Here is a 53,956-nt window from a genome sequence, read left to right as displayed (position 1 = left end):
CCGCGATGCTGATCGACAGCGCAGTCAAGGCCGTGAAGGGCAATCTCTCCAACAAGGAGGCCGTTGGCGCCGCGTTGAAGAAGGCCGACTTCACCTCGCTGCGCGGGGCCTTCAAGTTCAACAACAACAATTATCCGATCCAGGATTTCTACCTGACCAAGGTCGCCAAGCGTCCGGACGGCAAGTTCCAGACTGAGATCGTGCAGAAGGTGTTCGAGAATTATGGCGACCGCTATGCCAAGGACTGCAAGGCGGCGAACTAAGGCCGTGTATTGCGTTACGGGAGGACTGCAATGAAGAGCGAAATCACCGGCATCACGCGGGCCAATGAGGGAATTCAGGGTATTTCCTGGAACATCCTTGGCCAGACCTACGTGCCGAAGAGCTACGCCGAGAACAGCTTCTCCTGGCACGCGACGCTGCCGCCGGGCACCTTCGTGCCGCCGCACATTCACCCCGACCAGGATGAGTATCTCTATATGCTGGAGGGCAAGCTCGATTTCATGCTGGGCAATTCGGAGGCGCAGGCCAATGCGGGCGACCTGATCCGCCTCGGCATGGGCGTGCCGCACGGCATCTTCAACAAGTCGGAGCAGACCGCCAAGGTGCTGTTCTGGGTCTCGCCGAGCCGCAAGCTGTTCGACCTGTTCTGGGGTCTCCACAACATGAAGGAGCAGAAGCCCGAGGACGTCGTGGCGATGGCCGCCGAGTTCAACATCCACTTCCTACCGCCGCCGCCCGGCGGCTAGAGCATTGTCCGGAAAAGTGCGTAGCGGTTTTCCGAAAAGATCATGCTTAAACAAGAACCCTAAAGCGCGATGACGATTCGTCCCAATCGCATCACGCTTTAGGCGCGCTTCAGGCGCGCACCGCCGCGAGTCCGGGCACCGCGGCGAAACCTGCCTTGGTGGCATAGCCGCGCACGATGGCCTCGCGCTGGGAATAGCTCAGGACGTTGTCGACATTGTCGAAGCCGTCGGGCGCGAGCTGCTCGACGGCGTCGATAACGCCCTCCGGCCCGCCGCGCCGGTTGGAGCGGACGATTTCAGCCGTCATCGGCAGACGCTTCTTCTCGTATTCGAGCAAAGCCTGACGCGGGTGTTCGGCGCGCACCAGCACATCCGCAAGACAGCGCGCGTCGAGAATGGCCTGCGAGGCGCCGTTCGATCCAACCGGATACATCGGATGCGCGGCATCGCCGAGCAGCGTGACCCGGCCCAATGACCAATAGGGCAAGGGATCGCGATCGCAGGTCGGATATTCGTAGAATTCGGGCGTTGCCGAGATCAGGCTTTTCACGTCGATATAGGGCACCGAGAAGCGAGCCACATGCGGCATCAGCTCTTCGCGGCGGCCTGGCCGCGACCAGTCTTCCTTCCGCGGCGGCGGCGCGTTGCCCTCGCCCACCTTCACCAGCACCGCCCAATTGGTCAGGCGGCTCGCCGGGCTCGATCCTTCCGCGATCGGATAGATCACCACCTTGGCATTGAGACCGCCGGCCACGATCATCGATTTGCCGGTGAGAAACAGCGGCCAGTCGCGCGCACCGCGCCACAGCATGAGGCCGTTCCAGCACGGCGGCCCTTCGTTCGGAAACAGCGTCTCGCGGACGCGCGAGTGAATGCCGTCGGCGCCGATCAGGATATCGCCGCGCGCGGTGTGGACATGGGCGCCGGCGCGATCGAAGAAGTAAGCGGTGACGCCGCCCTCGTCCTGCGTGAAGGCGCCGAGCCGGCAGCCGGTGTGAATCGCCTCACGGCCCAACCGCTGCTCGACGGCACGATGGATGACGCCCTGAAGCCGGCCGCGATGGATCGAGAATTGCGGCACATCGTGGCCGGCGTCGATGCCGCGAGCTTCGCGCCAGACCTCCTGGCCATGGCGGTTGAGATAATAGAGCTGATCGGTGCGGATCGCGACCTCGTCGAGCTTCTGCAGCAGGCCGAGGCCGGCCAACTCCCGCATCGCGTGCGGCAGCGTGTTGATGCCGACGCCGAGCTCGCGAATGGTGTCGGCCTGCTCGAAGATCTCGCAATCCAGGCCGCGCGAGCGGAACATCAAAGCCGTCGTGAGACCACCGATACCGCCACCGACGATAATCGCCTTCATCGCCCTAACTCCACTCGAACCGCAGGCAATGGGTTAACGTCGCACGGGCGGTCACTCCGCCGCAAGCGGCTTTGTCGCCTCCGTCTTGAGCTCGGCCCGGGTCTTGGGCTTAGCCTTAATTATCAGCTCCTCGAGATCCTGCCGGTCGCGGAACCCGAATACATGCGCATCGGCGACATCACCGCGCGATTGGCGAACTTCATCTCACGCAGGCGGCAATCAAATTATTTTTAAGCCTAAAATAATCTCCCGCAAGTCCCCCTATTCGCTGGATTGGCTGCAGATAATTGCGACCGGCTCAGTCGCCCCTGAAGACCGGTTTGACCTTGTTGGCGAAAGCCTCGAAGGCGCGCTCGAAATCCGCCGTTGTCATGCACAGGGCTTGAGCCACGGCCTCCGCCTCGATCGCCTCCTCCACCGACATCGCCCATTCCATGGCCAGCATCCGCTTGGTCATGGTGTTGGCGAAGGTCGGGCCTTCCGCGACCTGCTTGGCCAGAACCTGCGCCTGGGGCAGCACCTGCTCTGGCGTGACGATGCGGCTGAAGAAGCCCCAGCGCTCGCCCTCTTCCGCCGTCATGAACCGGCCGGTGTAGAGCAGCTCGGAGGCGCGGGACTGCCCGATGATCCGCGGCAGGATGGCGCAAGCGCCCATGTCGCAGCCGGCCAACCCCACCTTGTTGAACAGGAACGCCACCTTGGCCCCGCTCGCCGCAAGGCGCATATCAGACGCCATCGCGATGATCGCTCCGGCCCCGGCACAGATACCTTCGACCGCGGCTACGATCGGCTGCGGACAGGCCCGCATCGCCTTGACGAGGTCGCCGGTCATGCGCGTGAAGGCGGTCAGACCCTTGGTGTCCATCTTCACCAGCGGGCCGATGATCTCGAACACGTCGCCGCCGGACGAGAAATTGCCGCCGGCACCCGTCACGACGATGGACTTGACCGCGTCGTCGAAGGCGCAGGCGCGGAAGAAGTCGGTCAGTTCCCGATAGCTCTCGAACGTCAGCGGATTCTTTCGTTCGGGACGGTTGAGCGTGACCGTCGCAACGCCGTCGACCGCGGCGAGCAGGAAATGCTGCGGTGAGTAATCCGCAAGCGGCACGGTAACGGGATTGGCTGGTCTGCTCATGGGATCTCCTTGGCTTTCTTTTTCCGCGCCTGCCAGGCAGGCTAGACTTCGCCACCGGCCACTGCGATCGCCTGTCCGGTGATCGAGCTCGCGCCCTCCCCGCACAGCCAGAGAACCGCGTCTGCGACCTCCTGAGGCGTAACCAGGCGCCCTTGCGGATTGTGCTTCGCGAGCTCGGCAATTGCCTGCTCGCGGGTCCGGCCCGTCTTCTTCACGATGTTGTCGATGCTCCCGGCGACGAGGTCGGTGTCGGTGAAGCCGGGACACACCGCGTTCACGGTGACGTTGCTTCCGGCCATCTCGAGAGCAAGGGAACGCACGAGGCCGATGACGGCGTGCTTGGCCGCTGCATATGCGCTGACATAGGCGTAGCCCTTGAGGCCTGCGGTGGACGCTACCGCGACGATGCGGCCGTAGGGACGATCCTTCATGCCCGGCAGCACGGCCTGGACGGCATGCACCACGCCCATGAAATTGACATCCATCATCCGGCTGAAGAGCGCGCTGTCCGATTTCGCGAACGGCGCCGATTCAGCGCTGCCCGCGTTGGCAATCAGGATGTCGATCGGCTTGCGCGCACTTGCCCCGGCGATCGCGGCTTTCAGAGACGCTTCGTTCGAGACATCAGCGACAGCCGCAAAGTGCGCGGCGCCTGCATTGACCGCCTCCTCGAGAACCGCCGCGTTCCGGCCAAGCACGGTCACGGTCGCACCGGCGCCGACGAGAGCGGACGCGATCGCGCGGCCGATGCCGCGCCCGCCTCCGGTGACCAGCGCGTGCGGCGAATGCGGCAATCCGGACATGCGCTGGCTCCCTCGGATATCGTGACCAGTGTTCGATATATTTTAACCTTCAAGTTTTTGCAACGAAAGCGGCGCTTGGTCGGGGAATGATGCAGCATGAGCGACGGCCCGAAAATTGCTTTAAGTATAAAATTATCGCTTTCCATCCTCGAAAGGCCTGTTAGCATCGAGGGGCCCAGCAGAAGGATGTCGCGTGTCGCAGCCTGTGCCAATGATAACAAAGGACGGACGCTTCGCCTACGAAGCCGCGGGCGATCCGGGCGCGATACCGCTGATCTTCCTGCACGGCATCGGCGGCGCGGCGCGGGCCTGGCGGGGGCAGCTTGCGACATTTGGCGACCGCTTCCGCGCGATCGCATGGGACATGCCCGGTTATGGAGGATCGGCGCCGCTTGCGAGCGTCAGTATCGCTGCCCTGGCGGAGGCGCTGCAGCAATTCATCGCGCAACTCGGCGTCAGCAGGCCCGTTCTGGTCGGCCATTCCATCGGCGGCATGATCGTTCAGAAGTGGCTGGTTCAGTCCCCCAAGTTGGCACGCGCAGTCGTGCTGGCGCAGACCAGCCCTGCGTTCGGAAAGGCGGACGGCGACTGGCAGAAATCATTCATCGCAGCGCGACTGGGACCGCTTGATCGCGGGGAGACGATGAAGTCGCTGGCCCCCTCCCTGGTGAAGGAGCTCGTCGGCGACGATCCCGATCCGAACGGGATGGAGGTTGCCCGCGAATGCATGGGGAGCGTGCCCGAAGCGAGCTATCGCGCCATGATGCTGGCTCTCATCGGCTTCGATCAACGCAGCACGCTCGGAAATATCTCCGTTCCCACGCTGTTGCTGTCCGGCTCAAAGGACAACAACGCGCCCGCGCCGATGATGGCAAAGACGGCGACCTATATCCCGGGGGCCGAATATGTCGAGCTGCCTGGCGTCGGCCATCTCGCCAATCTCGAACGCCCCGACGCCTTCGACGAAGCTCTCGGCCGGTTCCTGAACTCGCTCGCGACCAAAGCTTAAGGTAACTGCGCGATGACCATGCAAGTCAGCAAGACGATTGGCACGACCGACAAGGTCGCGCTGGATGCGCCGATCTTCGATCCGGTCGCATTCCGCTTGAACGACGAGCAGGCCGGCATCATCACCCGCGCGAGAGAGATTGGCCAGACCGTGTTTGCCGGTCGCGCCGCCACTTACGATCGCGAGGCGACTTTCCCGACTGAAAATTACCGCGATTTGCATCGCATCGGCCTGCTCGGCATCGCCGTGCCCAAGAGGCACGGCGGCCTCGGCGCCGATTACCAGACCTATGCCCTGGCGGCAGCCGAGATCGGCCGCTATTGCGGCGCGACTGCACTGACCTGGAACATGCATGTCTGCTCGACCCTGTGGTCGGGTCCCCTCGCCGACGATCTCGACATGGATGCTGAGACTCGTGCCGAGCATGAGCGGCGGCGCGCGGTGCACTACAAGCGCATCGTCGAGGACGGTGCGATCTATTCGCAACCCTTCTCCGAGGGTGGAGCTGCCGCTGCGGGCGGCGTTGCTTTCGGTACCGAAGCAAGGCCAGTCGCGGGTGGCTGGATCGTCAATGGCAAGAAGATCTTTGCCTCGCTTTCGGGCCACGCCGACTATTACGGCGTGCTTTGCACCGAGATGGAGCAAGGCGAGAAGGCGTCGCGCCGCAACACGCTTTACCTGGCGATATCAGCCAAATCAGAAGGCGTCTCGGTCGTCGGCGACTGGGACCCGCTGGGCATGCGCGGCACGGTTTCGCGGACGCTGCTGTTCAAGGATGTGTTCGTTCCGGAAGATTCGGCGCTGATGCCGCGCGGCGTGTATTTCCAGGCAGCTCAGCGCTGGCCGCACATGTTCCTGACGCTGTCGCCGACCTATATGGGCCTGGCGCAAGCCGCCTACGACTTCACCGTGCGTTACTTGCGCGGCGAGGTCCCGGGCATGCCGTCGGTCAAGCGGCGGATGTACCCGACCAAGCAGATCGCGGTGGCGCAGATGCAGATCAAGCTGGAGCAGATTAAGGCAATCTGGTTCCAGGCCGTGACCGAGGCGCGCGCCAATCCGAGCAAGGAGCAAGTGCTGCGCGCCTATGCCGCGCAATATTCCGTGATGGAGGGCGCCAATGAGCTCGCCGCGCTCGCGATCCGCACCTGCGGCGGTCAGGCCATGCTTCGCTCGCTGCCGCTGGAGCGAATCTATCGTGACAGCCGCTGCGGCTCGCTGATGCTGCCCTGGACCGCCGAGCTCTGCCTCGACCGGATCGGGCGCGAAGCGCTGTACGAGGCCGGTGAAACGGACGACTGACCGTGGACCTCTGTAGCCTGATCGACCGCAACGCGGCGTTCGCGCCAGACAAGACGGCCATTGCCTTCGAAGGGACGCGGCTGAGTTATGCGGCATTCGCCGCACGGATCGAACGGACCGCGACTGCCTTGAAGGGGGAGCTCGGCGTCGGCCGCGGCGATCGCGTCGCGATTCTAAGCCTGAACAGGCCGGATTATCTGGTTCTGCTTTACGCCTGTGCGCGGCTCGGCGCGATGCTGGTGCCGCTGAACTGGCGACTGGCCGTCGCCGAGCAGCTGTTCATTCTCGGCGATGCCGGCACCAAGGTCCTGGTGCTCGAGCAGGCGTTTTCCGGAGTGCTTGCCGAGCTGGGGCAGACCGCGGCAGGGACATCCGTCGTCGGCCTCGACTTCACGCCGCCTCGCGGCACGACATTCGAAGATTTGCTGGCCCGCGGTGACGGCACGAGCCGAAATCCACATACCGACCTCTCCTGCCCGCTGCTCATCGTCTACACGTCGGGCACGACGGGACGGCCAAAGGGCGCGGTGCTGCGCCAGGAGGCGCTGTTCTGGAACGGTGTCATGAGCCAGCACATGCACAACATGACGTCCGACGACCACGTGCTGACCGTGCTGCCGTTCTTCCACGTAGGTGGCCTCAACATCCAGACTACGCCGGCGTTGCAGCTGGGCGCGACCGTCACGGTCCATGCGCGCTTCACGCCGGATGCCGCGCTTGCGGCCATTGAAGGGGAACGGCCGACACTCACGGTGATGGTTCCTGCGATCCTTCAGGCGGTGAGTGAGCATCCCGCCTGGGCGACCGCTGATCTTTCCTCACTCAAGGCCGTCGCCACCGGCTCGACCATCGTACCGCCGCACCTGATCGAGCGCTTCGTCGCGCGCGACGTCCCGGTGCTTCAGGTCTATGGCTCGACCGAAACCTGCCCGATCGCCGTCTACACGCGGCTTGGCGGCGATCTTTCGCGCGCGGGATCGACCGGCCTTGCCGGCCTGTGCTGCGAGGCAAAGGTGATCGACCAGGCCGGCGAAGAACTGCCCGCGGGCACGCCGGGCGAAATCGCGGTGCGCGGTCCCAACGTGTTCTTCGAATATTGGGGAAACGACGCCGCAACGCGCGAGGCGCTGCAGGATGGCTGGTATCGCACCGGTGATATCGGCCTGTGCGATGCCGACGGCTATTTCTGGGTCCGCGACCGAAAGAAGAACATGATCATTTCAGGCGGAGAAAACATCTACCCGGCCGAGGTCGAGCGCGTCCTGCTCGAACACCCCGACGTCAGCGAATGCGCCGTGATCGGCCGGCCGGACCCGCGCTGGGACGAGGTGCCGGTCGCCTATGTCATTGCGAGATCCGGCTGCCGGCTCGAGGCGGACGAATTGAGGGCGCATCTTCAGGCGCAACTCGCGCGCTACAAAATTCCGCGCGAGATCGTCTTCGTCAACGACCTGCCGCGGACGGCGCTGGGCAAGGTCCAGCATTTCCTGCTGAAGCAGCTTGATGCGCAGTCACGGGCGCAAGGAGAAGCATCTTGAAGATCGCAGTTCTGGGTGGGGGAAACGGCTCTTTCGCGGCCGCGGGCGATTTTGCGCTGTCGGGGCACGAGGTGCGGCTCTGGCGCCGCGATGCCGATCAGGTCGCAGCGCATCGCGCCGCCGGCTCGCGCATTCTGGTCAAGGATCACAACGGCCGTCATGACGTGAAGCTGGCGCTGGTCACGACCGACATGGCGGACGCCGTCGATGGCACGGAGTTGATCCTGTGCCCGGCTCCGGCCTTCGCTCAAGCAGATATCGCTCGCCTGCTCGCGCCGCATTTGCGGGACGGTCAGGTCGTGTTTCTGCCGCCAGCGACGTTCGGCTCGATGATCTTCGCCCAGGCGGCCCGAGATGCCGGCAACAATGCCAAGGCCAGCTTTGCCGAAACGGGCACGCTTCCGTGGCTGACCCGCAAGCACGGACCGTTCGAGGTCGCGATCACCATCCGCGCCAAGCGGCTCCCGGTCGGCGTGTTCCCGCTCGAGCAGGCGCCCCACGCCCTCGCAGTGATCGGGCGCGCTTTCCCAGACGCGATCGAGACATGCGGAGACGCGCTGTCGGGCGCCCTGATGAACGCAGGTCCGATCATTCACCCGCCGTTGATCGTGATGAACGCAGGGCCGATCGAACATTTCGAGCGCTGGGACATTCACAAGGAAGGTACGCAAGCCGCGATCCGCCGGGTCACTGACGCGCTCGACGCAGAACGCATCGCAGTGCGCGAGGCACTTGGCTACGGCGCGCCACATTTCCCGCTGGCTCATCACTACGCGAGGGAAGGCGAGATCTGGATGTATGGCCGCGGCTCGCACGACCGGCTGACCGATTCCGGTGATTGGCGCGAGCGGATCGTGCTGACAGAGCACCGTTACATGCGCGAGGATCTGCGGCTTGGGCTGTCGCTGCTGGTGTCCGTCGCGGGCCTCGCTGGCGTGGACACCCCGCTGGCCAAAGCGTTTCTGTCAATCGGCGGCGCGGTCTGCGGCGAAGATTTTGCGCGAAGTGGCCGAACGCTCCAGACGCTGGGACTCGGCGAGCTCAGCAAGGCTGAATTGCAGACGCTGCTCCGCAATGGATTCTGATCAATGACCAGTCGCATCAATATCGCCTGTCTCGGCGCTGGCCGCATGGGCCGGGGCATTGCCGTTGCCTTCGCGTATGCAGGGCACAGGGTCACGATGATCGATATCAAGGCGCGTTCCGCGGAGGACTTCACCAAGCTGGAAACGGACGCGCTTGGCGAAGTCAGGAAGACCTTCGCCAGCCTGTCAAAACTGGGGCTGCTGACCGACGCGGATGTCGATCCGCTGATCGCGCGGGTCTCGGTGGTGCCGGCGAGCCGGAGCGGCGCAGCGTTGGCCGAAGCCGGAATGATCTTCGAAGGCGTTCCTGAGGTGGTCGAGCTCAAGCGCGAGGTGCTGGGGGCGGCGTCAAAGCAGGTCGGCCCTGAAACGATCATCGCGTCGACGACCTCGACCATCCTCGTCGACGATCTCTCGGGCGTGATCGTGAACGCGCGCCGCTTTCTCAATGTGCACTGGCTCAACCCGGCCTATCTCATCCCGCTGGTCGAGGTTTCGCCCGGCAAGGCGACAGACCCGGCCGTCATCGACGAGGTCAAGACGCTGCTCGAAGGCATCGGGAAGGTGCCGGTGGTCTGCGCCGCCACACCGGGTTTCATCGTCCCGCGCATCCAGGCGCTGGCAATGAACGAGGCCGCGCGCATGGTCGAGGAAGGCGTCGCCAGCGCCGAAGAGATCGACAAGGCGATCCGTTACGGCTTCGGCTTCCGCTATGCCGTGCTCGGGCTGCTCGAATTCATCGATTGGGGCGGCGGCGATATCCTATACTACGCCAGCCGTTACCTCGAAGGCGCGCTTGGTAGCGACCGCTATCGCGCGCCGGAGGTCATTTCCCGCAACATGCATGAAGGCCGGATCGGCCTGCGCACGGGCGCCGGCTTCCTGGATTACTCCGGGATGGACGTCGATGCTTATCGCGTGAAGCGGTTGCAGGCCATGGTCGACCTGCTCCGGCACTTCGACCTCGCCCGGCCGCCCGTGCTCGATCGCGGCTACCCGAAGACGTCCTGAAGCACGCCTTCGCGGACGACCGCAACGCCGTCGAGCTCGATCGTCGTTCCCATCATCGGCAGGTCGAAATGTCCGGCCGTGTAGCGCCCTGCAAATTCATTCGCACCGGTCGAGAACAGGAAATTGCCGGAAACGGCCCGAATCTCTGTGCCGTTGGTGTCGCGCTGGTCATACATGGATAGTGCCTCATAGCGCGCACCGGGATTCATGCCGAAGCCGACATGCGACACGGCATAGGCTTCGCGATCGCCCCAGGCGGCCAGATAAGCGCGCATCATCGCGGCATCCGTGCCCTCGCCTTCGAGTTCCACGACATAGTCGTCCTTCAGAGTCATCTTCACCGGCGAGGTCAGGTAGCGCTTGAAGGTCAGGTTGATGTCGCCGGGCGCCATCACCAGGGTGCCGTTGATGGTCCCGCTTTTGGGAAAGCTGACGACGATGCCGCCGGGCCAATGCGCGAGCGTGCCGGGCTTGTCGGTCCAGCCCCACACACCGACCGTCGACGCGCCGACCATATCGACATCGAGCGCCGTGCCGGCCTTCGAGGAGACACGCATGCGCTTCGTTCCGCGCAGCATTTTGGCCGCCGCACGAACACGCTTTTCGAGCGCGGAATCCGGCACCATGCGCTCCAGCGCTTCGGGATGCTCGTTAGAGATCACCAGGATCCGCGCGCCGGCTTTGAGAATCTCCGGCGTCTCCACCGCATGCATCAGTCCTTCGATGGTGCAATCCACGACAAAGCCGGCCTGCTGAAGCGCCGTGATCACTGGACCAAGCTTTTGGATCGCCTCGCTCGCCCCGGTGGAGCGGACCGGAACGATATGCCGGTTACGCAGCGTCGGAATCACCACATGAAACGGCCGCGCGCCCATCCGCAGCAGGGCCAGCTCCGCGAGATGGACGTTCAACGCGCGTGACTGGGTCTCCGACAGGATCGCCGCGGTATCGCCGGCCTTGACGGCGCATCGCTCAAAGATCTCGCAAAACGCATCGATCCATTTTGCCTCGATACGATCAGCCAGCATGGTTCTCTCCCGGTCTTCAGGATTCTTGTTAGTTACGCTTCGGGGAAGCCCCGGAGCAAGTACGAGCGCACGGCTCCCAGCAGGCCGTTCAAGATCAAGCCCAGCAGCGAGATCGTGATCAGCGGCACGAACATGTCCACGGCCTGGAAGGTTCTGGCCGCAGTCACGAGCGCGTGCCCCAGTCCGTCGGTCGACGTGATCATCTCGGCCAGAAACACCACGATGCAGGAAATGACAAGGCCAATCCGGCACCCGGTCAGGATCGACGGCATCGCTGCCGGCAGCACTACCTTGAAGAGGATTTCGTAGCGTGACGATCCCGCAGCCATAGCCGACCAGATCAGCTTCTGCTCGACGGTCGAGGCACCGTAATAGGTCGACAGCAGGATCGGGAAAAGAGCGTCGGCAGCCACTAATGTGATCTTCGATCCGTGGCCAAATCCGAGCAGCAGCAGCAAGGCCGGATAGAGCGCGACCTTGGGCAAAGGCGCCAATACGCGCACGATGGGCCGAACCACGGCGTTGATCGCCGGATTGGCGGCGGCGGCAATGCCGATGCTGACACCGAGCACGACAGCAATCGCGAAGCCGGCAAACAGCCTGATCAGGGTCGCCGCGATCTCGTGCTGGAACGTCGAGGTTACGAGTTGCTGGAGCAGCCTGCCGAAGACGAAGCCTGGCGGCGGCAGCAGAACTGCCGGCGCGAAGCCGAAAGACACCAAGCCTTGCCACAGCGCGATCACCAGTGCGATCGGAGCAATCCCAAGAACGAAATTAGGGGAGAGAAGCCGCGACATCATGAGAAGCTCAGCGGCATGTCGAACTGTGGCTCGGACCAGCGCACGAGCCTGGCACGAACCCTTTCAAAAATCGCGTCGAGGCAGATTCCCATCGCTCCCACGATGATGATCATCGCAAAGACGGTTTCGTATTGGCCCATGTCGAGCGCATTGAACAGGATGTTCCCGGCGCCGGACTGACGGGCAATCATCTCGCTGGTGATCATCGTGATCAGCGCCAGCACTAACCCCGTACGACACCCCGTCAGAATTTCAGGCAGCGCCGCCGGCAGCACGATACGCACCAGACGCTGCACCGGCGAGAGCCCCATCGCAGCGCCCGACCACAGCATCTTCTCTTCGACCGCCTTGGCGCCTTCGAAGCTGTGATAAATCACGGGCAGGCTGACGCCGAGGAAGATCACGAGCGTCTTCGTGATGTCGCCGACGCCGAGCCAGAGCATGATGATCGGCATCAAGGCCGCCTTCGGCACCGGATAGATCACCATCAGCAGCGGATTGAAGAAGGCCGCAATCGCGGCGCTACGTCCCATCAAGAGGCCAAGCGGAATCGACACGAGCACGGCCGCGCCAAATCCCATCGCCATTCGCCGGAGCGAAGCAAGAATGTTGATCAGGGATTCCCTGTCGCCAAGGATGTCCGGAATCGCTCTCATCGCTCCAATCGCGGTCGGAAAGCTGTCATTCTTCAGCGCCAGTGACGCGACCTGCCACACCACCAGCAATCCGATGCAGGCGAGCACCGGGGCAGCGCGCTTGGTCATGCCGGCCGCCGACATCACGCGGGCGCTCCGGCTTCGTCGCTCTCGTCGAACATGCGCTCGATGTCGACGACGTACTTCTGGTAACGCGGATCGAGCAACAGCTCGTTGCGGCGGCGCGGCCGCGGCAGGTCGATGTCGATGACCTGCCGGATTCGCCCGGGCGATTTCGACATCATGACGACCTTGTCCGAGAGGAAGACGGCTTCGTCGACCGAATGGGTGACGAAAAGCACCGTCTTGCGGTCACGCTCCCAGATGTTCAGAAGATCGTTCTGCAGGCGCGTCCTCGTGTGCGCGTCGAGTGCCCCGAACGGCTCGTCCATCAGCAGCACTTCGGGATGGTAGGCAAGCGTCCGCGCCAGCGCCACGCGCTGCTTCATGCCGCCCGACAGCTCCTTGGGATAGAAGTTCTCGTAGCCCTTGAGGCCGACCATCTCGATCAGGGCCCGGCTCTGCGCTTCGGCCTCGGTGCCGCGAATTCCTTGCTGACGCGGCCCATACATCACGTTGCCGAGCACAGTCTTCCAGGGAAAGAGCGCAAATTCCTGGAATACCGGTCCGCGATCCGGACCGGGCCCCGTGATCGCCTGTCCCTTCATCTTCGCCGCGCCGCTGGTTGGACTGACGAAGCCGCCGACAATGTAGAGCAGTGTCGACTTGCCGCAGCCGGACGGACCAAGGATGGAGACGAAAGCTCCTTCCTGGATCGTCAGCGAAATGTCCGAAAGCGCAACGTGATTCTTGCGTGCCGAGGTTTTAAAGACCTGCGACACGCGGTCGATCTCGATGATTGCGGAAGCCGGGTCTTGTTGCGTCACCGGTCTCACCCATTCGCTCGATCTCGCAGATACTACCGTCATCCCGCCTTCCGTCCCACTCGCACGAGGATTCAGCGGCATCAGCTTAGCAAGAAGCCTGCCAGACAGGGCGTCACTTTCGCGCCCGTGCGGTGCGTCATTCGAACCACGGCCATTCTGCCGGGCCTTCATGCGTCACGGCTCCGCCCGGCGCCTGCCCAACCAGCCGCGCATATTTTGCCAGCGCACCTGCGCGGTGGCGAGGCGGGCGCGGCTTCCAATCGCGTCGCCGTGCGGCAAGCTCCTGTTCCTCGAGCAGGACATCCATCCGTCGATTTGCGGCATCAATCCGGATTCTGTCACCATTCCGGACGAGCGCCAGCGGACCGCCAACAAATGCCTCGGGGGACACGTAGCCGATGCACATCCCGCGGGTCGCGCCGGAGAACCGGCCATCGGTGATCAGCGCCACTTTTTCACCCATGCCCTGCCCGTAGATCAGTGCGGTGACGCCAAGCATCTCACGCATGCCAGGTCCGCCGACTGGCCCTTCATTGCGGATCACGAGAACCTCGCCCGCCTTGTAACTGCGGTCACGAACGGCTGCGACGCAGGCTTCTTCATCCTCGAAAACACGCGCGACGCCTTCGAAGAATTGGCTCTTCAAGCCCGCCACCTTGATCACCGCCCCATCGGGACAGAGGTTACCCTTCAGCACCGCGACGCCACCGTCAGGCATGATCGGCGCGCGAGCCGTGTACACAACCTCACCGTCGGGTGCGTTGGCCACACCGTACTCTTCGGCAAGTGTGCGGCCGGTGATTGACAAGCAGCCGCCATCGATATGACCGCTCTGGATCAGCTCGCGAATGATGACCGCAGCGCCGCCGATATCGTAGACATCCTTCGCCGTATACTTGCCTCCGGGGCGCAGATTGCCGATCAACGGCGTCCTGGCAAAGACCTCCCCCACGTCATCGATGCTGAATGCAATTCCGGCCTCATTCGCGATCGCCGGCAGGTGCAGCGCGGCGTTGGTCGAGCCGCCCGTCGCTGCCACGATCGCCGCTCCGTTCTCCAGGGATTTCCGCGTCACGATGTCGCGCGGCAGCGGCCCGCCGTGGTTCAGCATCTCCATGATCAGTCGGCCGGCGCGTCGCGAAATCTGCGCACGCTCGGAATAGACACCGGGCACCATCGACACGTTGGGAATGGTCAGCCCCATCGCCTCCGATACCATGCCCATGGTATTCGCGGTGAACTGGCCGGCGCACGCACCGATCGTCGGCAGGCAGGCGCGCTCGATGCGCTCGAGCGTGGCGCCGTCGATCTCGCCAGTCATGAAGCTGCCGACAGCCTCATAGGAATCGAGCACCGTCAGCGTACGTCCATCCACGCGCCCGGGCAGCGAGCTGCCGCCATAGATGAAGATGGATGGCACGTTGCAGCGGACCATTCCCATCATCACGCCAGGAAGGGTCTTGTCGCACCCGCCGTATCCGATCAGCGCATCGTAGGCCAACCCATGGACCACGGCTTCGATCGAGTCGGCGATCAGCTCACGCGAGAACAGGGAGAACTTCATCCCCTCATGATTCATGCTGATGCCGTCGGACACCGAAACAGTCGAGAACTCACGCGGTGTACCGCCGGCCTCCTCGATCCCGGTCTTGGCTGCAGCTACCTGGAAGTCGTGGGTCATGTTGCAGGGCGTCTGCTCACCCTTCATGCTGACGATGCCCACCATCGGCTTCGCAATCGCAGCGTCGTCGAGCCCCATGGCGCGCATGAATGCACGATGCGGCGCTCGGTCGAGGCCGTCTGTGGTGACTCGGGATCGCAACTTCTTCATATATGCATCTTCTTCGTGCAGCGTCCCGGATGATCCGGAACGCTACGATGTTAGTTCGGTAATTCGTCCCGCTTCTATTGCAGCGGCGCGACGATCGACGGATGCTTGAACTGTGCGACATCCAGCTTCGGCAGCATTCCTGTTTCTGCATAGATATCCAGCATCTTCTGGATCGCCGGGAAGTTCGGCGCAGCACCCGGATCGCGGCCGAAATCATTGTCCTTGAGCAAGTAGGTCTCAAGCACCGGGATGGGGGCTTTCAGCACTTCATTGACGACCTTGAGAGTCTCCTCGCGGTTCGCGAGTGCCTTCTTCATGCCCGAGGTAATATCGCGGACATAGGCCTTGACCAACTCAGGGTTCTTGTCGACGAAATCGGCACGGCAGGCTTCCAGGATGTGCACGATGTTCGGCATGGCCTGGGAGAGCGAGAACAGCTTCCTTGTGCCGCCCTTTGCCTCCGCGCGCGCAGCAAACGGCTGGTTCATATTGACCGCGTCAACGCGGCCTTGGCGCAGCGCGTCCTCGGAGACGGCAAAGCCAACCTCGACCAGCTTGATGTCCTTGGCCGGATCGACGCCATTCTGCTTCAAGAGCAGATTGAACGGCCCTTGCGTACCGCCACCGATCACGGAAATGCCGACGGTCTTGCCCTTGAGATCCGCGATTGTCTTGATGGGCGAGTCATCCTTGACGGCCCAGTAGACCGAGAAGCCGCCGGGCATCTCGAAAACATGCTGCGCGACGATATAGGCCTTGAGATTGCCGCCGACGACCCCATTGGAGAGGGAGAGCGGCGCCTGCGTCGCGCAGTCCAGCGCACCTGCCGCCAGGGCCTGCGTCATCGGCGCGGTGCCCTGGAATTGGGTCCATTCGATGTTGTAGGTCTTGCCGAGATTGGGAAACTCTGCCGGCCTGCGCATCATCCAGTACTTGGACTCCTCCGCAGGGATGGTCCAGCCGACGCGGATCGTCTGCTGCCCCCATGACGGGCTTGCGCCCGCGCTCACGGCGGCTGCCGCCCCCAAAGCCAGGATCCACTTCGAAACGGTTCGCATCGTTCCACTCCGCTGCTTCGGCGCCGACTGGCGCCCCAACCCGACCGCCTCAAATGTTTCATGGTTCAAACAATCAGGCAAGCCATGCGAGGTGGGCGATCTTGCCGGCAGGTACGCAATGTATGGTAAAGCGGCGTCTGCGACAGAAGGAGGCAACCTATGGCTGACGACAGCAAGAACGGCACCGAGAAGCTCGGCTATCTCGGCCTCGGACTCATGGGAACGCCGATGACCCGACGCCTGCTGAAGGCCGGCTATCAGGTCGCTGTCTGGAATCGCTCGGAGGGCAAGATGGCGCCGCTGGTCGAGGCTGGCGCCAAGCGCGCGGTCACGCCGCGTGATCTCCTGGGGAGCTCGGATATTGTCTTCTTGTGCGTTACGGATGCGGCGGCGGTGGAGGAGGTGATCTTCGGGCCCGAAGGTCTGGCAGTGGCCCCTGGCGCGGGCAAGCTTGTGGTCGACTTCTCATCGATCCATCCAGACGCAGCGCGCGACCTCGCAACGCGATTGAAGAACGCGAACGGTGCGGGCTGGATCGATGCGCCGGTGTCCGGGGGCACGAAGGGCGCCGAGGAAGGCACGCTCGCCATCATGGCGGGCGGAGAAGCTGGTGACATCGAGAGGGTGCGGCCCTATGTGCTGGCCATGGCGCGCAGGTTCACGCATATGGGCCCGGTCGGCGCCGGCCAGACCACAAAGCTGTGCAACCAGGTGATCGTCGGATGCGCGATGGCCGTGCTCGCGGAAGCAACCCGCCTTGCCGTGAACGCCGGAATTGACGCCAACCGGTTGCCCGAAGCGCTCGCAGGCGGCTTTGCGGATTCCATCCCGCTCCAGCTGTTCGTGCCGCGAATGGTCAACGGCATTCACAGCCCGCCGCTCGGCCACATCGCCACGATGCTCAAGGATCTCGATACGGTCGCCGATGTTGCACAGGCGACTTCGACGCCAGTGCCGATGGCCGCGCTTGCCGGACAGCTTTTCAGGCTGGCGAAGGCCGCGCGAGGTGCGGACGCGGACGCGCTGGAGATCTACAAGCTTTCGGCGGCAGAGCGCAAAGCGCTCTAGGGGCGCATTACCGCCTGTTCTTGCGCTCATCGTCGGCCATGAAGCGACCGAACGCTCCTCGCGCAAAGAGCAGCGGCTCTTTCGCATTGTAGGTATATGCCTCGACCGCGCCGAGAAAGATCACATGGTCACCGCCATAATAGCGATTCACGGAGCGGCATTGAAAGTTGGCGACGCTCTCGGCGAGCACTGGAGCGTTGCCAAGGCCGGGGGTCCAGTCGACGCCGGTGAACTTGTCATCCGACGATTTTGCGAATTTGTTCGCAAGCGCTTGTTGTGAAGCGCCGAGAACGTTGACGCTGAAATGGCTGGCGTTCTGGAAGATGGTCAGGCTCGAGGAATAGACGACGAGGCTCCACAGAACCAGCGGCGGATTCAGCGAGACCGAGGCGAAGGAATTGCACGTCAGTCCGTACGGCTTGCCGTCGGGCGCTGCCGCTGTGATGATCGTGACGCCCGTTGCATAAGTTCCGAGCGCGTTGCGAAAGTCGCGAGGATCAATCTGCGAGCTGTCGCTCGCGAACTCATTGGCGGGATCCGGCGCGCGAGGCTGCTTCGGCAGGTCATTCATCGGCCGACCTCACAGCGTGAGATTCTCGGAGGGCAGGCCGAGGGCCACCCGTCCGTAGTTGGTCCCGGCCGCATCGAAGTTGAACGCGAGATGTGAGTTGATCGCGTGCGCATCGCGGAACTGCCGCTGTAACACGCCGCTCGTGAACAGCCCGCGAGCGCCGCTCGCGGCAAACAGCATCGAGACCGCGTCCGTGCACAAGTTCACGGAAAAGGATCCGTCGCGGCGATATCTGGTCTTGGTTGCCATGTCAGGAATATGGCCGCGCCGTGCGGCCTCCATGGCATCGAGACAGGCCGACCGCATGATCAGGCGCGCAGCGTCGATCTTGGCCGAGGCCTCCGCGATCTTGATCTGCGTGCTTTGAAAATCGCTCAGCTTGGCGCGGTTGTACGTCGAAATACGATGACGCGCGACCTCCGTATAATCGTCGAGGCACGCCTGTGCATTCCCCAGCGCGACACCGGAGAGGACGTAAGGAAATAGCGAGAAGACAGGCAGCGTGTACAGAGGATTCGGATTGACCGCGCTTCCCGGCGTGGGGCCACCTGAGAGGTTCCCTACGGCGACCGTCATATGGTCAGCCACAAAGGCATCCCTGACCTCGACGTCGCAAGATCCTGTCCCACGCAGTCCGGCGACGTTCCAGGTGTCCAGCACCTTGTAATCGCCGCTCGGTAGCATAAAGATTCGATACTCGATGCCGTCGGCATCGTCGTCGGAATAGACCACGCTCGCAAGCATATTCCATTCGCAGGAGGCAACGCCCGAGGAGAATGGCCAACTGCCATGCAACTGGTATCCGCCCTTGACCCGCGTGGCGCGTCCGGCGGGGAAAATGAACGAGGACGCGATCAAAGTATCCGGATTGCGGCCCCAGACCAGATCCTGCGCGCGTCGCTCGAACATGCCGAGCATCCAGTGATGGCTCGCCAGATTGGCGAGATTCCAGGCAACCGACGCATCCGCCTGCCCGAGCAGCTCAGCGCAATCGACGAGGGCGACATAGTCGAGCTCAGCGCCACCAATCCGGGCCGGTTGCAGCATCCGGAACAGGCCGGCCTCATGAAGGTCCTTTTCGGTTTCCGCCGGAAGATGCCGCAGCTCCTCCGTCCGTGCCGCCCGCTCACGGAGTCGCGGCAGAAGCGCCCGGGCCCTCGCGATCATTGACGCATAGATCTCACCGCCGGCTTGCAAGCCTGCGGGCTGGGTCTTGCTCGGCTCCTGGCCAGGCGCCATTCGTGTCCCTCGCTTTCATACATTTATGCGGCGGGACCTTCGCCAAATCAAGCCGAGCCAGTGCCTCAAGTCGACCTTGGAGGCTTGACCGGGCCAAAGGCGCCCTTCTCGACAAAATCAGCGATCCGACGTTCGTTGTAGCCGAGCGTATCGTGCAGGATCTGCATGGTATGCTCGCCCAACAGAGGTGCCGCGACCGGGTCGACCGCGGCTGTCAGGCTCATCGTAATCGGCGGCTCGATATTGGGCACCCACTCGGCTGTCGGATGCGGAATCCGGTTCAAGCGATGGCGCTCGCGAGCCTCGGGGGCATTGAAGCCCTCCTCGACCGTCCGGAGATAGCCGACCGGGATATTGGCCAGCTTCATCTTCGCCATCCAGTTCTCGAGCGTATCGCTGGCGAAGACTTCGGCAATGGCTGCCCGCAGGAGCTCCTTGTTCTCCGAACGGGCTTTGCGCGTCGCAAACTGCGGATCGTTGATGAGATCGGGCCGATTCAGCACCTCGACCACAAGCCGGCGGTAGAGCCGGTCGTTGGCGCAGGCCATGTAGAGCGGCCCATCTGAGGCCTCGTAGACGCCAACGGTGGGAGATCCGCTCGGCGAATTGCCGAACCGGCCGGGATTTTCTCCGTTGATGAGATAGGCCATGCCGTAGAAACCGGTCATTCCCATCGCGACGTCGAACAGGGCAACTTCGACATGCTGCCCACGGCCGAGCCGCTCCCGCGCCAGCAGTGCCAGCAGGATGGCATTGCAGGCGGACATCCCTGTCGCCATGTCGACGATGGGCGGGCCGGTGCGGACCGCCGGGCCGTCGGCAAATCCGTTGAGCGACATGAAGCCGCTTTCCGCTTGCGTGATCGGATCGAAGCCTGGCCGGGAGGCAAACGGTCCGCTGCGTCCGTAGGCGGAGATCGAGCAATAGACCAGCCGCGGGTTGAGCGGCGCGACCGATTCATAGTCGAGCCCGAACTTCTTCATGACCCCGCTCGAAAAATTCTCCACGACCACATCTGCCTTGCGGATCAGATCCAGCGCGATCTCGCGCGCCTCCGGCACGGCAAGATCGAGCGCGATGCCGCGCTTGTTGCGGTTCAGGCTGAGAAAGGCGGCGCTCTCGCCTCCAATCTCCGCGTGCTCATAGGCGCGCGTGTCGTCGCCGCCATCGGGATTCTCGATCTTGATAACGTGCGCACCGTAATCGGCGAGCGTCTGGGTGCAAGCAGGGCCGGCCACCACGCGCGTAAAATCGACGACCAATAGACCATCGAGCGCGGTCGGGCCTCCCGTCCCATGCGAGGCACGTACCGGCAATTGAGGCTTGGTGGGCATCGATCGCGCTCTCCCTTACATCGGCTTATGGCCGCCGAATTTCCTGCAAGAGCAGACTTAAAGCCCGACGCCACCGACTTCGCAAGTCCCACGCCGACATCGCTTCAATACGCAAAAAGGACCCGGCAGCCCCAGGCTGCCGGGTCCTCGGACGTTCCAGGCACGTACTGGTCATTAGATAGACGGCGCGTTCCATGCGGCGGCAAACCTGCTCAGTGCAGCCACTTCCGCCAATAGAGCGTATGCGCCCAGCCCCAAGGGGTCTCGGGCTCGAACAGCCGATAGCCCGACTGAATGAAGTTGTTCGCCGATACCGGATTATCCGTCGTATCAGAGACGATGCTGTCCCATCCGATACGCCGTCCCCTCGCCTCGACCACACGCATCAATCTGCGTTGAAGGCCGCGTCCCCAATGCCGTTGCAACACGCCGACTCTGGAGAAATAGCCGCCATTTCGAACGTGCGTCGAGGGCACAATTCCGGCGAAGGCGACTGCTTCCTCGTCGTGATAAGCTAGCCACCACGCGCCAAGGTCGAAACATCGCCGCGGCATCGAAGAACGTGAGTCGATGCAGATCAGATAGGGTTTCAGCAACGTCATCATCGGACGCATCGACGATACGAATTCTGTACATGAGCCACTCATTGCGCAGCAGATCTTGATCGGACGCGCGGCGACGTCACCGGCGCCATGAAGGCTCATTTGCCCAGGACCACCTTGACACCAAGCCAGACGGCACCCATCAGGCCAGTGGCAAGCGCCGATCGGCGCTCTCTCAACGCGTTATCAAGCGAGTGCGTGGCCGCAATGCGCCGCCGCCGTCCGATTCCAAAATCGAGAACGAAAAAACCCGCGGCGGATCGCGTTCCGCGCGGGTGAACCAAACTCGTCTCGATGATGGCATTATGCCGGTGTTTTGCCCGACGTGTCAAAACCTTCCGCTGAATTGAAAAAGCCCCGCGGATTGCGTCCCGCGCGGGCCATCTCAAACTCGTTTCGATGATGCCATTCTGCCAGTGTTTTGCCCGACGTGTCAAACGAACGAATTCGCACGAGCCGCGTTGGACAATCAGGAGCGACCGGCCATGACAATCAAGACGACCTCACCCGGCACAGCGCAAGACGAGACGTTGCGAGATCGTCCGGGCTCGAAGCCGCGCATCGACAAGGAACGCGCCACGCAGCAGGCGATCGTCGAAGATGCCGACGTGACGGCGGACGACGGCCGCGATCTCGCGCATGGCGAGGGCGGCACCATCGATCTGCCTACACAACCCGGCGATTTGGCGAAGGACGATTAGCCCGCGGCACAAGCGGCGCGCATCTCGATGATGCCATTGTGCCGGCGTTTTGCCCGACGTGTCAACGCGCCGAACAGGCGAGAGCCTCATCTCCCACCTCGATATGTGGTGCGCAAGGGGCTTGCTTCAAGCCCCCGGTGATCGCGTAAGACCCCTCGGCCTGAACAACCAGTCGAGGGGTCACGACATGCCTTTCCCGCTTCCGACGTCACGCTCGCGCGGCCGAACCAGCGCGGAACGCGCAACTGCCGCCGGCCATGCAGTCGTCATCGCCGGCGCCGGCCCGACCGGCTTGATGCTGGCCGCCGAGCTCGCGCTGGCTCAAATCGACGTCGCAATCGTCGAGCGGCGCGCGAGCCAGGACATCGTCGAGACGCGCGCCGGCGGACTTCACGCGCGCAGCATCGAGATCCTCGATCAGCGCGGCATTGCCGAGCGCTTCCTGCGCGAAGGACAGATCACCCAGCTCGCCGGCTTCGCCTGGACCAGGCTCGACATCGGCGATCTCCCCACCCGCCATCCTTATGGGCTCGCGCTGCGGCAGAACCAGATCGAGCGCCTGCTGGCCGAATGGACCTCCGAGCTCGCGGTGCCGATCTATCGCAGCCGCGAGGTGACGGGCTTTGCGGAAGACGCGAGCGGCCTCGACATCACACTGTCCGGCGGGATGCGCTTGCGCGCGCTTTACCTCGTCGGCTGCGACGGCGGCCGCAGCCTGGTGCGCAAGAACGCCGGCATCGACTTCGCCGGCTCAGAACCTTCGCTCAGCAACCTCATGGCCGAGGTCGAGATGCGCGAGGCGCCCCCATTCGGCCTGCGTCACGACGCGCTCGGCTTCCACGGCCTCAGCAAGACGGGAAGCGGGCGCGTGCTGGCCGTCGTGACGGAAGCCGAGCTCGCGCGCAGCGGCGAGCCGAGCTTGCGCGATCTCAGCGCGGCGCTCGAAGCCGTCTACGGCACGGACTTCGGCGTCAACAATCCCGCCTGGATCTCCCGCTTCACCGACGCGGCGCGGCAGGCCGCATCCTATCGCAGAGGCCGCGTGCTGCTCGCCGGCGATGCCGCCCACATTCATCACTCCGTCGGCGGCCAGGGCCTCAACCTCGGTGTGCAGGATGCGGTCAATCTCGGCTGGAAGCTGGCGCAGGTGGTCAAGGGCATCTCGCCCGAGAGCCTGCTCGACACCTATCACAGCGAGCGTCATCCCGTGGCCGCGCGCGTGCTGAAAAACACCATGGCGCAGATCGCCCTGCTCCGCCGCGGCGACGACGGCCGCAAGGCCGCGCGCGAGGTGATCGCCGAGCTGCTCGCCATGGACGAGCCGCGACAGCGCCTCGGCGCGATGATGAGCGGGCTCGACATCGCTTACGATCTCGGCGAAGGCCACGCGCTGCTCGGCCGCCGCATGCCCGATCTCGATCTCGTGGCGGGCGGACAGAAGCTACGATTGTTCACGCTGCTGCACGGCGCGCGCGGCGTGCTGCTCAATTTCGGCCAGCCGGGCGGCCTCGACATCTCTCTCTCGACGGAGCGCATAGGGATCGTCGATGCCGATTACGACGGCCCGTGGCTGCTTCCGGCCATCGGCGAGGTCGCCGCGCCGAGCGCCGTGCTGGTGCGGCCCGATGGCCATGTGGCCTGGGTGGGCGACGGGAGCGGCCGCGGACTTGCGGAGGCGCTGACGCGGTGGTTCGGGCCGGGCGGCGCGTAGGGGGTGTACGCCTCGTTTGGTTGCTCCAGATGTCCGCTTCTCCCTCTATAAGAGCCCAAATGGGGGAACATCTTTGATGTCGCCGATGGGCCAAGTGCGGACATCACGCGGAATGTGCACGGCAGCAGCGGCCGACCACTTTCATCAGCGGCGTTGGCCGCTTGCGAACTGATATTGAACCTCGATTTCTACGGGCCCGCCTCTATCTCCGAGGCTGCGTTGCGTTTCCTCGCGAACAATATCGCGCACCGATTGAGGGAGTGTCAGATAGGCTTGTCCAGTCGGACCGTCGCCGCGTTCATACGGACCAAAGTAGGCGTCGAAAGATGGCATACTGAACCGGTGCGCCTGCCTCGTCAATTCGATGTTTTGGAATCCGGCCTTCTCGAACAACTGTCGCAGACGCGCCGGGTCACCCAATGAAAACATCCTCGCCGTTGCCTCGCGGATCGCTGGCGAGTGCTTGGCGATAGCTGTGTTGACGCTGCCGTTGTAGGTTCGTTCCGGCACGGTCGCAACGGAAACTGCTGCGCGTCCGCCCGGCCGAAGGACACGCAAGAACTCCGACAATCCGCGCGAGGGATGAGGGAAGAACATTAGCCCGAGACTGCAAATCAAAGCATCGAAGCTGCTATCGGCGAACGAGAGAGATTGGCCGTCCTCCACCGCGAAGGTGATATTTGCCGCCGCGCTCAGGCGCTGCCGCGCCTGTCCAACCATGGCTTCCGATACGTCGGCCGCAACGACGTGCCCTGTTGGTCCAACTACGAGCAAGGATTCTGCCGCTGCCAGTCCAGTGCCCGTTGCGATGTCGAGTACCTTCATGCCAGACGCAACACGTGCGGCACTCAGAAGGAACGGCAAAAAGTGGCGTGACACATGTGCAAACGCGCGATCATACCCAACCGCGGCCGCGTCGCCGTACGCGAACTCCTTTGCCATTGGCTCCCTCAAATTTACATTCAGTTTAGGTTCGGATCAGGGTTCACTTGATTGGCGGCAAGAATGAGCGGGCCTTCGTGACAATAACAGGGTAAGTCTGCCGCGTCGGCCTTGTGTCAAAATCGGTCCTGGCGGTCTCGCAGCGTCACTTCGGGTCCGCCCCGAACTGCTTGCCGCAAGATGCGCCTGCGCGCTCAACTGATGACTTACATTTTCCTTACCGGCAGCTTATTCTTCGTGCTCAAGGGCTTCAGAGCCCCCCCAGAAGGAATGGCAGCTTGCGTTATCTCTTTCAGGATTACGCACTGGACACCGACCGGCGCGAACTGCACCGCGCAACGAACACTGAGCGGCGCGAGCTGTGTCGAGGCGCCGACTTGATCCCCGTCTCGCCGCAGGTGTTCGACCTGCTCCATTACCTGATCCGCAACAGGGAACGCGTGGTCAGCAAGGACGAGATCATCAGCGCAATCTGGAACGGCCGCATTGTCTCGGATGCCGCGTTGACGACCCGCCTCAATGCCGCCCGGACCGCCATCGGCGACAGCGGGGAAAAGCAGCACTTGATCAAGACACTGCCGCGCAAGGGTTTTCGCTTCGTCGGCACGGTCCATGAAGATCATTGGCGTGCGGTTGCCGCTACACATGGCAGTACCGACACGTCCCGCCTCGCCCCTGCACCTCGTCTTTCCATTGTGGTGCTGCCCTTCGCAAACATTGGGGGTGACAGCGAGCAGGACTATTTCGCCGACGGCGTGACGGAGAGCCTGAACACGGACCTGTCGCGCATCAGCGGTTCGTTCGTGATAGGCCGACACACCGCATTTGCCTACAAAGGCAAGCCGATCGATCTCAAACAGATCGGACGCGAATTGAACGTCCGCTATATCTTGCTGGGGTCGGTTCAGCGGGCCGGTCGCCGGCTTCGCGTCAACGTACAGCTGGTCAGCGCCGAAACGGGTAACCAACTTTGGGCAGAGCGGTTCGACAAGCTTTTCGTCGACCTTTTGGACCTGCAGGACGAAATCGTATCTCGGCTGGCCAACGCGCTGAATGCCGAACTGATTGCAGCCGAGGCGCGGCGAGCCGAGAGCACCGCAAACCCGGACGCGATAGATCTGTATTTCCGAGGCAGAGCCATCTTCAACCGGGGGCATACCCCTGAGCACCTCACGCAAGCACAGCGCTTCTTCGAACGTGCCCTGGCGCTCGATCCGGCCTGCTTGGAAGCCTTGGTCGGCAGAGCGGAGGTCGACGTGATTTTATCAGCGAATTTCATGACGGACGACGCGGCCCCTCGTCTCGCAGCGGCAGAAACGCTGTTGGGCAGGGCCTTGTCGTTGGCACCACAACACGCCATGGCGCACCTGCAGCTCGGTCTCGTTGAGATCAACACAAATCGCGCCTCGCATGGCATTGCTGCATGCGAGCGAGCGTTGGCACTGGACCGCAATCTGGCCGAGGCTCACGCGTGGATCGGTCTGGCGAAAATATACGTCGGCCGGGCGGAGGAAGCCGAGGCGCACATCCTTGAAGCGCTCCGGCTATCTCCTCGTGACATAAGAGCCTTCCGTTGGCTGATCGTCATTGGCGGAGCCAAATTGCACTTGGGTGCCGGCGAGGAAGCCGTGGTTTGGTTAAGGCGAAGCATCGAGGCCAATCGAAATAATCCGCTTTCGCACTTCTGGCTCGCCGACGCGTTGACGCGGATTGGCGAACTGGATGAAGCGAAGGCAACCGCGCAGGCAGCCCTAGCACTTGATCCGACCTTCACCATCCGCCGCTTGCGCGACACCGCGCCCAGTAACAATCCGACCTTCCTTGCCGGCCGCGAGCGATTTTACGGGGGTCTGCGCCTAGCCGGGGTGCCGGAAGGTTGATTGTCCGCTTCGGGTCAAAATCGTCGGTCCCGACCGCTGCAATCGGCTTCCGCTCTACACCCGACAGCCGACGCCCCACCGAGCATTCCGCTGGGGCAGGGATGGGTCGATCGCGACGGTCGGCCGAGTTTAAGTTAAGCCCGGTCTACCCCTGACCGCTGACATTTCGTTGGCCATCGGCTGCGACGCGATGGGCCAAAACCAGACATCGACAGGACGATGCCCACATCATGGTAGCTCGTCAGCGGCGACAATCCGGCGCACCTCTTCTCTTTGCGCTTATCGCGCGCTTCAATCCCAATCCATCCCGCCAATGACGCCAAGAAACCAGCCGCCCAAGAAAGCGGCGGTAAACGCCGCGAGGTTGAGTGCCACAGACGGGCCAAAGTCCTGCTTGTCTTGAACATGATGAAATGCGAGCAGCGCGAGCGCAAAGATCGCCGCGCACATCGCCGGCCAAAGCGCCTGTTGCCGCGCTTTAAGCCGCTGGGCCGAGGCAGCCCCCTGAGAATTCTGTGATAAAGTCCTGGATCGACGAAACGATGCCACGGCGCTCAAGACGACTACGATCAGAAAGGCTGTGAAGTACACCAGACTTTCTCCTCCATGCCAGCGGTTAGTGCGCGGCGCGGCCGTCGCCCTTCGGTCAAAAGCTGCCATCAGGACGTGGAAACCCTCGCCCTTTCGGAGGTGCCTGTTCGATACAGGTCTTCGCCCGGGCGACGATTTCCTTTGGCGATAGCTCCTTGAGAATGCGATCGCGTTCATTCCCAAAAATGAAAGCAAGCTCCAAAAGGCGTTCACGTTCTCCTTCAGGCTGACGTGTGTCCAACCTTCTGAAAGTCGTCGACGCGTTCTGGTGGTTGATCTCAGCGTCGTTCGCTTTCTGTCGCAGCGCAGCGTCAGTCGGGACTTTGCCGGTTTCCATAAGGTTGTCCGCGACAAAGATGGTCGTCGCGCAGGTGAGATGGACGTCCTCCTGGGGAGAACAAGCCGCTACCGATAAGCTCGTAGCAGCAAACAGAGCTAAACCGACGGTTTTGCAGAGAGGGATCACACTTAATCTCGGTTCTGACCGGTGGACCAAAATGCCGACAACGCCACCCCACTTGTGGGTTGCACAGCAGCACTCCGTCGACCGAGAACACGGTGAATGCTCAATTTTCCATGAATAGAGGAAGTCTGCTACGGGTCATAGGCTGACTTAGGCAGCTTGCTAGAGCTGTTCGGGTCACGCTTAGGAAGCAGACATCGCTGCGCTCAGGCGCTCAGTCCGCCCGGGCCAATTGCACTTGCGTCTCGCGCTCAATCACCTCGGCTGCACAGGCGATCATGAGCTTACTCTGGCAACCCGGCCTTGCGAAGTCCTTCGACCAACAGCTTCGCGTTTGACTGCCCGCCCCGCGCGATGAATGCTGAGATTGTAAAGGCAGGATCAACCGCAAGCACATTCGCCGCCGCCTGACGGGCCTCGGCCTCACGTCCGAGATGAGCAAAAGCGGATGCTAGATAGCGGTAAGCCACCAGATCGGAGGGGTTCTGACGAAGGGCCTTCTTCCCTGCGGCGATGGCTGCATCAAATCGACGAAGCTCAACAAGGGCACTCCCCATCCCAGCAAACAGCAGGTGTAGCCGCGGATCTACCGGGCTCACGCGAATGGCCCGTTCAAAGCTGCGGATCGCTTCCTCGTACAGTCCTGCTATTCTGTAGATTTGGCCTCTGCAACTCCATACCACAAAGGAATTTGGGTTGAGCGCAACCGCCCGGTCAATTAATTCAATCTCAGTTTCGCAATCGCCGACCATGAAGGCTGATGTCGCTGCAGCCAGCGCCAGCGTATCTGGATCATCATCGTCAATATCCAAAGCCCAACGAAGAAGCCGAATTGCTTCCTTCCTGTCGAACTGAGGATCGACTGCATAGCCCCACAGGATGTTCCGCAGGTGACAGGTAGCTGCGAGTGCCGCGACAAAGCTGAACCGAGGGTCTAGCTTTAAAGCTCCATGCGCCAGCCTGATCGCCTCGGCCAAACCTTCGCGGGTTGTCAGGTAATACTGCTGCATAGCACGGAGATAGAAGTCATAGGCGGTGAGGTTCTCCGGTCGCAGCCGCGTCGCCAATCCTATTTCCGTTTGGAGCAACTTTGGCTGAATGGCTGAGACAACCGCGACCGTGACTTCGTCCTGCAGAGCGAAAACATCCGTCAGGTCGCGCTCGAACCTGTCCGCCCAGATGTGCGCGGCTGTAACCGCGTCAATCAACTGCCCTGCGATTCGAACTTTCCCCGCCGCCTTGCGCACAGATCCTTGAAGGACATAGCGCACGCCAAGCCTGCGTCCGACCTCCGTGATGTCTACAGCTTTGCCTTTGAATGTGAAGCTCGAATTGCGCGCGATCACGAACAACCATTTGAACCGCGAAAGAGCAGTAGTGATTTCTTCCACCATTCCGTCTGCAAAGTAGTCCTGTTCGGGATCGCCGCTCATGTTCTCAAACGGCAGTACGGCAATAGAGGGTTTATCGGGGAGCGCGAGTGTAAGTTTCTCTGGTTTTACCCTGTTGTCAGTGACTGCCCGGCTATCACCCGCTTCTTCTCGCACTGGCCCGATAAAACGGAAGCCCTTCCGCGGCAACGTCTTGATGAGGCGCTGTTCCTCCCCTGTGTCACCAACCGCGCTGCGGGCGACATTGAGGCGGGTCGTCAACGCTGCATCCGACACGCTGCGCCCATTCCAAATGGCACTAATGAGGTCGTCTTTGCTGACGACGCGCTCCCGGTTGCGGATAAGGTACTCTAGCAGGTCAAAGACCTGCGGTGCCACGAGGACAACATTGACGCCGCGAGTTAGCTCGCGACGGTCGGGATCCAATGCGTAGTCCTCGAAGAAATAACGCAAGCTATAAAATTCCCTAGATCAGAGGCCGCGGTCACAAGTCAGCGCTTTGGCCACGGTGGAAACGGCAAGAATAAGCTGCCGGTGAGGAAAATGTAAGCTGCGCGTCAAGCACGCCTGTCGATCTCCTGGCACCCTGCGCGGGTGGAAAACACCGTCCGAGGGAGACATCGCAATGAGCACGACCTACAGCACGACCTGGCTGGAAAGGACATCCGCATCGACACGTTACACCTCTCGTCTCATTCGGAAATACCGGGATGCCTTTCAGGAGCGGCGCGATTGTCTGAAATTGCGCTCCGCCTTGTCCGGCCTAAGCGATAGGGAGTTGATAGACATCGGCACTACGCGCGGCGAGATCGATTACGTTCTTTCGAACCGAGATATCGACCCGCGAGGTATCTGGAGCGGGATGATCCTGGATGCTTCCGATTCGTTGAAAGTGCGGTGAGCGTCAGCTAAAACTTGGCGTTGTAGCGCGAGCGTGTCCGCTCGCCTGGAGGAGAATGCGCGTGAAGGAACTGGCGGGAAAGACAGCATTCGTGACCGGTGCGGCGTCGGGCATTGGACTGGGGATCGCGACCGCTTTCGCCCAGGCTGGGGCGAAAGTGATGCTTTGCGATATTGAAGAGGCGGCGCTGTCCGAAGCGCTCGAGCAACTGCGGCTCACTAATGTCGATGTCGACGGCGTGAAGGCGGACGTCTCACTCAAAGCCGAACTCGCGGCTGCGGCCGAGGCCACGACAGCCCGCTACGGCAAGGTCCATATTCTCGTCAATAACGCAGGCGTCGGCGGCGGTGGGCCCTACGGCACCTGGACCGATGCGTCGTGGAATTGGACCTTGGGCGTCAACCTGATGGCTACCATTTGGGGGATCGAGATCTTCGGGCCGTTGGTCGAGCAGCATGGCGAGGGCGGACATATCGTCTCCACAGCGTCGCTCGCAGGCCTCATTTCAGGAGCGAGCACTGCATACAACGTTTCAAAGTATGGCGTTGTCGCGCTGTCCGAGGGGCTGCGGCAAGAGCTCGCGCCCCGCGGAATTGGCGTATCGGTGCTGTGTCCTGGGTACGTCCGCACTCAAATCATGAACTCAGGCCGCAACCTCCCCAAGCGCTTCGTCGGGGCAGTCCGTGCCCCGCCGACTTCGGGCCCGATTGCCGAACGGATCGACCAGATCCGGGAACGCGTCGCTCAAGGTATCGACCCCCTCTATGTCGGCGAACTCGTCCGCGAAGGCGTCGAAAACGACTGGCCCTATATCTTCACCGACCTCGAATTTGAGCCGATGGTCGAAGCGCGCTTCGCCGGAATCAAGCTAGGCTTTGACCATATTCGCGGGCGCACCCCAAAGCGTTGAATGCGCAGAATTTCTCCTACCTTATCGGTCTTTTTTATGTGGTCATGGCGCTGAAACGATTCTGTCGGTCATCACGCCATGTCCGCTCCGGGTCACAAGCTGAAATGCTCTGGCTCTTAGAAGATGTCCACTCGGCCCCCAGCAGCCGACATCGGCTGTCAAAAGCCCGCGGTCTCCTGCGGGCTCAAGCTTCAAGTGTTCCTTATTCGGGTCAACGCCCGATAATCATCTCGCCTGTTCGGGCCCGCTGGGACCGTTTTGGGCGGTGCTTTCACTTGCACTGCGCTCTCGGGCTTGTATGCAAGCGCCTCGGCGATCCATCGCGGCCATTCGGGTTTCGGCGCTGGCTGAACCCGCGTTTGAAGCAACTTCCGAAGTATGTCGCTCATGCCTGCTCCTGCGATTGCAACCAAAGCTCTTCGTAAGAAGCATCGCCGTCGCGCACCGCGCCGACGCTACCGAGGACACTGATCGGCGCTTGCTGCACGCTCTCCTCGATATGCGCCTCCATCGTCACGTCGTCGCCAGGATGCACGATGACGCGCTCGATGCGGTGAACGAAGCGAATGGGGTTGTCATCTTCGCTCGTGATCGGCTGCAACGGCTTGCCCCATCCCCGGTCGAGGATGGCGTTGGCCGCCATCACGCGGGCATGGGCGGGAGCTTCCTTGTCGCGCATGATCTGCACGAGGGTCTTGATGGCGAGGTTCGTATGCGTCCGCGCCAAGGATTTGATTTCAGTTAGCGTCCGCTGCTTCAGGGCGCGGCGAGCCGCCGCCCTGGCGAGAGCATTTTGGGAAAGAAGGTTGTAGTTCACCGCTTCGGTCATGGGGGAAATCCATCTGAAAATTACTCCGGTCAATCTTGGATCGAGACACAAAAAACCCGCGTCGGAAAACCGGCGCGGGCCAAAAACAAACTCGTCTCGATGATGCTATTCTGACAGTGTTTTGCCTGACGTGTCAAACCGGGGTGTAGCCGTTCCAATGCATATTGCGCCTCTCAGCAACCCAGCGTAGAGACATTGGCATGGGGGACAGAAAGCGACGCAAACAAGCATTCCTTGCCGCACATCCGATCTGCTGCTTTTGCGGCGGTAAAAGGCCTGCTGAAACTGAAGATCATGTACCCGCTCGGGGTATCTTCGACGAGCGAAGATGGCCGGACGGCTATAACTTCCCCGCTTGCAACGCCTGCAACAACCTCACGCGTCACGACGAAAAGATCGTCGCGATGCTCGCCCGCATCATGAACGCTAACGATCTCACCACGGAGACGCAAAATCGCGAGATGCGTCGCGCCATGGCCGCTGTACACTACGCCTTCCCGGAAGCGTACAAAGGCATGCGGCTCTCCGCAAATGAGGTCCGACGCTTTCTTAAAGAGACCGGGCGATCCATAGACGGCTATCAGACACTCGGGGACTTTCCGCTTATCTCAATTGGTCAGCCAGAATTTTGGCAGGCGTTGCGGGCTTTTGGCACCAAACTGTTCTGCGCGCTGCACTACAAACACGCTGGGCGGATCGTTCCGGTTGAGGGTGTAATCGTCATACGATTTTTCAGCAACGTTCAAGTGATAGACGGCAAGATTCCGAATGAGATACTTTCGGTGCTGGGCCGGACGCCTATTCTTCAGCGCGCAAATACCAGCCTTCACGAGCAATTCGACTACGAATACCAAGTGACAGTGGACAAGTCGATGAGCCTATTTTTATGCGGCTTTAGGCGATCATTCGCACTACTCGGGCTGGTCTGCGATACTGACGACCTTCCAGAGGCGTTCAATGAAGACATCCAGGCGGGCAAGTTTCGCAGCAAACCGTTTATGCATCCCGGCTGATGCTGGTTCCCCGACCGGTTCATCGCCTGATGATGTCCACCTTATCACTTCCTGATCCCAGCGCACGGCCGCGGAAGTTGTTGGTTTACCGGCCCAACTTCCGCTCCACCTTCTTCCGGCTGCTGCCCACCTTCTTGACCGCCTTCTTCACCGCCGAGGCCGAGCGGCGGGTCTTCTTCGCCTCGTAACGAACCTCGTAATCCTGCCCGCCCGCTACGCGCGCGCGGTCCTGCTTGCGACCACGAGCGGTCGCCTTCTTCGCCTTAGCCATATCGCACCTCCATGCCTTGCGAAAACGAATGGAGATTCAGTTTGTTCCTTGTGTCTCGTTTGGTCGCGCCGCGAGGCCGGAACGAATCCCCGCAAAAAGATTCGAATCAAATGAGTTGTTGCGTGGAGTGATTGAGTGGCGTCCCAGCGTCAGCGAAGGGCACCGGCGATCGGCGTCAAGGCGCCCTTCCCGGGCTTTATCGAACCGGCCTTGGCAACCTCCGTCCCGAGGGTGCCCTCCGGAGATCGGTGGATTCACGAAATCAAATTCGACGGTTATCGCGTCCAGATGCATTTGGCGAACGAGGCCGTGACCATCTACACGCGCCGTGGGCACGATTGGACCCGGCGCTTCAAGAAGGTCGCCGAGGACGCGTGGCACATCAAGGCAGGCTCGGCGATCATCGACGGAGAGATTGTCGTCCCGGCTGCTGACGGTACGACCGATTTCTCGGTGCTTCAGAATGAGCTCAAGGGCACGTCCTCCAAGATCGTACTCGTGGTTTTCGACCTCCTCTATCTCAATGGACGAGACCTCCGCAGCCTGCCGCTGGTCCAGCGCAAGGCCGAGCTGAAGAAGGTCGTCGCCGGCACCGACGTGCAGTTCAGCGAAAGTTTCGAAATGGACGGCCGCCAGATGTTCGCCCATGCCTGCAAGGTCGGGCTGGAGGGCGTGGTCTCCAAAGTTCGCGACAGCGTCTACAACTCTGGCCGGAATAACAACTGGACGAAGACGACGTGCGCGCAACGCGAAACCTTGACCATCGCCGGCTTCGCGCTCGATGAAGGCAAGTGGGACGGCGTGTATCTCGGCCGCCGCAAGGGCGATGATCTCATCTACGCCGGCAAGGTCGACCACGGCTTCGACAAAACGTCAGCCGCCGAACTGCGCAAGCGCCTGGAGCCGCTACGACGCAGGACGCAGCCTTACGCCAAGCGCATTGCGCACAAGGGTACGTGGGTCGAGCCAAAACTGCTTGCTGAAATCGAGTACCGCGCCAAGTCGGCTGAGGGAAAGGTGCGGCATCCATTCTTCAAGGGATTGCGGGAGGACCTGTGACAGCGAACGGCCAGGCATGGTTTTCCACAGCCACGAGAGGCAGTAGCTCGCCGGCTCCGTCGCCTACTAGGAATCGATAATTTGCCAAACCCTGTTGGCTCATGCCTTTGATACCCGGATGTCCACAAAGTCGCGCCAATATCTCTTCGGCACTCAGATCAAGATGGCGGCCGAGCGCGCCAGAGAGGCGCGCAAGGAAGCTGACAAGCTGGCCTGTGTGGCGTGGAACAGCCGGATGCTCGGTTACAAGGGACCGGCGCAGCCCTCGCCGACCATCGGCGATGCGATCAATGGAGGATACCCCTACCTCGAGGTCCGCTGTCATGGCTGCGATACCAATCAGACCATAGCACTCGAGATCATTCGGCGACCAAAGACGACTCCGATCCACGAACTTGAACGCTACATGCGCTGCAAGGATTGTTCGCAGATGCGAGGGCACCCCTACAAGCGCAGCGAGCTTGTGGCGCTGCGGCCAACAAAGATTTCAGCCAGCCAACCGCCTACGACCTGGTGGCCGGGCGAGCGATAAGAGACAATCCCACTCATGTGCAATCTATATTCGATTACGACCAATCAGGTGGCCATCGCCGACCTCTTCCGCATCGTCCGTCGCTACGAAGGCAACTTGCCGCCGATGCCCGGCGTCTTTCCGGATTACCCCGCCCCCGTCATTCGCGACGCGGGCGGCGAGCGCGAGCTGGTGATGATGCGCTGGGGCATGCCGCCGCCGCCCCGCACTGGCGGGCCGCCCGTCACGAACATCCGCAACACCTCGTCACCCCATTGGCGAGCCTGGCTCAAGCCCGAGCACCGCTGCCTCGTGCCGGCGAATAGCTTTGCCGAGTACGCGCCGGAGCCGAATCCGGAAACCAAGAAAAAGGACGTCGTTTGGTTTGCGCTCGCGGAGGCGCGACCTCTGTACGCGTTCGCCGGCATCTGGACCACGTTCAACGGTGATCGCGGGACGAAGTCTAAACCCATTCCGGGACCGCATCAGGTCTATGGGTTTCTTACGACTAACCCGAACGCAGTGGTTGAACCGATCCATCCCAAGGCCATGCCGGCGATCCTGACGACCGCTGAGGAGTGGGACGTGTGGCTCCGGGCACCTTGGGACGAAGCGAGTGCGTTGCAGCGGCCGCTCGGAGACGACGCCCTGAAGATCGTCGCGCGAGGGACCGAGAAGGAAGACGTGATCGCTTAAAACAGGTTCGAGCGCCCCCACCAGGAACAAACGGCAACCCATCGCGTTCCCTCGCATGCACGGATCAACGGACGATCCCCTGTTGGCGCGCGCCGATGCCGCCCTCCGCGAAGCCGAGCGGCTTCGCCTCGCCTTGCTCCGCGAGCGCTCCATTGCGCAAGCCATCTGCGACAACGCCGCGCAAACCCGCACCCTGCAGGCCGGCCTCTCGCCGACCATCGCGATTGCGCTGACGGTCAACGCTCCTCGTTCGGCGTAGCGTCGCCCTCGCCCTGGAAAGGCTCGTGCGTCCTGCGTCCCAGAAACGTATCGGGTGGCGATTGCTTCAACAGCTCGCGGCATTCGCGCACGATCTGGCGCATGTATTCGGTCTGCTCGTGGTCGGCTGGCAACGGCCGATAGACGGTCATCGCGGTGCTCCCTTACTTTGCAGGCGGGAGCGCGCTCGGTCTCTCAGCCACCGACGCCTACGGACAAAGCCTTGGCCGGTGATGCAACATCAACTAACAGAGGTCGCTTCTGTTCAATATTGAACTTTAGGACTCGCGCGGCGCAAATTGAGTAAGCCGCTCAACACGCTCAAGCTTCTCGCGAAAATTAATCCGCGCACCATATCAAATGATGTGACTCCGCTGTGCCGGAGGCGTAAGGTAAATTCATCACCGCAAGGCCCGTGGCATCGATCGGTGATGAGAACGCCAGTTGCGCTCCCGCCCTACTCTCATGAGGGAGCACGCCCATGCAGAAGCGGCGTCGTTTCAAACAGACCACCACGTTGCGCGAGAGACTCGCGGACGAAGCGGAGCGCTGCCGCGAGGAAGCGCGCAAATTGGCCCCTGGCCCCCGCCGCGACATGCTGCTGCGCCAGGCGCGCCGCGACGAAACCGCCATGCAGATCGATTCCTGGCTGCGCTCGCCCGGCCTGAGGGCGCCGACATGATGCAATATCGCGCTTATCTCATCGGCGAGAACGGCGTCTTCCGCTCCGCCGAAGCGTTCGAAGCCCCGTCCGATTCCTCCGCGGTCGATTTTGCGAAGCGGTTCACACGGCTCGGCAAGGTCGAGGTCTGGCAGCTCGGCCGAAAGATCGCGGTGCTGGACTCCGAGCAGCTTTGCCCGCCCCTGCCCGAGCCGTCCCGCCCGACGCTGACGCGTCAATGACCGCGTGACTGCGGGCGCGACCTGAGATCTTCGATCTGGAAATTGAACTTCACCTGCATGACCGGGCCGCTCGCATCGCGCACCTCGATCGCCATTTCCTGCCGGTCGCCGGTGGGCGGCGCGCCGAGCATCGCATCGCGCGCAAGGTCGGCGACGGACTTGGCGGCCTCGGCCTGAACCGCACGCGCACTGGACAATTCCAGTCCCTCCTCGTCCAGCGCAATTCCCTTGTCGTCGCGAAGGTCAAAGTAATATCGCGTCATGACCGTAATCCTCTTGCCCCCTATAGCGCAGAGGGCAAGCGAAGGTTGCAAAGAACCGCAAAAAATCACTTTGGAAATCAGCAGGTTCCGGGAACACCGGGCGGCACGCGATCGGGCCGCGCCGGCTCACTCCTCCGCGAGCTTGTGCTCGATATAGGCGTCCACCGTCTCGGCGAACGAGCGCTGCACGCCGACCGCGGCATCGTGCTGGTCGAGCGCGTCGCGTTGGAGCACGCGCAGACCCCGCCCGCGCATGCTTAACGGTGCGGTGTTCAGGTACTGGTCGATGGCGCCCTTGGCAAGCGGGATGGCCTTGGGATCTCCCCTGGCGATCAGAAGCCGGAGCAGGCTCTGGCATTCGGCCAAACCGGGCATGGCGTCACTCACCTCTGCTGCGATTTCGGCTTCGGCCGCTGCGCCGGCTGGGTATGCGTTCCAAACAGCGCCAGCAGCAGCGCGACTTCTTCCTTCGAACCGATCTGGATCATGATTGTCTCTCCGTTTCGCTTTGTTGGTCGGCCCCGGCCGGCGCCGAGTTCAGGACGATCTGGTTTCAGCACTGTTTCAGGCGTGTTTCGTCATCGCCCTGGGCTTGGCGGAAAAGGAAAAGCCGCCCTGAGGCGGCCAGTTTGAGACTTTCCTTTTTTGGCTATTTCTTGAGGGCGTCAGAGGCGTCCCGCGCTGCGTCCTTCACATCTCCAGCGACGTTGTGGGCGGATCCCTTGGCCTTATCCATCTTGCCTTCGGCTTCGAGGTCCTTGTCCCCGGTAAGCTTGCCAGCCCCCTCCTTGATCGCACCTTTTGCCTTGTCAGCGGCGCCCTTCACATGTTCACGGTCCATGATCGTTATCCTCCTTGTCTAGAAGACGAGCACAACGAAAACGCTGCGCTGTCGTTCCTGCGAGACGCGCACCACACGAAGAACGTTCGATTGCGATGTCCATGAGCTGTTTACGCAGCTTGTACTTGTTGCTCGCCGCGGGTGTGCAAAAGTGGGCAGACAGGGCCGTTGAGGTTTGGTTTAGCTCCTGCATTGGACTTGTAATTCTTACTTGCGATCGGCCCGGACGCTCACACGCCGGGTTTTTCGCTTGATGTCCCAATCCGCCTTGAGCGTGAAGCAGACATCGACCCGCTGACCGAGTGTCGACGAGTCCACGCCCCCAGCACGCGCTATTTGCCGCGCCTCTGCATGACGCCGCGCAGCGCGATGCGGTGCTGCCAGGCCCGCACCCGCACGGCGGCTTCGCTCCGGTTGAGCTCTGCGGCAATTTCGTCGGGGCGGCGTCCGGCTTCGGCCAGCGCTTTCAGCCGCTCATGCTCGTCCGCCGTCCACCGCTTCAGCAAGGGATAGCGTGATTGCATGGTCGGAGTTGGCTCACCCGTCATTCAAGTGCGACGACAATCGACCGGGACGGACCAAGTTCCTATCTGGCCGCGCGTGGCGGACCGACACTAATGAACTTTGCAAAAATAAAGCCCGCGGCGGATCGCTCCGCGCGGGCTTTGTTTCGAGCGCAGGCTCGGGTGAGACTTTCGCTCTCAGTGCATCAGTTCGAGGTGCAGACCTTGACGGTCTTCATGCCGGCCTCGGCTTCAGACCTGGTCTTGTACACGGTGTCGCCGCTGACGACGGTCGTTTCCGTGGTCGTCGGCTTCGACTCGGTGATGGTGCACTTCTTGGTCTTGACGTCCTGCACCACGTAGAACGTTTGCGCAAACGCGGGAGCCGCAACCGACGTCAGCACGGCCGCGGCAATGATCGCCTTGATGTTCATCGTGTCCTCCTCCAGCAGCCCGGTCCTCCAGGCGTGTGTTCTACAAACCCGACAAATTGCCACTTGTTCCCGGCCATCGCCCCCGAACCAACTCCGGGGGATTGCGTTAGCACGCAAACAGGAGGCTTCGATGCTGGACGTGCGGCTGATGACAACTTCCCTGGCGCTGCTGGTTGCACCGATGAGCGTGGCGCTGGCTGAGCCCGTCAAGGAACAGGCCGCACCTGTGGTTCAGGGCGCCACCGAAGCCCGCCCCATCCGCGTGATCCTTCCGGCGCCGTGGGAGCCCACCAAGGGCCAAGCCGAGTCTGTGCAATCTTCAAAGTAGCAGGTGGCGGACGCATGTCCGGCCGCGGCGGCAACTCGCTCGTCGTCGTTACCAAGAGCCGCGACCGAAGAGCCGCAGCAAACTCATCCAAACCAATAGCAACCAATCCGACTCTCACTTGTTGTCGCCCGCACAATCACTTGCAGGAGACAACAACATGAAACGTATGACAGTGCTGGCCGCAACCTTGGTGCTGCTCGGTTCGGTGCCCGCGGGCGCCCAATCGCAGCCGGCGCAAAGCGGGCCGGGCAACAACGCCGTGAACAGCTCCGACCAGAACAACTCCAACGCGCCGGTCGCGGGCCGCAACAGCTTCACCGAGGGACAGGCGAAATCGCGGATCGAGGGCGCGGGCTATTCCAACGTCTCCGGCCTCCAGAAGGACGACAACGGCGTCTGGCGCGGCAAGGCCGACAAGGCCGGCACCAAGACCGACGTCAGCGTCGACTTCCAGGGCAACGTCAACCCCGCCAAGTAATTTCCGCCAAGTAATTCGCGCAAGTCATCCGCGAGCAAGGAGATCCAGACATGACGACGACCATCTCTCGCCTGTACGACAATTACGCCGATGCCGAGCGGGCCGTGACCCGGCTCGAAAGCGCCGGCGTGCCGCATTCCGACATCAGCCTCGTCGCCAACAATTCGGACAATTGGTACGGCTCACGCTCCGGCAAGGTCGATCGTGACCGCGACGGCACCGATGATCGCGCCGAAGGCGCCGGCACCGGTGCCGGCATCGGCGCTGGGCTCGGCGGCGCCGCCGGCCTGCTCGCAGGCCTTGGCCTCCTTGCCATCCCGGGCCTTGGTCCGGTGGTCGCGGCCGGATGGCTCGCCTCGACCGCGGCCGGCGCGGCTGCCGGCGCGGCCACCGGCGGAATCATCGGCGCCCTGACCGAGGCCGGCGTCTCCAGGGAAGACGCATCGCGTTATGCCGAGGGCGTCCGCCGCGGCGGCACGCTGGTGTCCGCGAGGGTGCCAGATCAGGACCGCGCGCGCCTCGATGCGCTTCTGCACGAGCGATCGGTCAACCTTCAGGAGCGCAGCGCCGCATGGCAGAAGTCCGGCTGGACCGACTTCGACGCCGCAAGCCCGCCATTGTCGCCGGAGGATGTCGTCCGCGAGCGCGAATTGTACGGAATGGGCTCACGGCGATAGACCGGCAGAGCTCCGACACGACAAAGGCCCCGCGGTGCGGGGCCTTTTTGATGTCGACGACCGGTCATCACGCCGGCACGGTCGATTGTGCCATCTTGCCGGTGTTTTGCCCGACGGGTCAAACTTTATCTCAAATGCCGCAAAGCGGATTGGCCGAAGTGAAATCTCTTCGCCTCATGCTGGGACATGTCGCCTGGACGGGGCAAGCCGGAGAGACCTTCGATGTATTACGTCGCCGCTGCATTGCTGGTGCTGTCGGGACTGTTCTATTCCGCGAGCCGTCATGAGCTCGGCCAATTCGGCGCGGACGTGTGCAGGTATGGCGGCACGTTCTGCGACAACCCGGTGGTTCTCTTCACCGGCGCGGCGCTGGCCGCGGCCTGGGGCATGTTCGTCAGCATCAGGTAGGCCGATGATGGCAATATAGCCCTGTTTTGCCCGACGGAGCAAACTCGACTTAGCCTTTTCGGAAATCAGCCGCCCGCTTCGGCAGCGGGAACTTATGGCAGTCGATTCGCATTTGCTAAAGACGACGTCCCGCACCCGTTCGAGCCCGTTGATGAGCGACAGCGCCCTCACCCCGACGAAATCCGCGCCGACGCTGTTGCAACGGCTGGGGCCCGGCCTCATCACCGGAGCTGCCGACGACGACCCGTCGGGCATCGCCACCTATTCGCAGGCCGGCGCCCAATTCGGCTTCGGTCTGTTGTGGACCGTGTTTCTGACCACGCCGTTCATGATCGCGATCCAGCTCGTCAGCGCGCAGATCGGCCGCGTCACCGGCAAGGGGCTCGCCGCCAACGTCATGCGCGTCGCGCCGCGCTGGGCGGTGCTGGCGCTGGTCTCCATGCTGGTCGCCGCGAACACGTTCAACATCGCCGCCGACATCGCCGCGATGGCCGAGGCGCTCTCGCTCGTCATCGGCGGCCTCAACCACGAGCACGCGCTGATCTTCGCGGCCGGCTCGACCCTGCTGCAGGTGTTCGTGCCCTATCGCCGCTATTCGCCGGTGCTGAAATTCCTCACGCTGGCGCTGTTCGCCTATGTCGCGACCGCCTTCACGGTGCAGATTCCCTGGAGCACAGCGCTGCTCGCCGCGGTCTGGCCGAAGCCGAATGTCAGCGCCGATTATCTCCTGATGGTGGTCGCCGTGCTCGGCACCACCATCAGCCCCTATCTGTTCTTCTGGCAGGCCTCGCAGGAGGTCGAGGAGATGAACCAGGGCGAGCGCGACAAGCCGCTTCGCCAGCTCAAGCGCGGCGGCGATCACGAGCTCGACCGCATCAAGACGGACACCATCTCCGGCATGCTGCTCTCGAACGGCATCGCCTTCTTCATCATCCTGACCACCGCATCGGTTCTGCACGCCAACGGCGTCACCAATATCGGCTCGGCGACGGAAGCGGCAGAAGCGCTGCGGCCGCTGGCCGGCGATTTCACCTTCGCCCTGTTCGCGACCGGCATCATCGGCACGGGCCTGCTCGCCATTCCCGTGCTGGCGGGCTCGGCGGCCTATGGCGTTGCCGAGATCTTCGGCTGGCGCGCCACGCTGGAGGCCAAGCCGGACGAGGCGGCCGGCTTCTACACCATCATCGCCGCGGCAACCCTCATCGGCTTCGGCCTCGGCTTCACCGGCATCGACTCGATCAACATGCTGGTGTGGAGCGCGGTGCTCAACGGCATCGTCGCCGTCCCCATCATGGCGATGATGATGCTGATCGTCTCGAACCGCACCATCATGGGCCGCTTCAGGGCTCGCTCCTGGCTGATCGCGCTGGGCTGGCTCGGCACCGCAGTCATGGCGCTCGCCGTTCTCGCTTTGCTCGGCTCGTCGGTGATCGGCTGACGCAAGGCCTGCTTCGGACGCGCTGCCGCGCCGCATCTCTGCATCTTCCCGCCGCCCCGCGCTTGGCTTAACAATGCGGTCCGGGCCCGGCTCAAGATCGGGCTATAAGAAAAGCCCGGCCGGGCGAGTAGGGAGCGACATGACCAAATCTTCAAAAGCAACGAGCCTCGAGATCCTCGCCTGCGATGCCGGCTGGAGAAACTATCATTTCGTCAAGCTGACGACCGAGGACGGCATCGTCGGCTGGAGCGAATTCGACGAAGGCTTTGGCTCGCCCGGCGTCGGTGCGGCGATCCAGCGCCTCTCGGCGCGTGTCGTCGGGCAGAACGTCTTCCAGCACGAGCGCATCTTTGCCGAATTGTTCGCGGCGACGCGTCCTGCGGCCGGCGGCGTGGTGGCGCAAGCGCTCGGGGCGATCGAGAATGCGCTGCTCGATGCCAAGGCGAAATCGCTCGGCGTCCCCTGCTATGAGCTGCTCGGCGGCAAGATCCGCGACCGCGTCAGGGTCTACTGGTCGCATTGCGCCACGTGGCGCATCAACCACCCGTCCTGGTACAAGCCGGCGATCGAAACTCTCGACGGCGTCAAGGCGATGGGGCGCGAGGTGCGCGAGAAGAAGTTCACCGCGCTCAAGACCAACATCTTTTCCTATGACGAGGGCAAGCCGACCGGCTGGCGTCCCGGATTCGGCTCGCCCTTCGCGCCCGAGATCAACGTCGACCGCAAGATCCTGCGCGACCTGCATATGCATCTGGAAGCGATCCGCGACGGCGCGGGCCCCGACGTCGACATCCTGCTCGACTGCAACTTCAACGCCAAGACCGAAGGCTACTTGAAGATCCTGCGCACCATCGCCGACCTCGACATGTTCTGGGTCGAGATCGACAGCTTCAATCCGGAAGCGCTCGCCTACATACGCAAGCAAAGCCCGCACCCGATCTCGTCATGCGAGACGCTGCTCTCCTTGCGTGAATTCCTGCCCTACTTCCACGCGCAGGCCATGGATGTCGCGATCATCGACACGCCCTGGAACGGCGTCTGGCAGTCGATGAAGATCGCCGCGGCGGCCGAAGCCTTCGAGGTCAACGTCGCCCCGCACAATTTCTACGGCCATCTCTGCTCGATGATGAACGCGCATTTCTGCGCCGCGGTGCCGAACCTGCGCATCATGGAGATCGACATCGATCGTCTGTCCTGGGATCGCGAGCTGTTCACGCACGAGCCGGAGATCGAGAACGGCCATCTCATCATCCCGAACCGGCCCGGCTGGGGCACCGAGCCGAACGAGGACGCCTTGCGGGCTCATCCGCCGAAGACGAGTGGCGGGCTCCTCAACTACGGCCGCAAGAGCTGAGAGGCTAAAGCATGATCCGGAAAAGTGTCTAGCGGTTTTCCGAAAAGATCATGCTCAAACGATAACCTAAAGCGCGATGACGATTCATCGCGCTTTACGGCGTCACGGGATTGACGGTTGGAGACGTCTTCGGCCGCTGCGGCTCGATCGGCGATTTCGGATCGGTCGGGAGCACCAAGGCGCCAGCGGCCCGTGCCGCTTCACCCGTGGTCGCGTACATCGCGACGTGGGCCGGCTGTGTCTTGGCCCGGCTCCACGGGCCGTGGTCGACGATCAGCATGGCCGCAATCGTCACGCCCGCCACGATCAACGCCATCACGCCGGGGTGACGCAGGGCTCTGGACATGGAGTACGCGAAGCGACCGTTTGCCATCGAAGGGTCCGAAATTTTCCTATCGCAGGTTAATTCGGTCGAGCCCCCTCCGGTTCCCCTACTGTTGCGGCTCGTAGCGTTGGGCGATGCCGCGCCGGTCGTGGCCTCGCGCGAGGCGACGGGGTTGCTGGGTGGAGTTCCGGCTCGGGCACTCGGGGCGCAAGCTCTATCCCTCGCACACGACGCGCAAAACCGTCACGATGGTCGCCGAGATGAGACATGAAATCGCAAGCAGGGTCCAACTCGGCCTCGTGCTCGTGCGGGCCACGCGGACAACGAGCATCTTCATGCACGTCAACATTCATCCCTGGGAAGGCGGTGCAGATAGGCTATTCCGAAAGAGGCGAGCTCTTCGGTATCGCTTGGGTGCTCTTCCCACCTCCTCTGCAGATGGCGTTCCAGCAGACAGCGCCTTGTGTCGTGCGCGGCGACCTCGGGGTGCCGCGCCCGGTACACCGTCCAGGCGGTGTCCGCGGCGTTCTTCAAGACCATGTCGTCGTCCATGCCTGCTCTCCGGAAATCCGAACCTCGTGGCGTCCCAACTTAAGGACACGCTCCAAAGTTTCCGGTTTTTCCCGGTGTTCGACCATTTAATGATTCAGGGGCGATTTGATCGGATTCTTTCTCGGCGCGCCGCGCGCCGCTCGGGGCAGTCCCGAACCTCTTGGAGGCATTTGGTCGAACTGATGGGAACTGCAGGCGTCGCAGTCCAGGCCCGAATTCTCGGTGACGCCGTCCCGACGCCGAGCACCCATTGGCTCTCGCCACCGGCCAGCAGCAACCATTGCTTATTCTTCCCGTTATTCCCTAGGGCAATGTGATGTGAGAGGTATGTTGATGAAGAAGATTGCAATGTCAGCCCTGATGGCCGGCGCTCTGGGCCTGAGCTCGATCGCAGCAACGTCTCCCGCCGAAGCCCATTGGCGAGGTTGGGGACCTGGCATCGCCGGCGGCCTGGTCGCAGGCGCCGTCATCGGTGGCCTTGCCTCCTCCGCCTACGGCTGGGGACCCGGCTATGGCTACTATGGCGGTCCCCGCTATTATAGTGCCGGTTACTACGGCGGCCCCTACGCCTACGACTACGGATACGACGAACCCTATCGATGGGGCGGTGGCTACACCACGACTTACTACACGGCGCCTGTATCCTACGGCTATCGCTATCGCCGCGTCGTGCGCCCCGCCTACGCCTATTACGGCGGGTCCTATCCGGTCGTTCGGCACCACTGGCATCGGCACCACCGCCATTGGTGAGAGCAGCCGATCAGGCGCCACGAGAGCCGCGCTCGACATGGGCGCGGCCTTTCGCTTGCAGGCCAGCGGCCATCACTCGCCTGGTGCGATGGCATTGCTCGGCGTCGGCCGGTCGGTGATCTGCTGACCGAACAGGCTGCCGATCAATTCGACCGCCGTGCGCGCGGTCCGACCGCGTTCGTCCAGGAACGGATTGAGCTCGACGATGTCGACCGATCCGACGACGCCGGAATCGTGCAGCAGCTCCATGATCAGATGCGCCTCGCGATAGGTGGCGCCACCCGGCACGGTGGTGCCGACGCCCGGCGCCACGGAAGGATCGAGAAAATCGACGTCGAAGCTGACATGCAGCACGCCATTGCTCGCCTTGACCCGTTCGATGACGCGGCGGATCAGGACGGCGACACCGAACTCGTCGATCTGGCGCATGTCGACGATCCTGATCCGGCGCGTGCGCATCAGCTCTTTCTCGAGCTTGTCGATCGAACGCGCACCGAACAGATCGAGCTTGTCCGGGCCGATCGGGGCGCGTGGATCGTCGCCGAGCAGGCCGTCGAGCCCGGGCTCGCCGCACAGGAACGCGGCTGACATGCCGTGCATGTTCGCGGTGATCGTCGTCTCCGGCGTGTTGTAGTCGGCATGGGCGTCGAGCCAGAGCACGAACAGTTCGCGGCCGCGCTCCTGCCAATGCCGCGCCATGGCATTGACCGACCCCATCGACAACGTGTGATCGCCGCCGAGAAAGATCGGCAGCGCACCTGATGTCGCGATCTCGTAGCCTCTGCGGCTCAGAACGCGCGTCCAGCGCTGGATCTCGCGGTAATGATTGGCCTGTTCGGGCGGCCTGTCGGTGAGGTCCCGGACGTCGGCTATGGACAGATCGCCATAATCGACGACCTCGAAATCAAGGCTTTCCAGCAATGTCGCAAGGCCGGCGGTGCGCAGCGCCGCGGGCCCCATCAAGGTGCCGCGCTGCGAAGCCCCCATGTCGATGGGAGCGCCGAGCAAGGCGATGTGCCGGGCTCGATCCGTCATGGTCCGGTCGGTCACGGCTGTCTCCTGACGTCAGCAAGGTTCACCCAGCCTAACAGAGATTCGCGCCCGTCGTTTCCCGGGGAGCGCGCAAGCCGCCGGCATATCATCCGGAACAAAATCCCCTGCGCTGAATTGCTCATCCAAGGCCGGCACCCGCCGTCAATCACGGCGCCTGTCGCGGATAGCCAAAGGTCACCAGACCCGCTGTTCAAAACGAGCGCTCGCGCGGATAGCCAAAGGTGCCGGCTTCGATCATCACGCCAGGAGGTCGCGTCCTTGAGCACGGAGATACCGGAATCCTCGTCCCAGCCCGGCATGGCCGAGCGTGCCATCGATACGGCCGCGGACGTCTCCCGCACCATTGGTGAAGTCGCCGGAGGCCTGCACGCAGCGGTCGATCGCCTCACCTCCGCAGTCGAGGAATCGCGCAAGCCCGGCGGGGCACTCGCGACGGTTTCCGCGATCACGCGCGAAGCACCGCTTGCCAGCCTGTTCGTCGCCTTTCTGTTTGGCGTCGCGGTGGCGCGCCGGCGGTAGCTGTTCTGCGACCGCCCCCTCGGTGAGACCGTCCCGTCAGGACTGGCTCGCGCTGCGGTCCGGCCTCGGAGCCGATCTACGTCAGAGCCAAGCGGAGTGCTACTTTTACCAACGAAAGGTCAGCGCCACAGAGTGTGGCGCCAGCATTCGCCTTATACGGTCGAGAACGGCTAATCTAGCTGATGCTTCACGAAAGCGGCACTTACGTGAAGCTGCTCGCCCCCGACGAAAATCTCCTCGCTTTATAATAGGAACGTCTCCGTTCCGGATGCTTTCCGGAAAGCAACGAGCCGGAGCTCCGCCAACAGTGCCGTGCTGCTGTTCACTTGCAGGGCAAGCCCGACGGATCGGCCCGCTATGCCGAGCACGTCAATTGCTACGCCCGCAATGGCGCGGAATATCCCAGCCTTGCCGCCCTGCTCCGCGCGATCGAGGCCGAACACGCTTACAACGAGACGTGATATGTAGGTGGTCCTCAGAACAGTCCCTACGCTCTTCTTCACTGGCTCAGATCAGACCCACGATCATCAAGACTCTGATCTCAATCATGAGGAGCGTAGCCGTTGCCGCGGAGATGAGAAACAAATCACCTAATGACAGGTGCATGATTTGCCTCACAATTTGCCCTAGAAGCGGCCCTTACATCCTTGGAACGGGGCGACAGGGCGGGATGATGGGGCCGCTTCTAGGAGGTCCTTGACGCGTTCATCCGGCGCCAAGCGGCCCTCATTCTAATCCAAATTTAAATATCGTCCAACATTTAATTCATTTAAAATGGCGTATTATATTAAATTTAATTGCGCCAGGACTTGAACGATGCAGTCCGCTGGGGAATTAGTTTCTTCACGGCGAGCTATCTATCTGCCCGAGCATGCGAGGGACACAAGCTGTGGCTGGCGACAGCCGGCAAGCAAGCCTCCTCGGGGCCTGACTGGATCCAAGACGATGACCGAATGCTGGCATGCGTGACAACGAGCGCGTGCGGCTGCTCTCTCTCGCAATGGCACCGAGGGACCAAGCGGTACCTGGATCGATGAGGCGGCTCTGAAGAATCGCCAGACAAGGAACCAGCCCGGCGCCAGCGCAGTGCTCTGCGGGCACAAGCAGCTTTAATCTGCCCGGCGCATGAGATTGGCTTCGGCGAAAAGCGGTGGCGAGCGGGAACGTTGAGACGGAGCTGAGATTGATCGAAAAAGAAGAGATTGGCGGCGCCAGCTGAGCACACTGATGGACAAGACCTTCGTCTATGATGCGTTGAGGCAGGTCGAGCGCGATGTAGTTGAAGGAGAACGACGCCTTGCAGAGCAAGAGAGAGCGATCCTTCAGTTGAAGCGGGAAGGAAAGGATACCGCTACCGCTGAAATAGAGTTGGACACATTGCGCAGAGCCCAGCGTGTTCTTGATCAGGACCGACAACGCCTCCTTTCGCTGTTACAGCCTTGAACGGGTGACGGCATTCGACGCCTCTGTGCGTTAGAGCATGATCCGGAAAAGTGCGTAGCGGTTTTCCGATAAGATCATACTCAAACAATAACCTAAAGCGCGATGACGATTCATCCTAATCGCATCGCGCTTTGGTGCATCGTGAAAATCGCTGCGGAGCCAAAGCTGACGCGAACTAATGTCCCTCAACGCTGTTGTCTGCGACCGCCCCCTAGTGAGACCATCCTCCGTCAGGACTGGCTCGCGCTGCGGTTCGGTCCCGGAGCCGAGTACCGAAGGCACTATTCGTCGCATTGCCGCGGTGGCACCTGCCAACGGTAGACTTCACCTTGAAGGGTCGAATGCTGAGCGCGGCTCGCGCAAGCGTCCGCCGATTGCGTTCGCGATGTCGCCGTGCTTTAGGCAGCAGCACGGCCCCTTGAGCAACTTGCCAACGGGAACAGCCTAACGTCTGCCGTGGGGTCATAAGCGCGCTTCACGCGCGAGCCGCCCCTTTCCTTGGCACGAATAGCCAGCGCAGGCAGATGCCGCGCAGTCGTTTGAGGGTGCGTTCTGTCAGAAAGCCGGAAAGCCGGGACGGGTCTGCTGGTGGATTCAGTCTTTTTGTTTCTCGCCTGCGCTTCTTCCATCAGAGCTTTTCGAGCGCTCTTCGAAACGATCAGCGCCCTTAGCTAGATCCTGCCCCATCTTGCTCTCGGTTTTTTCTTCCTCCTTGGAAGCTGCTTCGCGCAAGCCTTCAGCGGCCCGTTTCCCCGCTTTTGATGATTTTCGTTCGTCGTCCATTTTTGGCTCCCTCCTCATCAAGATGCTTACCAGCTGCTGGTCCTCAGCTGAGATGGACAACGTTCCAATTAGATCGTCTGAACATGGTTCCAAGTTCCGCGGGGCTCTCAGTCGGATCGCGTGCGACTCCGTCGAATACCGTGATAGAGTAATCACGAAAGCAGAAGCGGTTGTTCGGAGTTTCCAATGAAAGCCAAGTGGGCTCTCTTTGTGAGCTTCTTTCTCGTGATCGTCCCGGGCTATCCCGCAGCCCAACCGGTGGAAGTGCTTTGGCTTGGGCACGCAACGACCCGCATCACTAGTGTCGCCGGCAAAGTGATAGTGATTGATCCCTTCCTCACCAGAAACCCGAAGACGCCGCCTGAGTACCGGGACTTGAAGGCGATTGGAAAAGTGGACCTGATCCTAGTGACGCACGGCCACCAGGATCATATTTCCGATCTCCTCGATCTGGCACGTCTGACGGGCGCCAAGGTTCTTGCCAATTACGAATTCGGACGAAATCTTGTCGCGCTGGGTCTCCTTGAAGAGAACAACGTCATTGCCATGAATAGGGGCGGCATGGCCGAGCCGCTCGGCCGGGGCGTCAAGATCCATATGGTGCCGGCCGATCACAGCTCGTCGCTCGACTACAATATTCTCGGCATAAGGAACCCTGACCAGTCAGCATCCATCCGGCAAGGCGGAGGGGCCGGAGTTTCCGTTGGCTACGTGATTGAGATGGAGAACGGCTTCAAGGTCTACCACACGGGCGACACCAGCGCCTTTGGCGACATGGCGCTCATTCGGGAGCTCCACAACCCGGACCTCGCGCTGGTGTGCATCGGGGGCTTTTTCACCATGGGGCCTGACGAAGCCGCTTACGCGGTTCGGGAGCTGATCAAGCCGAAAGCGGTGATACCAATACACTACGGCACCTTTCCGGTGCTGAACCGAACCCCGGCCGAATTCAAGAAAGCTTTAGGATCTACTAGTGTCCAGGTCTTGGACGTCGCCCCAGGTCAGGTAATGAGATTTTGAGGCCGCTAATCGGGCACGTTGGCGAGTCTGAGGCCCGTCGCCATGCGTTCCCAATCCGCTGAATCCTTGAAGGGATACCAGAAAGCAGTTCCTCGAATAGAGAGTGGGTCTAGTCCCTGTCGATTCTTCTCGGCCAACGAAAAGATCCGTTCAGCGTCCGCTTTCCGGCCCAAATGGCCGTAGGCGGCGAGAAGTACACGATAAGCCCATCGGTCGTCTGAATTGAGAGCGATAGCCCGCTCCAAGCTTGCCGCTGCACTTTGAAATTGCTCCAACCCGAATTGGGCCAATCCGAGTTCATAAAAGTAAGAAGGTGGGGAGAATGGATTGAGCCGCATGCCATGGAGGACGAGCTCAAGAGCCTTGGCCGGCTGACCGGCTAAGCTCAACGCTCCAGCGAGCGCGACGTAGGCGTTCGCGTCGTTGGGATCCATGCTGATTGCTCGCTCTCCCTCTTTGATCGCCTTCTCGTGCATTCCTTGCTGAGACAGAATGGCCGAAGCGACCTGATGATTGAGGGAAATCGGAGACTGTTGTGCTTTTGTGATGTACTCTTCAGCCTTCAAGCGCGCATCGTGCACCGATCTTAGCCCGAACCTCTCTTCCTGCCATTGTCTCCTTGCAATCTGCCAGTATGTGGCCGCGAGCGCAGCAAAAGCACGAGAGTAATTCGGCTCGATTTCGATCGCTCGCTCGAAGTGGCCGATCGCCTCGCGCGCGGCCTTCGGATTCTGCTGAAGGTACCTGTTCCAACCCTTCAGGAATTCGTCGTAGGCCACCGGGTTTTCGGTGCGCTTGGTGGCGATTTGCCCCTGCTCCTTGGATGTCAACTGAACCGCCAATGTTCGCGTGATCTTGCCGGCGATTTCGTCTTGCAGCCCGAAAACATCTCCCATCGCGCCCTCGTAGCGATCTGCCCAGAGCTGCCCGCCGCTCGCCGCATCGACCAGTCGAACGTTGATGCGAATCCGGTCCGCGGCTCGGCGCACGCTGCCTTCCACCACGTAGCGGACCCCGAGATCCGCAGCGGCCTTTCGCACGTCCACGGCAGTGTTCTTGAAGGTAAAGGTGGAGTTGCGGGCGACGACGAAGAGCCCGGCCACTTTGGAAAGCTCGTTGATCACATCATCGGTAATCCCATCCGAGAAGTATTCTTGGGCTTTGTCGTCGCTGAGATTGGAGAACGGCAGCACGGCAACTGAGGGTTTGTCGGACCGCACCGGGGTGCTGTCGCCCGCGTTCTGCACCCCGCCTCGCTGCTGGGCCCCCATCCACCACACGGCTCCGCCCGCGCTCGCAAGCACCAGGGAAGCGACGGCGATCGCAGCAAGGGCAATGCTTCGCGCCCGCTGCGATGCGCCATCGTGCGCGGTCGGGTCGGCGAAGCCCGTCCGCGCCGAGCCCAGGCTCTCGCTCGAAACAGCGTAGGCCTGGACCGCTCGGTCGATGTTCTTGAGTTTTTTAAGACCCAGATTCTTGAAAGAGAATGGGAGCGCCTTGTGGACCTGCTCGTAGACGGCGCCCGAGATGCACACGCCCCCTGGCTCGGCGACTTCTTGGAGCCGCGCGCCGACATTGACCCCATCTCCAAGCAGATCTCGCCCGCGCGCTACGACATCCCCCACGTGAATACCGATCCGGAACTGGACACGCCGGTCTCGAGCGATCTCTCGTCCCATTTCTAGCAGTCGACCTTGGACCGCAACGCCGCATTGAACGGCATCGACCGCGCTCGGGAACTCCGCCAGGACGCTGTCACCCGCAGTGTTGGCAATCCGGCCCCCATGCTCCTCAATGAGAGTGTCCATGACCTCACGCGCGCTGGCGAGGCTTTTCAAGGTGCCAAGTTCGTCCAGGCCTACCAATCGCGAGTAGCCCGCGACGTCCGCCGCAAAAATCGCGGCAAGGTGCCGCTCAACCCGTTGTTCCTGCCGCAGCGGCATCCATCGTCAGCCTTTGGGGTGCCTGGCAATTCTGCAGCTTGAGATGCAAGGTTTCAAGGCACAGCGGGGTACGAAGCGAGGCTTTGGTACGTGAGGGTCGGCTGTCCGGCGAGTCGACGCCCAGCGGACGCCACCGCTGACACTCGGACCGGCTTGAATCAGGACTGATGTACTCCGTCCGGACCCCAGTCGCTGACGTCCGACCGGTGATCCGTCGTCAGGCAGGAAAGCCTAGCCGGGTACGTTCGAGTAAGGCCGTGTTGGCTCCGGCAGCTCCTTGTCGTCTGCATTCATTCCATTGCGGCAGGTCGGCTTTGGGGCAAAGGCTGCCCTCGGCGGCTCCGGCGACGGTTTCCCCTCAGCCCTCGGAAGCGGACGCTGCGAGCCTAAGAGGCGAAGTCAGCGGTGGGCCAAAGGCGGACATAGAGCTGAGAGATATCAGATAAAGCCTTCGATGTATTCTCGCACCGCGTTTGTGTCGCCAGCGGCGGCAGCACAGATGCCGAAAGCATGGACTTCATGAGGCAATGCGCTGCTTGGGCCATCGAGGATATCCGTCATTATCGACGAAACCGCTTCACGCATACGACCGGCGCTCAGAAGCGCGAGCGCGGCTTCCTTGCTCCGTTTAAGACGTTCTTCTCGCGTTAACATTGAAGGCAGGTGTCGGATCATGACTTAAAACAGCCTGTTCTCCATCGGGTTGGCAGTCAATCCGTTGTGAGTGCCAAAAAGCGACGGAGCCTAGCGCCCTATGCTACCGCGCGGCGTCCGTTGAGGAAGGGTGAGCGGACCTCCGGCACATGCGGCGCAACTTCGCAGATGGGCCAACAGGCAACATTGCACGCTTAGGATGATATGAAAGAGGTCGCCAACTGAGGCGGTCTAACGGGAGAAGCTGATGCCAAATTGGATAGGACCACTCCTCGTCCTCATACTCCTTGTCGGGTTTATTAGCTTTGCGGTTCGGCAGGGCACAAAGACGTCACGAGATCGGACAGACAACGGTGGCAGCGATCTGCCGGGGATGGGCGGCGGCGGAAATGGAGCTTAAGCCGCTGCTAGAATGAAACTAGCCCACCGAGGGTCGAGTGCCGACTCTCGACGAGATGCTCATCGATTGTCCGTTATGGGTCAAAAGCGCCGGTTTGGATGGCGCCGTGACACTTCCCGTGTGCCCCGATCAGCAGACCATATCTGAGCCAAACCGAACTTCGCTATCTGGCCATCAGCGGACCATGTGGTCCTTCGGTATGAGCACAAGACCGAGCAACGGGTCGTCCTGCAGATAGCCGAGAATAATGCCCCGCCCCCCGCTGGCGCGGGGACAGCCTCGATGCAGAAGTATCTTCACGGTGTCTGTCTTGATTGATCCCTTGATCACACGATCAACGCGTGCGCTCAACAGCTCCCCTTGCAAACCTCGCGCGTCGCTGACCTGCGTGCGGTCATGGATGGTTGCTTCGATGATCTCGGATGCATCGATGTCGGTCGGGACCTGCTCGAACATGATGCTCCGTCCTACCAAGGTGGCGCAGGCGGTCGCGCCGGTGCACGTCATGCAATAGATCGCCAATGAGAGCGACCATGTACGCATATGGGCAGGCAGCTCGTTGAACATCGGATGACAATGCCGACTCTCGGGGAGGTCCGCAACGGGTCACAATGCGAAGAACTCAGGTTGAGCAACTCTGGTCCGCTCTGGCTCAACGAGCGGACTTCCGACCGCCAAGGCGCAACTTCGCAGAAGGGCCACAAGCGGACATTCAACGGGACGATGAAAGAGCACATGGCGGATTTTCGGTTGCCATGATCCGGCCCCGCGCTGGGGAGCACGGAGCGTACAGAACGCTGGCTTGAGGTTGAGGCAATTGGTCCAATCTTCTGATCCATCTTGAAACAAGATCAAGCCTCTCTAAGTCTCACGCCGGAGGGCTCCTCCGACCTCTTTTGGAAAGGATTGCTTGTAACCGTCGAGGACGACGATGATGACTCTGGAAGAAAAGCTCGCCCGCTTGCGCACCCACCGCAATAGCATTCACCGCTACCACCGGCTGCTCAAGACCCGCCTTTCCGATCTGGAGCGCGAGTACATCGAAAGCCGTCTCTCCGAGGAACGGGCGGCGCTGGTAAGCCTCGCGCGCACGCCGTTCCCCATTCCTTTTCAAATGCCGCCGCCAGAGCAGCAGCCGCAGACCTTCAAGCCTGAGGTGACCTGAGCTTGCCGTGGGCATCAGGAGGTCGCTCCCGTGCGACAGCGGCCCATCAACGGCGTCGAGCCGGAAAGAACCGAGGATGACATTACGCGTGAGCTGCTCGGTCCCAGGGGCGTTCCGGGCGGTCCCGATCCCGCCCGCATGGTCCCGCAGGTCGAGAAGAACACGCCAAAGCACATAAGGTGGAGAAACCCCGAGCTCCCGCGATGAACCGAGCGCCAGAAACCGGAACCTTGTTGATCTGGTCAAGGGCAGAGAGGCGGGAACGGGTAGTGGCAAATCACCGTTGCTCCGAATTGCGGGGCGCCTTTGATTGCGGTGCAATGATGCAAGACGCTCAGAAGTACATCAACATTGCCGCTCTAGTCGCGCTCGCTGGTTGGCTTGGTCTCTGTTTCAAGATGGGCTGGTACTGATGGGGCGGCTTACGCCCGGAGTAGACCACATCGGCCCCAGCCTGGAGGTTTTTCCGGATCGAAAAACGAGCTGGGAC

General features: G+C 62.0%; 63 protein-coding genes and 1 pseudogene (1 of these 64 cut by a window edge). 32 read left to right on the top strand and 32 right to left on the bottom strand.

The features are described from left to right. Both I6F20_RS34385 and I6F20_RS34380 read left to right on the top strand, forming a co-directional pair. Window positions 1–263, top strand: the end of a protein-coding gene (locus I6F20_RS34385; protein ID WP_225130379.1) for an ABC transporter substrate-binding protein. 913 nt of this gene lie to the left of the window's left edge; only the last 263 of its 1,176 coding nucleotides appear in the window; its start codon lies beyond the left edge, outside the window; it ends in the stop codon at window positions 261–263. A gap of 30 nt (window positions 264–293) precedes the next feature. After that, the gene (locus I6F20_RS34380; RefSeq protein ID WP_225130377.1) at window positions 294–749 is read left to right on the top strand and encodes a cupin domain-containing protein; all 456 of its coding nucleotides are present in this window, start codon (window positions 294–296) and stop codon (window positions 747–749) included. A gap of 109 nt (window positions 750–858) precedes the next feature. Here the strand turns inward: I6F20_RS34380 and I6F20_RS34375 are convergent, their stop codons facing one another. The 3 genes from I6F20_RS34375 to I6F20_RS34365 all read right to left on the bottom strand — a co-directional run bounded on the left by I6F20_RS34375 (window position 859) and on the right by I6F20_RS34365 (window position 4,047). Next, window positions 859–2,109, bottom strand: a complete 1,251-nt coding sequence (locus tag I6F20_RS34375; RefSeq protein WP_225130375.1) for a flavin-dependent oxidoreductase — start codon at window positions 2,107–2,109, stop codon at window positions 859–861. A 298-nt stretch (window positions 2,110–2,407) separates the two neighbouring features. Beyond that, entirely contained in the window at window positions 2,408–3,244 is an 837-nt protein-coding gene (locus I6F20_RS34370; RefSeq protein WP_036007565.1) for an enoyl-CoA hydratase family protein, read from the bottom strand. A 41-nt stretch (window positions 3,245–3,285) separates the two neighbouring features. Further along, window positions 3,286–4,047, bottom strand: coding sequence for an SDR family NAD(P)-dependent oxidoreductase (locus I6F20_RS34365; RefSeq protein WP_225130373.1), 762 nt, complete (start codon window positions 4,045–4,047; stop codon window positions 3,286–3,288). 211 nt (window positions 4,048–4,258) lie between these two features. On the opposite strand from I6F20_RS34365, the gene I6F20_RS34360 reads away from it, so the two are divergent. Genes I6F20_RS34360 through I6F20_RS34340 form a run of 5 tightly spaced genes read left to right on the top strand, consistent with a single transcriptional unit; the run spans window position 4,259 to window position 9,992 of the window. Continuing rightward, window positions 4,259–5,056: an alpha/beta fold hydrolase gene (locus tag I6F20_RS34360; RefSeq protein WP_225130371.1), complete on the top strand. Its 798-nt coding sequence runs from the start codon at window positions 4,259–4,261 to the stop codon at window positions 5,054–5,056. 12 nt (window positions 5,057–5,068) lie between these two features. Further along, window positions 5,069–6,358 carry an acyl-CoA dehydrogenase family protein gene (locus tag I6F20_RS34355; protein WP_225130369.1) on the top strand — a complete coding sequence of 430 codons (1,290 nt, stop codon included), beginning with the start codon at window positions 5,069–5,071 and terminating at the stop codon, window positions 6,356–6,358. A 2-nt stretch (window positions 6,359–6,360) separates the two neighbouring features. Continuing rightward, the gene (locus I6F20_RS34350) at window positions 6,361–7,896 is read left to right on the top strand and encodes a class I adenylate-forming enzyme family protein (protein ID WP_225130367.1); all 1,536 of its coding nucleotides are present in this window, start codon (window positions 6,361–6,363) and stop codon (window positions 7,894–7,896) included. Further along, window positions 7,893–8,981: an NAD/NADP-dependent octopine/nopaline dehydrogenase family protein gene (locus I6F20_RS34345; protein WP_225130365.1), complete on the top strand. Its 1,089-nt coding sequence runs from the start codon at window positions 7,893–7,895 to the stop codon at window positions 8,979–8,981. Before I6F20_RS34350 ends, I6F20_RS34345 begins: the two co-directional genes overlap by 4 nt. 3 nt (window positions 8,982–8,984) lie before the next feature. Then, window positions 8,985–9,992 (top strand): 3-hydroxybutyryl-CoA dehydrogenase, encoded by a 1,008-nt coding sequence (locus tag I6F20_RS34340; RefSeq protein WP_225130363.1) that lies wholly within the window; start codon window positions 8,985–8,987, stop codon window positions 9,990–9,992. Here the strand turns inward: I6F20_RS34340 and I6F20_RS34335 are convergent. The 6 genes from I6F20_RS34335 to I6F20_RS34310 form a co-directional block, all read right to left on the bottom strand. Next, on the bottom strand, window positions 9,974–11,020 hold the full coding sequence (locus I6F20_RS34335; protein WP_225130361.1) for a 2,5-dihydroxypyridine 5,6-dioxygenase NicX family protein: 1,047 nt from the start codon (window positions 11,018–11,020) through the stop codon (window positions 9,974–9,976). The two genes, I6F20_RS34340 and I6F20_RS34335, sit on opposite strands and share 19 nt — an antisense overlap. Window positions 11,021–11,052: 32 nt before the next feature. Beyond that, entirely contained in the window at window positions 11,053–11,820 is a 768-nt protein-coding gene (locus I6F20_RS34330; protein ID WP_036043949.1) for an ABC transporter permease, read from the bottom strand. Next, complete coding sequence (locus I6F20_RS34325) at window positions 11,817–12,599, bottom strand: ABC transporter permease (protein ID WP_249782154.1); 783 nt, start codon at window positions 12,597–12,599, stop codon at window positions 11,817–11,819. The genes I6F20_RS34330 and I6F20_RS34325 overlap by 4 nt, the downstream gene beginning before the upstream one ends. After that, complete coding sequence (locus I6F20_RS34320; RefSeq protein ID WP_225130357.1) at window positions 12,599–13,444, bottom strand: ABC transporter ATP-binding protein; 846 nt, start codon at window positions 13,442–13,444, stop codon at window positions 12,599–12,601. The genes I6F20_RS34325 and I6F20_RS34320 overlap by 1 nt, the downstream gene beginning before the upstream one ends. 94 nt (window positions 13,445–13,538) lie before the next feature. Continuing rightward, a complete protein-coding gene (gene ilvD, locus I6F20_RS34315; RefSeq protein WP_036028926.1) occupies window positions 13,539–15,233 on the bottom strand; it encodes a dihydroxy-acid dehydratase in 1,695 nt (564 codons plus the stop codon). 74 nt (window positions 15,234–15,307) lie between these two features. Then, a complete protein-coding gene (locus tag I6F20_RS34310; protein ID WP_036007594.1) occupies window positions 15,308–16,291 on the bottom strand; it encodes an ABC transporter substrate-binding protein in 984 nt (327 codons plus the stop codon). Between the two features lie 159 nt (window positions 16,292–16,450). Here I6F20_RS34310 and I6F20_RS34305 point away from each other — a divergent pair, with 159 nt between their 5' ends. Next, window positions 16,451–17,359: an NAD(P)-dependent oxidoreductase gene (locus tag I6F20_RS34305; protein ID WP_225130356.1), complete on the top strand. Its 909-nt coding sequence runs from the start codon at window positions 16,451–16,453 to the stop codon at window positions 17,357–17,359. 7 nt (window positions 17,360–17,366) lie between these two features. Here I6F20_RS34305 and I6F20_RS34300 read toward each other — a convergent pair whose 3' ends face one another. From I6F20_RS34300 to I6F20_RS34285, 4 genes and pseudogenes are all read right to left on the bottom strand, one after another. Beyond that, on the bottom strand, window positions 17,367–17,930 hold the full coding sequence (locus I6F20_RS34300; protein ID WP_225130355.1) for a flavin reductase family protein: 564 nt from the start codon (window positions 17,928–17,930) through the stop codon (window positions 17,367–17,369). Window positions 17,931–17,939: 9 nt separating this feature from the next. After that, complete coding sequence (locus I6F20_RS34295) at window positions 17,940–19,169, bottom strand: acyl-CoA dehydrogenase family protein (RefSeq protein ID WP_225130353.1); 1,230 nt, start codon at window positions 19,167–19,169, stop codon at window positions 17,940–17,942. Window positions 19,170–19,234: 65 nt separating this feature from the next. Continuing rightward, complete coding sequence (locus tag I6F20_RS34290) at window positions 19,235–20,503, bottom strand: CaiB/BaiF CoA transferase family protein (protein WP_225130351.1); 1,269 nt, start codon at window positions 20,501–20,503, stop codon at window positions 19,235–19,237. Between the two features lie 212 nt (window positions 20,504–20,715). Further along, a pseudogene (locus I6F20_RS34285) lies at window positions 20,716–21,139 on the bottom strand (GNAT family N-acetyltransferase). A gap of 451 nt (window positions 21,140–21,590) precedes the next feature. Between I6F20_RS34285 and I6F20_RS34280 the strand changes: the two are divergent. Then, complete coding sequence (locus tag I6F20_RS34280) at window positions 21,591–21,806, top strand: hypothetical protein (protein WP_225130349.1); 216 nt, start codon at window positions 21,591–21,593, stop codon at window positions 21,804–21,806. Window positions 21,807–21,993: 187 nt separating this feature from the next. Next, the gene (locus tag I6F20_RS34275; protein ID WP_225130347.1) at window positions 21,994–23,517 is read left to right on the top strand and encodes an FAD-dependent monooxygenase; all 1,524 of its coding nucleotides are present in this window, start codon (window positions 21,994–21,996) and stop codon (window positions 23,515–23,517) included. Window positions 23,518–23,661: 144 nt separating this feature from the next. Here the strand turns inward: I6F20_RS34275 and I6F20_RS34270 are convergent, their stop codons facing one another. After that, window positions 23,662–24,459, bottom strand: a complete 798-nt coding sequence (locus I6F20_RS34270; protein ID WP_225130345.1) for a class I SAM-dependent methyltransferase — start codon at window positions 24,457–24,459, stop codon at window positions 23,662–23,664. A 278-nt stretch (window positions 24,460–24,737) separates the two neighbouring features. On the opposite strand from I6F20_RS34270, the gene I6F20_RS34265 reads away from it, so the two are divergent. Then, the gene (locus I6F20_RS34265; RefSeq protein ID WP_225130342.1) at window positions 24,738–26,339 is read left to right on the top strand and encodes a winged helix-turn-helix domain-containing tetratricopeptide repeat protein; all 1,602 of its coding nucleotides are present in this window, start codon (window positions 24,738–24,740) and stop codon (window positions 26,337–26,339) included. A gap of 291 nt (window positions 26,340–26,630) precedes the next feature. Here I6F20_RS34265 and I6F20_RS34260 read toward each other — a convergent pair whose 3' ends face one another. The 3 genes from I6F20_RS34260 to I6F20_RS34250 form a co-directional block, all read right to left on the bottom strand. Continuing rightward, the gene (locus tag I6F20_RS34260) at window positions 26,631–26,930 is read right to left on the bottom strand and encodes a hypothetical protein (RefSeq protein WP_225130341.1); all 300 of its coding nucleotides are present in this window, start codon (window positions 26,928–26,930) and stop codon (window positions 26,631–26,633) included. A 55-nt stretch (window positions 26,931–26,985) separates the two neighbouring features. Beyond that, window positions 26,986–27,396 (bottom strand): hypothetical protein, encoded by a 411-nt coding sequence (locus I6F20_RS34255; protein ID WP_225130339.1) that lies wholly within the window; start codon window positions 27,394–27,396, stop codon window positions 26,986–26,988. Between the two features lie 281 nt (window positions 27,397–27,677). Beyond that, window positions 27,678–29,237, bottom strand: coding sequence for a winged helix-turn-helix domain-containing tetratricopeptide repeat protein (locus I6F20_RS34250; RefSeq protein WP_225130337.1), 1,560 nt, complete (start codon window positions 29,235–29,237; stop codon window positions 27,678–27,680). Window positions 29,238–29,409: 172 nt separating this feature from the next. Between I6F20_RS34250 and I6F20_RS34245 the strand changes: the two genes are divergently transcribed. Then, window positions 29,410–29,685: a YjiS-like domain-containing protein gene (locus tag I6F20_RS34245; protein WP_225130335.1), complete on the top strand. Its 276-nt coding sequence runs from the start codon at window positions 29,410–29,412 to the stop codon at window positions 29,683–29,685. 61 nt (window positions 29,686–29,746) lie between these two features. Further along, complete coding sequence (locus I6F20_RS34240; RefSeq protein WP_225130333.1) at window positions 29,747–30,595, top strand: SDR family NAD(P)-dependent oxidoreductase; 849 nt, start codon at window positions 29,747–29,749, stop codon at window positions 30,593–30,595. Window positions 30,596–30,980: 385 nt separating this feature from the next. Here I6F20_RS34240 and I6F20_RS34235 read toward each other — a convergent pair whose 3' ends face one another. Beyond that, entirely contained in the window at window positions 30,981–31,424 is a 444-nt protein-coding gene (locus tag I6F20_RS34235; protein WP_225130331.1) for a hypothetical protein, read from the bottom strand. A gap of 200 nt (window positions 31,425–31,624) precedes the next feature. Here I6F20_RS34235 and I6F20_RS34230 point away from each other — a divergent pair, with 200 nt between their 5' ends. Further along, window positions 31,625–32,437 (top strand): hypothetical protein, encoded by an 813-nt coding sequence (locus I6F20_RS34230; protein WP_225130329.1) that lies wholly within the window; start codon window positions 31,625–31,627, stop codon window positions 32,435–32,437. 85 nt (window positions 32,438–32,522) lie between these two features. On the opposite strand, the gene I6F20_RS34225 is transcribed toward I6F20_RS34230, so the two are convergent. Next, window positions 32,523–32,708: a DUF3606 domain-containing protein gene (locus tag I6F20_RS34225; protein WP_225130327.1), complete on the bottom strand. Its 186-nt coding sequence runs from the start codon at window positions 32,706–32,708 to the stop codon at window positions 32,523–32,525. A gap of 135 nt (window positions 32,709–32,843) precedes the next feature. On the opposite strand from I6F20_RS34225, the gene ligD reads away from it, so the two are divergent. The 4 genes from ligD (at window position 32,844) to I6F20_RS34205 (ending at window position 35,233) form a co-directional block, all read left to right on the top strand. Beyond that, window positions 32,844–33,767: a non-homologous end-joining DNA ligase gene (gene ligD, locus I6F20_RS34220; protein ID WP_225130325.1), complete on the top strand. Its 924-nt coding sequence runs from the start codon at window positions 32,844–32,846 to the stop codon at window positions 33,765–33,767. A 118-nt stretch (window positions 33,768–33,885) separates the two neighbouring features. Beyond that, window positions 33,886–34,299: a hypothetical protein gene (locus I6F20_RS34215; RefSeq protein WP_225130323.1), complete on the top strand. Its 414-nt coding sequence runs from the start codon at window positions 33,886–33,888 to the stop codon at window positions 34,297–34,299. Window positions 34,300–34,314: 15 nt separating this feature from the next. Next, window positions 34,315–34,974, top strand: coding sequence for an SOS response-associated peptidase (locus I6F20_RS34210; RefSeq protein ID WP_225130321.1), 660 nt, complete (start codon window positions 34,315–34,317; stop codon window positions 34,972–34,974). 82 nt (window positions 34,975–35,056) lie between these two features. Beyond that, entirely contained in the window at window positions 35,057–35,233 is a 177-nt protein-coding gene (locus tag I6F20_RS34205) for a hypothetical protein (protein WP_225130319.1), read from the top strand. Here I6F20_RS34205 and I6F20_RS34200 read toward each other — a convergent pair. Further along, the gene (locus tag I6F20_RS34200) at window positions 35,211–35,384 is read right to left on the bottom strand and encodes a hypothetical protein (protein ID WP_225130317.1); all 174 of its coding nucleotides are present in this window, start codon (window positions 35,382–35,384) and stop codon (window positions 35,211–35,213) included. The genes I6F20_RS34205 and I6F20_RS34200 overlap by 23 nt on opposite strands. 329 nt (window positions 35,385–35,713) lie before the next feature. Here I6F20_RS34200 and I6F20_RS34195 point away from each other — a divergent pair, with 329 nt between their 5' ends. Beyond that, entirely contained in the window at window positions 35,714–35,914 is a 201-nt protein-coding gene (locus I6F20_RS34195; protein WP_036007627.1) for a hypothetical protein, read from the top strand. Beyond that, complete coding sequence (locus I6F20_RS34190) at window positions 35,911–36,135, top strand: hypothetical protein (RefSeq protein ID WP_036043971.1); 225 nt, start codon at window positions 35,911–35,913, stop codon at window positions 36,133–36,135. Before I6F20_RS34195 ends, I6F20_RS34190 begins: the two co-directional genes overlap by 4 nt. Here the strand turns inward: I6F20_RS34190 and I6F20_RS34185 are convergent. The 5 genes from I6F20_RS34185 to I6F20_RS34165 all read right to left on the bottom strand — a co-directional run bounded on the left by I6F20_RS34185 (window position 36,129) and on the right by I6F20_RS34165 (window position 38,176). Continuing rightward, on the bottom strand, window positions 36,129–36,398 hold the full coding sequence (locus I6F20_RS34185; protein ID WP_036043973.1) for a DUF6894 family protein: 270 nt from the start codon (window positions 36,396–36,398) through the stop codon (window positions 36,129–36,131). The genes I6F20_RS34190 and I6F20_RS34185 overlap by 7 nt on opposite strands. Window positions 36,399–36,524: 126 nt before the next feature. Then, window positions 36,525–36,773, bottom strand: a complete 249-nt coding sequence (locus I6F20_RS34180; RefSeq protein ID WP_225111967.1) for a hypothetical protein — start codon at window positions 36,771–36,773, stop codon at window positions 36,525–36,527. 274 nt (window positions 36,774–37,047) lie between these two features. After that, window positions 37,048–37,239, bottom strand: coding sequence for a CsbD family protein (locus I6F20_RS34175; protein WP_036043977.1), 192 nt, complete (start codon window positions 37,237–37,239; stop codon window positions 37,048–37,050). Window positions 37,240–37,571: 332 nt separating this feature from the next. Then, window positions 37,572–37,763, bottom strand: coding sequence for a Myb-like DNA-binding domain-containing protein (locus I6F20_RS34170; protein ID WP_109142990.1), 192 nt, complete (start codon window positions 37,761–37,763; stop codon window positions 37,572–37,574). A 185-nt stretch (window positions 37,764–37,948) separates the two neighbouring features. Further along, entirely contained in the window at window positions 37,949–38,176 is a 228-nt protein-coding gene (locus I6F20_RS34165) for a hypothetical protein (RefSeq protein WP_225130315.1), read from the bottom strand. 130 nt (window positions 38,177–38,306) lie between these two features. Between I6F20_RS34165 and I6F20_RS34160 the strand changes: the two genes are divergently transcribed. The 6 genes from I6F20_RS34160 (at window position 38,307) to I6F20_RS34135 (ending at window position 42,859) form a co-directional block, all read left to right on the top strand. Continuing rightward, a complete protein-coding gene (locus I6F20_RS34160) occupies window positions 38,307–38,504 on the top strand; it encodes a hypothetical protein (protein WP_225130313.1) in 198 nt (65 codons plus the stop codon). Window positions 38,505–38,661: 157 nt separating this feature from the next. Beyond that, window positions 38,662–38,982: a hypothetical protein gene (locus I6F20_RS34155; RefSeq protein ID WP_109145701.1), complete on the top strand. Its 321-nt coding sequence runs from the start codon at window positions 38,662–38,664 to the stop codon at window positions 38,980–38,982. 50 nt (window positions 38,983–39,032) lie between these two features. Further along, window positions 39,033–39,659 (top strand): general stress protein, encoded by a 627-nt coding sequence (locus I6F20_RS34150; RefSeq protein ID WP_036007643.1) that lies wholly within the window; start codon window positions 39,033–39,035, stop codon window positions 39,657–39,659. 222 nt (window positions 39,660–39,881) lie between these two features. Next, window positions 39,882–40,067, top strand: coding sequence for a hypothetical protein (locus I6F20_RS34145; RefSeq protein WP_036007759.1), 186 nt, complete (start codon window positions 39,882–39,884; stop codon window positions 40,065–40,067). 151 nt (window positions 40,068–40,218) lie between these two features. Then, entirely contained in the window at window positions 40,219–41,505 is a 1,287-nt protein-coding gene (locus I6F20_RS34140; RefSeq protein WP_225130312.1) for an NRAMP family divalent metal transporter, read from the top strand. A 139-nt stretch (window positions 41,506–41,644) separates the two neighbouring features. Beyond that, window positions 41,645–42,859: a mandelate racemase/muconate lactonizing enzyme family protein gene (locus I6F20_RS34135; protein ID WP_225130310.1), complete on the top strand. Its 1,215-nt coding sequence runs from the start codon at window positions 41,645–41,647 to the stop codon at window positions 42,857–42,859. Between the two features lie 94 nt (window positions 42,860–42,953). Here the strand turns inward: I6F20_RS34135 and I6F20_RS34130 are convergent, their stop codons facing one another. Both I6F20_RS34130 and I6F20_RS34125 read right to left on the bottom strand, forming a co-directional pair. Then, window positions 42,954–43,232 (bottom strand): hypothetical protein, encoded by a 279-nt coding sequence (locus I6F20_RS34130; RefSeq protein ID WP_036007648.1) that lies wholly within the window; start codon window positions 43,230–43,232, stop codon window positions 42,954–42,956. A 294-nt stretch (window positions 43,233–43,526) separates the two neighbouring features. Then, entirely contained in the window at window positions 43,527–43,736 is a 210-nt protein-coding gene (locus I6F20_RS34125) for a hypothetical protein (protein WP_036007651.1), read from the bottom strand. Between the two features lie 333 nt (window positions 43,737–44,069). Between I6F20_RS34125 and I6F20_RS34120 the strand changes: the two genes are divergently transcribed. Next, on the top strand, window positions 44,070–44,486 hold the full coding sequence (locus tag I6F20_RS34120; RefSeq protein WP_036007763.1) for a hypothetical protein: 417 nt from the start codon (window positions 44,070–44,072) through the stop codon (window positions 44,484–44,486). Window positions 44,487–44,558: 72 nt separating this feature from the next. Here I6F20_RS34120 and rocF read toward each other — a convergent pair whose 3' ends face one another. Further along, on the bottom strand, window positions 44,559–45,536 hold the full coding sequence (gene rocF, locus I6F20_RS34115; RefSeq protein WP_225130308.1) for an arginase: 978 nt from the start codon (window positions 45,534–45,536) through the stop codon (window positions 44,559–44,561). A gap of 261 nt (window positions 45,537–45,797) precedes the next feature. Between rocF and I6F20_RS34110 the strand changes: the two genes are divergently transcribed. The 3 genes from I6F20_RS34110 (at window position 45,798) to I6F20_RS34105 (ending at window position 47,501) form a co-directional block, all read left to right on the top strand. Next, complete coding sequence (locus I6F20_RS34110) at window positions 45,798–46,058, top strand: hypothetical protein (RefSeq protein ID WP_225130306.1); 261 nt, start codon at window positions 45,798–45,800, stop codon at window positions 46,056–46,058. Between the two features lie 326 nt (window positions 46,059–46,384). Further along, window positions 46,385–46,519: a hypothetical protein gene (locus I6F20_RS38080; RefSeq protein WP_275945419.1), complete on the top strand. Its 135-nt coding sequence runs from the start codon at window positions 46,385–46,387 to the stop codon at window positions 46,517–46,519. Between the two features lie 766 nt (window positions 46,520–47,285). Next, window positions 47,286–47,501 carry a hypothetical protein gene (locus I6F20_RS34105; protein WP_036028847.1) on the top strand — a complete coding sequence of 72 codons (216 nt, stop codon included), beginning with the start codon at window positions 47,286–47,288 and terminating at the stop codon, window positions 47,499–47,501. A 594-nt stretch (window positions 47,502–48,095) separates the two neighbouring features. On the opposite strand, the gene I6F20_RS34100 is transcribed toward I6F20_RS34105, so the two are convergent. Then, window positions 48,096–48,284: a hypothetical protein gene (locus tag I6F20_RS34100; protein WP_225130304.1), complete on the bottom strand. Its 189-nt coding sequence runs from the start codon at window positions 48,282–48,284 to the stop codon at window positions 48,096–48,098. 186 nt (window positions 48,285–48,470) lie between these two features. Here I6F20_RS34100 and I6F20_RS34095 point away from each other — a divergent pair, with 186 nt between their 5' ends. Continuing rightward, window positions 48,471–49,304, top strand: coding sequence for a metal-dependent hydrolase (locus tag I6F20_RS34095; protein ID WP_050992072.1), 834 nt, complete (start codon window positions 48,471–48,473; stop codon window positions 49,302–49,304). A 5-nt stretch (window positions 49,305–49,309) separates the two neighbouring features. On the opposite strand, the gene I6F20_RS34090 is transcribed toward I6F20_RS34095, so the two are convergent. The 3 genes from I6F20_RS34090 to I6F20_RS34080 all read right to left on the bottom strand — a co-directional run bounded on the left by I6F20_RS34090 (window position 49,310) and on the right by I6F20_RS34080 (window position 52,757). Then, a complete protein-coding gene (locus I6F20_RS34090) occupies window positions 49,310–51,247 on the bottom strand; it encodes an adenylate/guanylate cyclase domain-containing protein (RefSeq protein WP_036007663.1) in 1,938 nt (645 codons plus the stop codon). 438 nt (window positions 51,248–51,685) lie between these two features. Further along, on the bottom strand, window positions 51,686–51,922 hold the full coding sequence (locus tag I6F20_RS34085; RefSeq protein WP_225130303.1) for a hypothetical protein: 237 nt from the start codon (window positions 51,920–51,922) through the stop codon (window positions 51,686–51,688). 553 nt (window positions 51,923–52,475) lie between these two features. Further along, window positions 52,476–52,757, bottom strand: coding sequence for a hypothetical protein (locus I6F20_RS34080; RefSeq protein ID WP_225130301.1), 282 nt, complete (start codon window positions 52,755–52,757; stop codon window positions 52,476–52,478). A gap of 475 nt (window positions 52,758–53,232) precedes the next feature. Here I6F20_RS34080 and I6F20_RS34075 point away from each other — a divergent pair, with 475 nt between their 5' ends. After that, window positions 53,233–53,466 (top strand): hypothetical protein, encoded by a 234-nt coding sequence (locus I6F20_RS34075; RefSeq protein WP_346277105.1) that lies wholly within the window; start codon window positions 53,233–53,235, stop codon window positions 53,464–53,466. Window positions 53,467–53,956: the final 490 nt, after the last annotated feature.

Origin of the sequence: Bradyrhizobium sp. IC3123 (genome assembly GCF_020193625.1) — a bacterium.
Taxonomy (GTDB): Bacteria; Pseudomonadota; Alphaproteobacteria; order Rhizobiales; family Xanthobacteraceae; genus Bradyrhizobium; species Bradyrhizobium yuanmingense.
This window is presented reverse-complemented; position numbering and strand designations above follow the sequence as displayed.

What these genes read in the sequence shown, in the direction of transcription:
- I6F20_RS34380 (WP_225130377.1), top strand. Translation starts at nt 294, where the DNA reads ATGAAGAGCGAAATCACCGGCATCACGCGGGCCAATGAGGGAATTCAG.
- I6F20_RS34375 (WP_225130375.1), bottom strand. Translation starts at nt 2,109, where the DNA reads ATGAAGGCGATTATCGTCGGTGGCGGTATCGGTGGTCTCACGACGGCT.
- I6F20_RS34370 (WP_036007565.1), bottom strand. Translation starts at nt 3,244, where the DNA reads ATGAGCAGACCAGCCAATCCCGTTACCGTGCCGCTTGCGGATTACTCA.
- I6F20_RS34365 (WP_225130373.1), bottom strand. Translation starts at nt 4,047, where the DNA reads ATGTCCGGATTGCCGCATTCGCCGCACGCGCTGGTCACCGGAGGCGGG.
- I6F20_RS34360 (WP_225130371.1), top strand. Translation starts at nt 4,259, where the DNA reads ATGATAACAAAGGACGGACGCTTCGCCTACGAAGCCGCGGGCGATCCG.
- I6F20_RS34355 (WP_225130369.1), top strand. Translation starts at nt 5,069, where the DNA reads ATGACCATGCAAGTCAGCAAGACGATTGGCACGACCGACAAGGTCGCG.
- I6F20_RS34340 (WP_225130363.1), top strand. Translation starts at nt 8,985, where the DNA reads ATGACCAGTCGCATCAATATCGCCTGTCTCGGCGCTGGCCGCATGGGC.
- I6F20_RS34335 (WP_225130361.1), bottom strand. Translation starts at nt 11,020, where the DNA reads ATGCTGGCTGATCGTATCGAGGCAAAATGGATCGATGCGTTTTGCGAG.
- I6F20_RS34330 (WP_036043949.1), bottom strand. Translation starts at nt 11,820, where the DNA reads ATGATGTCGCGGCTTCTCTCCCCTAATTTCGTTCTTGGGATTGCTCCG.
- I6F20_RS34325 (WP_249782154.1), bottom strand. Translation starts at nt 12,599, where the DNA reads ATGTCGGCGGCCGGCATGACCAAGCGCGCTGCCCCGGTGCTCGCCTGC.
- I6F20_RS34320 (WP_225130357.1), bottom strand. Translation starts at nt 13,444, where the DNA reads ATGACGGTAGTATCTGCGAGATCGAGCGAATGGGTGAGACCGGTGACG.
- ilvD (WP_036028926.1), bottom strand. Translation starts at nt 15,233, where the DNA reads ATGAAGAAGTTGCGATCCCGAGTCACCACAGACGGCCTCGACCGAGCG.
- I6F20_RS34310 (WP_036007594.1), bottom strand. Translation starts at nt 16,291, where the DNA reads ATGCGAACCGTTTCGAAGTGGATCCTGGCTTTGGGGGCGGCAGCCGCC.
- I6F20_RS34305 (WP_225130356.1), top strand. Translation starts at nt 16,451, where the DNA reads ATGGCTGACGACAGCAAGAACGGCACCGAGAAGCTCGGCTATCTCGGC.
- I6F20_RS34300 (WP_225130355.1), bottom strand. Translation starts at nt 17,930, where the DNA reads ATGAATGACCTGCCGAAGCAGCCTCGCGCGCCGGATCCCGCCAATGAG.
- I6F20_RS34295 (WP_225130353.1), bottom strand. Translation starts at nt 19,169, where the DNA reads ATGGCGCCTGGCCAGGAGCCGAGCAAGACCCAGCCCGCAGGCTTGCAA.
- I6F20_RS34290 (WP_225130351.1), bottom strand. Translation starts at nt 20,503, where the DNA reads ATGCCCACCAAGCCTCAATTGCCGGTACGTGCCTCGCATGGGACGGGA.
- I6F20_RS34280 (WP_225130349.1), top strand. Translation starts at nt 21,591, where the DNA reads ATGACAATCAAGACGACCTCACCCGGCACAGCGCAAGACGAGACGTTG.
- I6F20_RS34275 (WP_225130347.1), top strand. Translation starts at nt 21,994, where the DNA reads ATGCCTTTCCCGCTTCCGACGTCACGCTCGCGCGGCCGAACCAGCGCG.
- I6F20_RS34270 (WP_225130345.1), bottom strand. Translation starts at nt 24,459, where the DNA reads ATGGCAAAGGAGTTCGCGTACGGCGACGCGGCCGCGGTTGGGTATGAT.
- I6F20_RS34245 (WP_225130335.1), top strand. Translation starts at nt 29,410, where the DNA reads ATGAGCACGACCTACAGCACGACCTGGCTGGAAAGGACATCCGCATCG.
- I6F20_RS34235 (WP_225130331.1), bottom strand. Translation starts at nt 31,424, where the DNA reads ATGACCGAAGCGGTGAACTACAACCTTCTTTCCCAAAATGCTCTCGCC.
- I6F20_RS34230 (WP_225130329.1), top strand. Translation starts at nt 31,625, where the DNA reads ATGGGGGACAGAAAGCGACGCAAACAAGCATTCCTTGCCGCACATCCG.
- I6F20_RS34225 (WP_225130327.1), bottom strand. Translation starts at nt 32,708, where the DNA reads ATGGCTAAGGCGAAGAAGGCGACCGCTCGTGGTCGCAAGCAGGACCGC.
- I6F20_RS34215 (WP_225130323.1), top strand. Translation starts at nt 33,886, where the DNA reads ATGTCCACAAAGTCGCGCCAATATCTCTTCGGCACTCAGATCAAGATG.
- I6F20_RS34210 (WP_225130321.1), top strand. Translation starts at nt 34,315, where the DNA reads ATGTGCAATCTATATTCGATTACGACCAATCAGGTGGCCATCGCCGAC.
- I6F20_RS34200 (WP_225130317.1), bottom strand. Translation starts at nt 35,384, where the DNA reads ATGACCGTCTATCGGCCGTTGCCAGCCGACCACGAGCAGACCGAATAC.
- I6F20_RS34195 (WP_036007627.1), top strand. Translation starts at nt 35,714, where the DNA reads ATGCAGAAGCGGCGTCGTTTCAAACAGACCACCACGTTGCGCGAGAGA.
- I6F20_RS34190 (WP_036043971.1), top strand. Translation starts at nt 35,911, where the DNA reads ATGATGCAATATCGCGCTTATCTCATCGGCGAGAACGGCGTCTTCCGC.
- I6F20_RS34185 (WP_036043973.1), bottom strand. Translation starts at nt 36,398, where the DNA reads ATGACGCGATATTACTTTGACCTTCGCGACGACAAGGGAATTGCGCTG.
- I6F20_RS34180 (WP_225111967.1), bottom strand. Translation starts at nt 36,773, where the DNA reads ATGCCCGGTTTGGCCGAATGCCAGAGCCTGCTCCGGCTTCTGATCGCC.
- I6F20_RS34175 (WP_036043977.1), bottom strand. Translation starts at nt 37,239, where the DNA reads ATGGACCGTGAACATGTGAAGGGCGCCGCTGACAAGGCAAAAGGTGCG.
- I6F20_RS34170 (WP_109142990.1), bottom strand. Translation starts at nt 37,763, where the DNA reads ATGCAATCACGCTATCCCTTGCTGAAGCGGTGGACGGCGGACGAGCAT.
- I6F20_RS34165 (WP_225130315.1), bottom strand. Translation starts at nt 38,176, where the DNA reads ATGAACATCAAGGCGATCATTGCCGCGGCCGTGCTGACGTCGGTTGCG.
- I6F20_RS34160 (WP_225130313.1), top strand. Translation starts at nt 38,307, where the DNA reads ATGCTGGACGTGCGGCTGATGACAACTTCCCTGGCGCTGCTGGTTGCA.
- I6F20_RS34155 (WP_109145701.1), top strand. Translation starts at nt 38,662, where the DNA reads ATGAAACGTATGACAGTGCTGGCCGCAACCTTGGTGCTGCTCGGTTCG.
- I6F20_RS34150 (WP_036007643.1), top strand. Translation starts at nt 39,033, where the DNA reads ATGACGACGACCATCTCTCGCCTGTACGACAATTACGCCGATGCCGAG.
- I6F20_RS34145 (WP_036007759.1), top strand. Translation starts at nt 39,882, where the DNA reads ATGTATTACGTCGCCGCTGCATTGCTGGTGCTGTCGGGACTGTTCTAT.
- I6F20_RS34140 (WP_225130312.1), top strand. Translation starts at nt 40,219, where the DNA reads ATGAGCGACAGCGCCCTCACCCCGACGAAATCCGCGCCGACGCTGTTG.
- I6F20_RS34135 (WP_225130310.1), top strand. Translation starts at nt 41,645, where the DNA reads ATGACCAAATCTTCAAAAGCAACGAGCCTCGAGATCCTCGCCTGCGAT.
- I6F20_RS34130 (WP_036007648.1), bottom strand. Translation starts at nt 43,232, where the DNA reads ATGGCAAACGGTCGCTTCGCGTACTCCATGTCCAGAGCCCTGCGTCAC.
- I6F20_RS34125 (WP_036007651.1), bottom strand. Translation starts at nt 43,736, where the DNA reads ATGGACGACGACATGGTCTTGAAGAACGCCGCGGACACCGCCTGGACG.
- I6F20_RS34120 (WP_036007763.1), top strand. Translation starts at nt 44,070, where the DNA reads ATGAAGAAGATTGCAATGTCAGCCCTGATGGCCGGCGCTCTGGGCCTG.
- I6F20_RS34105 (WP_036028847.1), top strand. Translation starts at nt 47,286, where the DNA reads ATGGACAAGACCTTCGTCTATGATGCGTTGAGGCAGGTCGAGCGCGAT.
- I6F20_RS34100 (WP_225130304.1), bottom strand. Translation starts at nt 48,284, where the DNA reads ATGGACGACGAACGAAAATCATCAAAAGCGGGGAAACGGGCCGCTGAA.
- I6F20_RS34095 (WP_050992072.1), top strand. Translation starts at nt 48,471, where the DNA reads ATGAAAGCCAAGTGGGCTCTCTTTGTGAGCTTCTTTCTCGTGATCGTC.
- I6F20_RS34090 (WP_036007663.1), bottom strand. Translation starts at nt 51,247, where the DNA reads ATGCCGCTGCGGCAGGAACAACGGGTTGAGCGGCACCTTGCCGCGATT.
- I6F20_RS34085 (WP_225130303.1), bottom strand. Translation starts at nt 51,922, where the DNA reads ATGATCCGACACCTGCCTTCAATGTTAACGCGAGAAGAACGTCTTAAA.
- I6F20_RS34080 (WP_225130301.1), bottom strand. Translation starts at nt 52,757, where the DNA reads ATGTTCGAGCAGGTCCCGACCGACATCGATGCATCCGAGATCATCGAA.
- I6F20_RS34075 (WP_346277105.1), top strand. Translation starts at nt 53,233, where the DNA reads ATGATGACTCTGGAAGAAAAGCTCGCCCGCTTGCGCACCCACCGCAAT.